44 protein-coding genes are annotated in these 46,541 nt (G+C 42.3%); 24 read left to right on the top strand and 20 right to left on the bottom strand.

The window, feature by feature from the left end; genetic code table 11:
* The 3 genes from ACYQ0H_RS11465 to ACYQ0H_RS11455 form a co-directional block, all read left to right on the top strand.
* A partial coding sequence (locus tag ACYQ0H_RS11465) for an ATP-binding cassette domain-containing protein (RefSeq protein ID WP_459812969.1) occupies positions 1-245 on the top strand: 245 nt, incomplete at its 5' end.
* Between the two features lie 106 nt (positions 246-351).
* Positions 352-789, top strand: coding sequence for a hypothetical protein (locus ACYQ0H_RS11460; RefSeq protein WP_459812968.1), 438 nt, complete (start codon positions 352-354; stop codon positions 787-789).
* Positions 790-892: 103 nt separating this feature from the next.
* Positions 893-1,543 (top strand): hypothetical protein, encoded by a 651-nt coding sequence (locus ACYQ0H_RS11455; RefSeq protein WP_459812967.1) that lies wholly within the window; start codon positions 893-895, stop codon positions 1,541-1,543.
* A gap of 125 nt (positions 1,544-1,668) precedes the next feature.
* On the opposite strand, the gene guaA is transcribed toward ACYQ0H_RS11455, so the two are convergent.
* A complete protein-coding gene (guaA, locus tag ACYQ0H_RS11450; protein WP_459812966.1) occupies positions 1,669-3,204 on the bottom strand; it encodes a glutamine-hydrolyzing GMP synthase in 1,536 nt (511 codons plus the stop codon).
* A 150-nt stretch (positions 3,205-3,354) separates the two neighbouring features.
* Positions 3,355-3,798 (bottom strand): MarR family transcriptional regulator, encoded by a 444-nt coding sequence (locus ACYQ0H_RS11445; RefSeq protein ID WP_459812965.1) that lies wholly within the window; start codon positions 3,796-3,798, stop codon positions 3,355-3,357.
* A gap of 456 nt (positions 3,799-4,254) precedes the next feature.
* On the opposite strand from ACYQ0H_RS11445, the gene ACYQ0H_RS11440 reads away from it, so the two are divergent.
* From ACYQ0H_RS11440 to ACYQ0H_RS11420, 5 genes are read left to right on the top strand one after another with little or no spacing between them, the layout of a single operon-like run.
* Positions 4,255-4,737 (top strand): hypothetical protein, encoded by a 483-nt coding sequence (locus ACYQ0H_RS11440; RefSeq protein WP_459812964.1) that lies wholly within the window; start codon positions 4,255-4,257, stop codon positions 4,735-4,737.
* A 45-nt stretch (positions 4,738-4,782) separates the two neighbouring features.
* On the top strand, positions 4,783-5,436 hold the full coding sequence (locus ACYQ0H_RS11435) for a hypothetical protein (protein ID WP_459812963.1): 654 nt from the start codon (positions 4,783-4,785) through the stop codon (positions 5,434-5,436).
* A gap of 9 nt (positions 5,437-5,445) precedes the next feature.
* Positions 5,446-6,564 carry an FtsX-like permease family protein gene (locus ACYQ0H_RS11430; protein WP_459812962.1) on the top strand — a complete coding sequence of 373 codons (1,119 nt, stop codon included), beginning with the start codon at positions 5,446-5,448 and terminating at the stop codon, positions 6,562-6,564.
* 5 nt (positions 6,565-6,569) lie between these two features.
* Positions 6,570-7,679, top strand: a complete 1,110-nt coding sequence (locus ACYQ0H_RS11425) for a hypothetical protein (protein ID WP_459812961.1) — start codon at positions 6,570-6,572, stop codon at positions 7,677-7,679.
* 13 nt (positions 7,680-7,692) lie between these two features.
* Positions 7,693-8,361: an ABC transporter ATP-binding protein gene (locus ACYQ0H_RS11420; protein ID WP_459812960.1), complete on the top strand. Its 669-nt coding sequence runs from the start codon at positions 7,693-7,695 to the stop codon at positions 8,359-8,361.
* A gap of 59 nt (positions 8,362-8,420) precedes the next feature.
* Here ACYQ0H_RS11420 and ACYQ0H_RS11415 read toward each other — a convergent pair whose 3' ends face one another.
* Positions 8,421-9,416 (bottom strand): SPL family radical SAM protein, encoded by a 996-nt coding sequence (locus ACYQ0H_RS11415; protein WP_459812959.1) that lies wholly within the window; start codon positions 9,414-9,416, stop codon positions 8,421-8,423.
* Positions 9,417-9,639: 223 nt separating this feature from the next.
* On the opposite strand from ACYQ0H_RS11415, the gene pth reads away from it, so the two are divergent.
* Together pth and mfd are read left to right on the top strand one after the other, a co-directional pair.
* Positions 9,640-10,266 (top strand): aminoacyl-tRNA hydrolase, encoded by a 627-nt coding sequence (pth, locus tag ACYQ0H_RS11410; protein ID WP_459812958.1) that lies wholly within the window; start codon positions 9,640-9,642, stop codon positions 10,264-10,266.
* Positions 10,267-10,287: 21 nt separating this feature from the next.
* Positions 10,288-13,743 carry a transcription-repair coupling factor gene (gene mfd / locus ACYQ0H_RS11405; RefSeq protein WP_459812957.1) on the top strand — a complete coding sequence of 1,152 codons (3,456 nt, stop codon included), beginning with the start codon at positions 10,288-10,290 and terminating at the stop codon, positions 13,741-13,743.
* Positions 13,744-13,858: 115 nt separating this feature from the next.
* Here mfd and ACYQ0H_RS11400 read toward each other — a convergent pair whose 3' ends face one another.
* The 3 genes from ACYQ0H_RS11400 to ACYQ0H_RS11390 all read right to left on the bottom strand — a co-directional run bounded on the left by ACYQ0H_RS11400 (position 13,859) and on the right by ACYQ0H_RS11390 (position 18,125).
* On the bottom strand, positions 13,859-14,842 hold the full coding sequence (locus tag ACYQ0H_RS11400) for a diaminopimelate dehydrogenase (protein WP_459812956.1): 984 nt from the start codon (positions 14,840-14,842) through the stop codon (positions 13,859-13,861).
* 525 nt (positions 14,843-15,367) lie between these two features.
* Entirely contained in the window at positions 15,368-16,963 is a 1,596-nt protein-coding gene (locus ACYQ0H_RS11395; protein WP_459812955.1) for a peptide chain release factor 3, read from the bottom strand.
* 229 nt (positions 16,964-17,192) lie between these two features.
* The gene (locus ACYQ0H_RS11390; protein WP_459812954.1) at positions 17,193-18,125 is read right to left on the bottom strand and encodes a protein kinase family protein; all 933 of its coding nucleotides are present in this window, start codon (positions 18,123-18,125) and stop codon (positions 17,193-17,195) included.
* A gap of 851 nt (positions 18,126-18,976) precedes the next feature.
* Here ACYQ0H_RS11390 and ACYQ0H_RS11385 point away from each other — a divergent pair.
* The 3 genes from ACYQ0H_RS11385 to ACYQ0H_RS11375 all read left to right on the top strand — a co-directional run bounded on the left by ACYQ0H_RS11385 (position 18,977) and on the right by ACYQ0H_RS11375 (position 22,986).
* On the top strand, positions 18,977-21,118 hold the full coding sequence (locus ACYQ0H_RS11385; protein ID WP_459812953.1) for a Tex family protein: 2,142 nt from the start codon (positions 18,977-18,979) through the stop codon (positions 21,116-21,118).
* 33 nt (positions 21,119-21,151) lie between these two features.
* Complete coding sequence (locus ACYQ0H_RS11380) at positions 21,152-21,847, top strand: JAB domain-containing protein (RefSeq protein WP_459812952.1); 696 nt, start codon at positions 21,152-21,154, stop codon at positions 21,845-21,847.
* 599 nt (positions 21,848-22,446) lie between these two features.
* Positions 22,447-22,986 (top strand): stage V sporulation T C-terminal domain-containing protein, encoded by a 540-nt coding sequence (locus tag ACYQ0H_RS11375; protein ID WP_459812951.1) that lies wholly within the window; start codon positions 22,447-22,449, stop codon positions 22,984-22,986.
* 373 nt (positions 22,987-23,359) lie between these two features.
* Here ACYQ0H_RS11375 and ACYQ0H_RS11370 read toward each other — a convergent pair whose 3' ends face one another.
* From ACYQ0H_RS11370 to ACYQ0H_RS11355, 4 genes are all read right to left on the bottom strand, one after another.
* Positions 23,360-23,680 carry an AzlD domain-containing protein gene (locus ACYQ0H_RS11370; protein ID WP_459812950.1) on the bottom strand — a complete coding sequence of 107 codons (321 nt, stop codon included), beginning with the start codon at positions 23,678-23,680 and terminating at the stop codon, positions 23,360-23,362.
* Entirely contained in the window at positions 23,677-24,408 is a 732-nt protein-coding gene (locus tag ACYQ0H_RS11365; protein WP_459812949.1) for an AzlC family ABC transporter permease, read from the bottom strand. The genes ACYQ0H_RS11370 and ACYQ0H_RS11365 overlap by 4 nt, the downstream gene beginning before the upstream one ends.
* A gap of 123 nt (positions 24,409-24,531) precedes the next feature.
* Positions 24,532-25,431, bottom strand: coding sequence for a helix-turn-helix domain-containing protein (locus ACYQ0H_RS11360; protein WP_459812948.1), 900 nt, complete (start codon positions 25,429-25,431; stop codon positions 24,532-24,534).
* Positions 25,432-25,623: 192 nt separating this feature from the next.
* The gene (locus ACYQ0H_RS11355; RefSeq protein WP_459812947.1) at positions 25,624-27,591 is read right to left on the bottom strand and encodes an NAD(+) synthase; all 1,968 of its coding nucleotides are present in this window, start codon (positions 27,589-27,591) and stop codon (positions 25,624-25,626) included.
* A 288-nt stretch (positions 27,592-27,879) separates the two neighbouring features.
* Between ACYQ0H_RS11355 and ACYQ0H_RS11350 the strand changes: the two genes are divergently transcribed.
* Positions 27,880-28,359 (top strand): SH3 domain-containing protein, encoded by a 480-nt coding sequence (locus tag ACYQ0H_RS11350; protein WP_459812946.1) that lies wholly within the window; start codon positions 27,880-27,882, stop codon positions 28,357-28,359.
* Between the two features lie 176 nt (positions 28,360-28,535).
* Here ACYQ0H_RS11350 and ACYQ0H_RS11345 read toward each other — a convergent pair whose 3' ends face one another.
* The 4 genes from ACYQ0H_RS11345 to ACYQ0H_RS11330 form a co-directional block, all read right to left on the bottom strand.
* Positions 28,536-28,958, bottom strand: a complete 423-nt coding sequence (locus ACYQ0H_RS11345) for a GNAT family N-acetyltransferase (protein ID WP_459812945.1) — start codon at positions 28,956-28,958, stop codon at positions 28,536-28,538.
* Positions 28,959-29,021: 63 nt separating this feature from the next.
* Positions 29,022-29,747 (bottom strand): amino acid ABC transporter ATP-binding protein, encoded by a 726-nt coding sequence (locus ACYQ0H_RS11340; protein ID WP_459812944.1) that lies wholly within the window; start codon positions 29,745-29,747, stop codon positions 29,022-29,024.
* Positions 29,734-30,426 carry an amino acid ABC transporter permease gene (locus ACYQ0H_RS11335; protein ID WP_459812943.1) on the bottom strand — a complete coding sequence of 231 codons (693 nt, stop codon included), beginning with the start codon at positions 30,424-30,426 and terminating at the stop codon, positions 29,734-29,736. The genes ACYQ0H_RS11340 and ACYQ0H_RS11335 overlap by 14 nt, the downstream gene beginning before the upstream one ends.
* Before the next feature lie 66 nt (positions 30,427-30,492).
* The gene (locus tag ACYQ0H_RS11330) at positions 30,493-31,278 is read right to left on the bottom strand and encodes a transporter substrate-binding domain-containing protein (RefSeq protein WP_459812942.1); all 786 of its coding nucleotides are present in this window, start codon (positions 31,276-31,278) and stop codon (positions 30,493-30,495) included.
* A gap of 270 nt (positions 31,279-31,548) precedes the next feature.
* Between ACYQ0H_RS11330 and ACYQ0H_RS11325 the strand changes: the two genes are divergently transcribed.
* The 3 genes from ACYQ0H_RS11325 to ACYQ0H_RS11315 all read left to right on the top strand — a co-directional run bounded on the left by ACYQ0H_RS11325 (position 31,549) and on the right by ACYQ0H_RS11315 (position 34,860).
* Entirely contained in the window at positions 31,549-32,262 is a 714-nt protein-coding gene (locus tag ACYQ0H_RS11325) for an amino acid ABC transporter permease (RefSeq protein ID WP_459812941.1), read from the top strand.
* An 18-nt stretch (positions 32,263-32,280) separates the two neighbouring features.
* A complete protein-coding gene (locus ACYQ0H_RS11320) occupies positions 32,281-33,048 on the top strand; it encodes an amino acid ABC transporter ATP-binding protein (RefSeq protein ID WP_459812940.1) in 768 nt (255 codons plus the stop codon).
* A gap of 180 nt (positions 33,049-33,228) precedes the next feature.
* Positions 33,229-34,860 (top strand): potassium/proton antiporter, encoded by a 1,632-nt coding sequence (locus tag ACYQ0H_RS11315; protein ID WP_459812939.1) that lies wholly within the window; start codon positions 33,229-33,231, stop codon positions 34,858-34,860.
* Between the two features lie 67 nt (positions 34,861-34,927).
* On the opposite strand, the gene ACYQ0H_RS11310 is transcribed toward ACYQ0H_RS11315, so the two are convergent.
* Positions 34,928-36,187 (bottom strand): cation:proton antiporter, encoded by a 1,260-nt coding sequence (locus tag ACYQ0H_RS11310; protein ID WP_459812938.1) that lies wholly within the window; start codon positions 36,185-36,187, stop codon positions 34,928-34,930.
* Positions 36,188-36,451: 264 nt separating this feature from the next.
* The gene (locus ACYQ0H_RS11305) at positions 36,452-36,979 is read right to left on the bottom strand and encodes a GtrA family protein (protein WP_459812937.1); all 528 of its coding nucleotides are present in this window, start codon (positions 36,977-36,979) and stop codon (positions 36,452-36,454) included.
* Positions 36,980-37,143: 164 nt separating this feature from the next.
* Here ACYQ0H_RS11305 and ACYQ0H_RS11300 point away from each other — a divergent pair, with 164 nt between their 5' ends.
* The 6 genes from ACYQ0H_RS11300 to ACYQ0H_RS11275 all read left to right on the top strand — a co-directional run bounded on the left by ACYQ0H_RS11300 (position 37,144) and on the right by ACYQ0H_RS11275 (position 41,431).
* The gene (locus ACYQ0H_RS11300; RefSeq protein WP_459812936.1) at positions 37,144-38,394 is read left to right on the top strand and encodes a hemolysin family protein; all 1,251 of its coding nucleotides are present in this window, start codon (positions 37,144-37,146) and stop codon (positions 38,392-38,394) included.
* A 1-nt stretch (position 38,395) separates the two neighbouring features.
* Positions 38,396-38,887, top strand: coding sequence for a hypothetical protein (locus ACYQ0H_RS11295; RefSeq protein ID WP_459812935.1), 492 nt, complete (start codon positions 38,396-38,398; stop codon positions 38,885-38,887).
* 13 nt (positions 38,888-38,900) lie between these two features.
* A complete protein-coding gene (locus ACYQ0H_RS11290; RefSeq protein ID WP_459812934.1) occupies positions 38,901-39,254 on the top strand; it encodes an MmcQ/YjbR family DNA-binding protein in 354 nt (117 codons plus the stop codon).
* Positions 39,255-39,259: 5 nt separating this feature from the next.
* Positions 39,260-39,445, top strand: coding sequence for a DUF6472 family protein (locus ACYQ0H_RS11285; protein ID WP_459812933.1), 186 nt, complete (start codon positions 39,260-39,262; stop codon positions 39,443-39,445).
* 117 nt (positions 39,446-39,562) lie between these two features.
* On the top strand, positions 39,563-40,678 hold the full coding sequence (locus tag ACYQ0H_RS11280; protein ID WP_459812932.1) for a lipid II:glycine glycyltransferase FemX: 1,116 nt from the start codon (positions 39,563-39,565) through the stop codon (positions 40,676-40,678).
* Positions 40,679-40,912: 234 nt separating this feature from the next.
* The gene (locus ACYQ0H_RS11275) at positions 40,913-41,431 is read left to right on the top strand and encodes a CarD family transcriptional regulator (protein WP_459812931.1); all 519 of its coding nucleotides are present in this window, start codon (positions 40,913-40,915) and stop codon (positions 41,429-41,431) included.
* Positions 41,432-41,480: 49 nt separating this feature from the next.
* On the opposite strand, the gene ACYQ0H_RS11270 is transcribed toward ACYQ0H_RS11275, so the two are convergent.
* The 3 genes from ACYQ0H_RS11270 to ACYQ0H_RS11260 form a co-directional block, all read right to left on the bottom strand.
* On the bottom strand, positions 41,481-42,719 hold the full coding sequence (locus ACYQ0H_RS11270; protein WP_459812930.1) for an ROK family transcriptional regulator: 1,239 nt from the start codon (positions 42,717-42,719) through the stop codon (positions 41,481-41,483).
* A 146-nt stretch (positions 42,720-42,865) separates the two neighbouring features.
* Complete coding sequence (locus tag ACYQ0H_RS11265) at positions 42,866-43,117, bottom strand: YdbC family protein (protein ID WP_459812929.1); 252 nt, start codon at positions 43,115-43,117, stop codon at positions 42,866-42,868.
* A gap of 63 nt (positions 43,118-43,180) precedes the next feature.
* Entirely contained in the window at positions 43,181-45,055 is a 1,875-nt protein-coding gene (locus tag ACYQ0H_RS11260; protein WP_459812928.1) for a lipopolysaccharide biosynthesis protein, read from the bottom strand.
* A gap of 255 nt (positions 45,056-45,310) precedes the next feature.
* Between ACYQ0H_RS11260 and ACYQ0H_RS11255 the strand changes: the two genes are divergently transcribed.
* A complete protein-coding gene (locus ACYQ0H_RS11255; RefSeq protein WP_459812927.1) occupies positions 45,311-45,436 on the top strand; it encodes a hypothetical protein in 126 nt (41 codons plus the stop codon).
* Between the two features lie 59 nt (positions 45,437-45,495).
* On the opposite strand, the gene sleB is transcribed toward ACYQ0H_RS11255, so the two are convergent.
* Entirely contained in the window at positions 45,496-46,122 is a 627-nt protein-coding gene (sleB, locus tag ACYQ0H_RS11250) for a spore cortex-lytic enzyme (protein WP_459812970.1), read from the bottom strand.
* Positions 46,123-46,541 lie beyond the last annotated feature (419 nt).

The following is a 46,541-nucleotide window of genomic DNA, read 5'->3' as shown; positions in this document are numbered from 1 at the left end:
ACAAGCTATCCGGCGGACAAAAACAGCGGGTGGCGATTGCAAGAGCAATAGTGAACGAGCCGAGCATGATATTGGCAGACGAGCCGACGGGAGCGCTTGACAGCAAGACATCAAAGGAAATTATGGATCTGTTCAAGTCGCTGAACGAACAGGGCAGGACGGTCATTATCGTTACTCATGACCCGAAGATCGCAGAACAGTGCGATAGGATCATTGAGATTTCTGACGGGGAAATTATCAGCTAAAAATATACAGCCTGTTTGTGTTCAGACAGGTTGGTTGATAAATTCAAAATTGGAAATTATGGCGCATATGGATAGAAACTGATAAAATTCAAGAAAGAGGTTTATTATGAAGCAGAAACATACATATCTAAAACGAAGCATAATTATTGTAATTTTTTTATTATTAATACTTTTTATAATGTTCCTCGTTACACCGCCTTCTTTTGATAAAGCGATTATTGGTGATAAATTTGATAATCATTTAAAAGAAAAATATGAAATTGAATTAGTTAGTAAAATTTTCAATGAAGATTTTGTATATAGCACGAAAGAAAATGACTTTATTACATATTATGCCGACAAAGATAAAAATTTCACAGTAAAGGGAGACTTAAAAATTGTTAAGTATAAAGGCAGAAAAGTCTACTGTTCATTACCGGTTATTTATGACAATAAAGAAACAACGATTGAATTTGAAGGAACAAAAATAATCGGGTATATATATAAATGGGAAATGATTTCTAATCAGCTGTTTCCGATAAAGGATACTGATATTATTGAATAATTATAACGATTTTTATGCTCCTAATGTAGTACCTCACCTGCCAATACTGTTATTTAAGATTTATCATAAGCTATGAGATTTATAAATGAATAGGGTGGTATATATGGATTCATATATTGAATTTCTCAAATATTTCAATATAACAATCGACGAATTCTTTAAATGGGGAATGGAAGCAACTATTTTCCCACAGGAGCCAAAAGTAGCTTCCGAATGGGAGGCTCTTAAAGAGCGCTTGTTTGATGGTAAGCAGGTTTATATTCGTGGATATGGGCGAGACGCATATGGAACTTGGCTATATAAAGAACTTTATTCTTTTCTTTTCAACAATAGCTGTATAGAAAAAGACCCAAGCAACAATATGGCACCACATAAACTGATTGTACGATTGACAGATAAGAAAGTTAACCGTGAGATACACAATTATCAAGTTTCACACATATGGGGTCACACTAAAAATCCTTTGATGTTTGAAGCACCGTGGAATATATGTTACACCCCGAAGCTGTTCGACCCATTCACAGGACATGAGGCAGGAGGAGATTTGCCAGTGGAGTATAAGCGGCTTTTTTTAGCGAAAGCACATGAGTTGTATCAGCCATATATTGATGAGTATAATGAACTTCTTATAAAATATGATGTAGAAAAACATATTGAAGAATTTTTAGCCAATCTTCCGGATAACCTATCGGAAAAGGAAAAGAAACAGTTTGAAAAAAATGTTAGAAACGAATTGTCACCTATTTTGGAATAAAGCAGAAAGACCTAGCCGATTTGTTGAATCGGTTAGGTCTTTCTCATATATATTCTAAACGTTGTCACAACAGCGTTGCAATGCTGATAAACTACATAATTACGCTGTTTATTATGCCTTGGCGATTATTCCCACTCAATAGTAGCTGGCGGCTTAGTGGTAATATCATACACTACTCTGTTGATATTCTTTACTTCATTCACTATCCTGCCTGAGCAGATCTCAAGAACCTCGTACGGGATTCTTGCAAAATCAGCGGTCATAAAGTCGGTAGTCGTTACTCCTCTCAGCGCAAGGGTGTAATCATAGGTTCTGAAATCACCCATTACTCCTACCGAACGCATATCCGTAAGCACTGCAAAATACTGGTGTATTGAACGGTCAAGACCTGCTTTTGCGATCTCCTCACGGAAAATCCAGTCAGCGTCCTGAAGGATCTCAAGCTTTTCATCGGTTATCTCGCCTATTATCCTAATAGCAAGTCCCGGTCCGGGGAACGGCTGACGCCATACAAGAGTTTCTGAAAGTCCCAACTCCTGTCCAAGCTTTCTGGTCTCGTCCTTGAAAAGCATTCTCAGCGGCTCGATTATTTCCTTGAAATCCACATAATCTGGAAGTCCGCCTACATTGTGATGAGATTTTATTACTGCTGCGTCCCCTGCGCCCGATTCAATTACATCGGGGTATATAGTGCCCTGAGCCAGAAAATCTACTTTTCCGATCTTCTTTGCTTCGGCTTCAAAAACTCTAATAAACTCTTCGCCGATAGTTTTTCTCTTGGTTTCAGGGTCGGAAACGCCCCTCAGCTTTTCCATAAATCTTTCCTTTGCGTTAACTCTTACAAAGTTTATATCCCAGTCCTTAAATGCGGCTTCTACTTCGTCGCCCTCATTTTTACGCATAAATCCGTGATCTACAAAAATACAGGTAAGCTGTTTTCCTACCGCCTTTGAAAGCAGCGCCGCCAGTACGGAAGAATCAACTCCGCCGGAAAGCGCCAGAAGGACCTTTCCGTTTCCTACCTTTTCCCGTATATCCCGGATAGCTGTTTCGGCATAATTTTCCATAGTCCAGTCGCCCACGCAGCCGCAGACATTTTTTAAAAAGCTGTCAAGTATATCAAGTCCGTGCTGTGTATGATTGACTTCAGGGTGAAACTGAACAGCGTACAGCTTCCTGTTTTCGTCAGCCATCGCTGCAACAGGACAATGCTCCGTATGAGCGGTTATTTTAAAGCCTTCGGGAAGCTCTGAAATATAATCAGTATGGCTCATCCAGGAAATTGCTTTATCAGGCATTCTACTGAAAAGCGTACACGAAGTATCGTAACAGGTCTCTGTTTTTCCGTATTCGCTCGAGGTACAGGTCTCAACCTTTCCGCCGAGAACATGAGCCATCAGCTGAGAACCGTAGCATATCCCTAGTACAGGTATACCCAGCTCAAAGATCTTTTCGGATACGCTCGGAGCTTCCTCTCCGTAAACGCTCTGCGGTCCTCCTGTGAAAATTATTCCGCTTGGCGCAAGCGCTCTTATTTCGTCGGGAGATATTTTATTGTACGGCTTGACCTCGCAGTAAACATTACATTCGCGGACACGGCGGGCAATAAGCTGATTGTACTGACCTCCGAAATCCAGAATAAGAATATGCTGATGTTCCATAGGCTTTAATTCATTCCTTTTCTAAAAATATATAATTAATTATATCATGCTTGCGGTATATTTGCAATAGCCGAATACGGTATCAGTGGTAAATTAATTTTGTACAAGAAATTCCCGAAAAAATAAAATCCGCAGATTTCTGCGGATAGATCAGGCTTCAACCTTTTTTAGTATTTTTACGATCTGAATTATTGCGTCGTGGAATTTTTCCATATCCTCGTCAGAAACTCCGTTGAACTGGTCAAGCAGATCGCCCATGATCTCAGACTTGGTTTTCTTTATAAACTCATTTGCCTTATCGGTAAGACGGATATTTATTATACGCCTGTTGCTGTTGTCCTGCATACGCTCTATAAAACCCTTGTCAACAAGCTGAGCGACAGCTCTCGTAGCCTGCTCGTTGCTTGTGTTTATTTTGGAAGCAAGCTGGGACATGGTAAGCTTTTCTTCAAGAGCAAGAGCAAGCAGTATTATCTGCTGAGTTCTGGTAACTCCGTATTTTTGCTTGTCAAAGGTATCAAAAACAAGTTTTCTGCAAAGAGGATAAAGCTCATACATTGCGCTGATACAGGCGGTCCTGTTTTTATTGTTCATTGCAAATCCGCTCCTGTTATATGTAAATACATATAAATATTATACCATATATTTATCAAAAGTCAAGGCTTTAGATATTGTTCCGCATAATTTTACACAGACCGTCGTTCTGTATGCAGTCCGACATAAGAGAACGATTCTACATATTTTTATTTAATAACATTATTTTTCAATTATATGCAAATATTGTTGACAATTGTATAATCATATGGTATAATAGGAATAAACTAGATATTATTCAAAATTAAATCTGGAATTTAAAATTATTAATAGAAATTAATTCCGATTAAAATGCGATAATATAATTTTATCAGGGGTGATTCCAATGAAGAATTAAAATCTGCACAAAAGCTTTTGTTCTGATTTGTGCAGGTGTACAGAACTTATTTCGGTCTGCGAAAAAACAATTGCTCGAAATACTAAAATATGTTATAATATGAAAGGAAGAATAATATAATGAAAAGTATAAAAAAAGCCGCTGCGGCTATACTTTCCGCAGGTATTATCATGAGCGTATTTGCAGTAAACGCCTGCGCCGATACGTTGGTGACTAATAGAGTTGATGCTATACACAACGGCTCGTCCGGAACGGCATACTCCTCTTACGTTGCGGTAAATACCACGGTGTATAACGGAACAAAGCTTGCATGGACCGCAGATGTAATAAATAAGCCAAGCAGCACTACATATAATTCCGCTGCGGTAAGCTGGAAGCTTTTCAGAAATACCGAAAGCTTTTCAAATCTGGGCTCAGCGTCAAATGTAACTGTCGGCAATACGACTTCAAGCGGAACTGTTTCCAGAATGATAGGTTACGGAACCAAAAACTATACTCATTTCAACAATAAATACAGGTTTTATATAAACGTTACGGCTTGCCCTCCGGCTTATAAATATACCACCTCGTTTAAAGTAGGCGGAGTTTTCTACGGAACATAACCAAGAAGTTTTATTTATACTTCCGAAGTTAAAGGAGACATTTTTATGCAGGACTTAAGAGATATTATGGAGCTGTTGTCGTCCCTTTCAAAGGGACGGCATATCGATGTGATTACCGGCGGGGTTTTTAAGCTGGTGTTTCTGATTCTGTTCCTGGCTGTAATAATTCCGATAGCAGCAAGAAAAAAATATAAAATCCCCAAAACCCTGCTTATCGCGGCTTCGGCGCTTGCATATCTGACATATTTTTCATATACATATATGCCATTATTTCTTGAACCCGCTGATTTTGATTACGGCTATAGCAGCGAGCTTATTTTTAAGCAAATGTGGCCTCCGCTGTTTCAGATGAGCTTCTTCAAAGATCTCACTCTTGTTTTGGATATTTATCTCAAACCGTTTGCACTAATCCTTGCTTTTTCTTTTATAAGCACTATAGTTTTCAGGAAAATCAGAAAGCCGGGTTTTTTCGCAGTTTTCGCGGTATCGGCAGTATTGATTGAAATAATATATGTCCTTGTATTCAATCTCATATACGGCGGTTTGAAATATACCTACGATCTTACTCTTCCGTTTGTGGAAATACCTGCATTTATAATCGGATATGTGCTTGCAAGGCTGCTTATTTATCTCAATAAAGATCTTATAGAAAGACTTCATAAGCCCCGAGAGCCTAAATTCAGAGAAAGCGTTATATAAGGAAATAAAATGCGATATATAAAATTTTTAATATCCGAAACATTTTCAGAATACAAAAAGACACCTCTGCTTACCTTAACTGCTTTTTTTACTGTTACGGTATGCTTTTTCAGTATTTTTGTAAGCCTTAGAGTGCTTGAAAAAAATGCGGTGGTCTATCGTGATATAAACGAAGAAAAGCGTACCTATTCCGATATTACAGCTGATTCCGAAAGCTATTCGGGAGCGGCTGACGGACTTGAAAAATCGGCAGCTGCGCTTATTTCAGAACTGAAGGTCAGTATTTTCAACTGCTCTTTCAGGTATAACGAACAGGATATAAGCCTGCATCTGGAAGGCTTCGGCGATATTTACGGTATTGATATTCATCCTGCGGCAGAGGACGGTAAATTTATTCAGCTTGACAATACAATAAGCGAAGGAAGAGGCTTTACCGAAGAAGAAGTAAAGGAAGGCAAGGCTGTGCTGATAGCGGAAAAAGGTCTTATTTACAGCGGAATTCCAGTATCAGTCGGCGATAGGATAAGGCTGTGCGGAAGTGAATTTGAAGTGATAGGTATCGGAAGTTTTTCTTCAGCGCCCTTCGGCAGTCTGATCCCGCTTAACGGAGCGGCTTCATTTTCTGCGGAGAAAATAACCTTAGCTCAGGAAGCCGGAAGCGAGCAGTACAGCAGACTTGCAGAACTGCTTAAAACTGATGAAAAGCTGATAACCGACTATGAAAGGTCGGAGGATAAAAACAGCAGGGTATATACGGATCAGATCATTATCGCTGTTATGATAGCCGCTCTCGGCGGAGTGATAACCGTTACACTTATCAAACAGATAATAAGAGAACAGCTGTCCAGAATTGCGCTGCTTAAGATCTGCGGCTGTAAAAACGGAACTGTCCGCGCTCTGCTGCTGACAGAGATAGTTTTTTATGCTCTATTTTCCTTTGCGGCAGCGGCATTGTGCTTTAAAGCCTGTTCAGGAATACTTGAACGCTGCTACCTGAAAAACGATGTAAGCTTCTGGCTTCAGCTGCAGGTTTTTGTTATAATGCTTGTGCTTTTAGCCGCATTTGATCTTCCATCTATTGTAAAGGCGTCAAAGATCCGCCCCTCGCAGATTCAGGTAAGGAGGTAAACGGAATGAAACGATACTTCCCCCTTGCGATCGACAGGCTTAGAAGCAGTCCTGCACTGTCAATAATTCTTTGTATTCAGTTTCTGATAATGATATGCTGCTCCGTTTTATGTTTCGGAGAGCTTGAAATAACTCTGCTTAAACATAAAATGTATGAGGAAAGTAATCTGTCTGATTTTTATTATGTAGCAATGACAGGAGATAAAGAAGTGGAAGCTGATATAAACAGCGCCGTTGCCGCTTCGGGAGCAGAGCTTATGACCTTTGATATAATAAACGGCTTTGACTCGTTTACTGATATAGATTTTTATTCAAGATCAGTATTTGACAATGTTGAGATCCATCTTGCCAAAGGTGAAATGATAGATTTAAGCAGGGATTACGGAGAAAGCATTCCTTGTTTGGTTTCTTCGGAAACGGCTGAGAAATACAAGGTCGGAAGAACTTATACAATAAAAAACGAATACGGAACAGTAGGGGATTTCTATATCTGCGGAACAGTAAAAAACGATCTGTTTCTCAGCGAAACCTACAGCGGCTTTCAATACAATAAAACAAAGATAATAGCTTATGATAAAAATAATATTGCGGATAAAAGAAACAGCCTCGGACACTTTGAAATGATAAATACAGCCGGTATTCAAGATTTTGAGAGTAAATATTCGGCGTATATAGATAATCTGTACTTTCAGCCGTACGACTATTATTATCAGAGCTTTCAGAAGCTCGAAGAAGAGAAAATAATGCCGTTCGTCGTACTTGCAATTACATTTTTCGGCCTTTCTCTTACAGGACTTATTTCTTACAGCGTAGTTTCAGCCAGATTCACCAAAAGGCAGAACGGAATATTCTGTCTGTGCGGAGCAAAAACAAGAACTATTGCGGCTGTTTCCTTTATGACGGTATTTATATTGGTCTGCGTTCCCGCGGCAGTGTCGGTTCCTGTTATACTAAAAATAAAGTCTGGTACGGATATAGGAGAAACTACGCTTATCAATGCTAAGGGGTACTTTCTTTCCGTAGCTGTATGCACAGCAGTTCTGGCAATATCAGCAATTGTATCAATAGCACAGCTTAACAGAAAAAGAATAATCGAGTCGGTAAAAGATTTTTGATCCGGAGGGCGAAATGATAAAGCTTCAGAATATTACCAAAATATATAATGCAGGAACAAAGGCGGCAGTAAACGCATTAAACGGAATTGATCTTAAAATAGAAAGCGGCGAAATGCTTGCTGTGATCGGAAGATCAGGCTCGGGCAAATCAACTCTGCTCAATATAATAGGCTGTATTGATACGCCGACCGATGGCAGCTATTTTCTTGACGGAAAGGAAATATCAAAGCTCAGCTCGTCGGAGATCGCAGGTATTCTGAATAAGAAAATAGGCTTTGTCCTTCAGGACTTCGGTCTTATGCTTGACAGAACTGTTTATCAGAATTTATCTTATCCTCTTATATTCAACCGTTCGGTAAAGAAAAGCGAATTTAAAGAGCGTATAATGAAAGCCCTTGAGCTTGCCGGTCTTCCTTTGCACGGAAACCCAAAATGCGGAGAGCTTTCCGGAGGGCAAAAGCAGAGGGTGGCGATAGCCAGAGCAATTGTGAACGAACCCTCCCTGCTGCTTGCCGACGAGCCTACAGGCGCACTTGATACTAAAACCGCCGAAGAGATAATGGAGCTGTTCAGAGCGCTGAATAAAGAAGGGAAAACGGTTATAATCGTAACTCATGACCCTAATATCGCCAGTCAGTGCAACAGGGTAATAGAGATCTTAGACGGAAAAATTGTTAAATAACGTATTGAAGCTTCTGCAATAAAAACCGCAGGGGCTTCTTTATAATATGCCAAATTGAGCTATACAACATATACGATCTCTGTACCGCTGAATCTTTTGGTTATCTCTTCTCTTAAAAATTTCTCTGCCTCGTCACGGTATTCCTGACGGTAATAATATTTTCCCCTGCCTCTGCCCGTCATAAGCTCCTTATCGTACAGCTTAGGCGCATTAGGAAATGCCTGTTTGTTTATAGCGTTCTGAACATAGCTGTAGGTCATAAAAATTACTTCAATAAATATTTCGCTTTTAGCTTTTTCAGAAAGCCTGCTGTACAGTGTATCGAGCAGTTCAAGATATAATTCCTTCCAGCCGTCGGTAAAAATAACAGGTGCAATAAGCAGACCTACTTTATATCCGGCTTCGCACATTTTATTTACCGCTTCAATTCTCATTTCAAGCGGCGACGTTCCTATTTCGATATTTTTTATAATTGATTCAGGATTAACGCTCATTCTGAAAATAACCTTTCCGTTATGCTCCAGTCCTAACAGGTCGTCTACCATCGCAAATTTTGTTGGAAAGGTTATACAGCCCCTGCCTTTTCTGCCGAACTCCTTTATTGTTTTTATAAGATTTCCGGTTATGCGGTTTTCAAGTATAAGGTCGCTGTTGCTTCCGATCTCAAAGGTACATTCTTTCTCGGTCTTATGTGATTTCTCGATAAGCTTATCAAGCATATAATCGGTATTGACGTATACCCTCAGGTATGAGCATTTGTTGTAATTGCAGACAAGATAGCAGTACAGGCACATTGCACTGCACCCCGATGACGTATATGGAACAAGATAATCCGAAACCTTTTTATTTTCAACGTACTTGTGGGTCTTTCTGATTCCTATAATTAGATACTTTTTCATTTCAACAAAATCCTCGTTGCTTCTGCTTCTCAGTTCCTCTATATTATTATGGCTTTTTATCGGAATCCACTCGGTGTTTGTATATGTTCTTTTTAATTTCTGTCCAAGCTCGTAGTTAAGCGCCTCGGGTTCATAATATATTTTTTTCGGATACATAATTATTTCTATGCACATAATTATGCATAGTTAAACCTCCCATTTTATTATAGAACTATGCCTTTATTATCGTCTGCATAAACAGGTCGAATTATTCGGAAGGTATCGTTTGACAAACCCTGCTTGCTATGCTATAATATATAAAAGTAAAAGCGAATAAAATAGTAATACCCCCGCCCGGATAAGGACGGGGTTATTGTGCGTTATTTAGGAGAGTATAATTATGAGTATATGGGACGTTTTTGACAAACTTTCTTCTGCTAAGGAACAGAATTCCGCAAAGCCGGAATATATAATCTGCGGTCTGGGGAATCCGGGAATACAGTATGAAAAAACACGTCATAACGCCGGATTTATGGCTATAGGTTCAATGGAGGAGAAATACGGCTTTAAAGCCGATACTTTTAAGTATAAGGCTAAAACCGCAGTGCATAATATTGGCGGAAAAAGCTGTCTTATAATGAAGCCCGAAACCTTTATGAACCTCAGCGGAGAAGCGGTTTCTCAGGCTATGCGGTTTTATAAGCTGCCGCTAGAAAACGTACTGGTGATCTTCGACGATATTTCTCTTGAGCCGGGGCATATGAGAATACGGAGAAAAGGCTCCGCAGGAGGTCATAACGGAATTAAAAGCATAATTGAACTGTGCGGAGGAGATCAATTTCCCCGTATCAAAATAGGCGTAGGAAAAAAGCCGCGTCCCGATTATGAGCTTGCCGACTGGGTACTTGGAAGGTTTGACGAAAGCGATCGGAAAAAAGTCGAAGAGGTATGTGAAAACGTCTGCGCTGCGGCAGAACTTATAGTCAGCGGAAAGATCTCCGAAGCAATGAATTTATACAACAGGTAATTTACACCGAAAGGAAACGGGATGAATATTTTTGAACAGATGTGCGGCAGGCTGCCGTTTTACGGCGAGCTGACAAAAGCACTTGACAATAACTTTACGCCCTGTGCGCTGACGGGAGTTTCAAATATCCATAAGGCTCAGCTTGCTGCTGCGCTTTCAGGCAGACAAAAGGTGCTTGTTATATGTGACGACGAAGCCGCCTGCACAAGACTCGTACAGGATATCAACGAGCTTACCGAGAAAGAAACTGCCTGCGTTTTTCCGGCAAAAGATCTCAATTTCGCTTATATGGAGGGCGTTTCAAGGGAATACGAGCATAAGCGTATAGAAGCGCTGTCAAATATCCGAAACGGAAGCTGCCGCATTATTGCCGCTTCCGCCGAAGCCGCAATGCAGGGAACGATACCTCCGCAGGCGCTGAGCGATTATTCCTTTACATTAAGCTCCGGCGGAGAAATAGACCTGAACGCACTTACCGAAAAGCTTATTTCCGCAGGCTACAGCAGAACCGAGCAGGTTGAGGGACAGGCTCAGTTTTCTGTCAGAGGGTCTATAGTGGACATTTTTCCCGTTCAGGAAAAGCAGCCGGTAAGAGCGGAACTGTGGGGAGATGAAATAGACGTACTTTCGTATTTTGATACCGAAAGCCAGCGAAGAACCGAGCCTATAAATGAGATAACGATATTTCCTGCGCTGGAGATAATCTTTCCGGACAGTGAAGAGCTTGTCTGCAAGCTGGAACAGCTGTCAGCTTCGGTCAGGGGAAAAAATACCGATAAGATAAGAGCTCATATACTGAGGGATACCGAGCTTGTCAGAAGCGGACTTACTCTTACTAATCTCGATAAATATTACAGTATTGCATACGAGAAAACGTCAACTGTTTTTGATTACTTCAAGGGCGGTATCTGCCTTGTTAGCGAGTATCAGAATTGTGCGGAAAAGGCTAAAGCGGCTCTTATTCAGCTTCAGGAGGATCTGAAGCTGCTGTATGAGGATGGAATACTATTCAAAAGACTTGAGGGCTTTTTTATAGATTTCCCTCAGGTTCAGTCTGAGATCCAGTCAATGCCCTGCGTATTTGCAGATACCTTTATGCGTTCCAATAACGATATAAAATTTAAAAAGCTGATAAATTCAGACTGCCGCCAGACAGGCGTATGGGGCGGAAATATCTCAAATCTGGTCGATGAGCTGAAAAGCTTCTGCGAACAGGATTACTGTACCGTTGTGCTTGCCGGAAGCGAAAAGACCTTGCAGATAATAGTAAACGATCTGAACGAACAGGGGATACCGGCAAGTCTGCTGGACGAAAACAGTGAGATTGCGCCTAAAAGGGTATATGTAAGAACAGGAAGCCTGTCGGGAGGCTTTGATTACCCCGATATAAAATGCGCCGCTATAACCCAGATGAAAGCCATGACTGCAAAGAGAAAAAAGACGAAGCATAAAAAAGGTGAGGAAATAAAAAGCCTTTCCGATATTGCTCCGGGAGATCTCGTTGTACATTCAATGTACGGAATAGGAAAGTTCGCAGGTATACGCAGTCTGGAAAACAACGGAATCACAAAGGATTATATCACAATAAAATATGCGGGAACCGACGTACTGTACGTTCCCGTAACTCAGCTTGACCTTGTTTCAAGATATATCGGCCCCCGTGATGACAGCGGAGTAAAGCTCAATAAGCTTAATTCATCGGAATGGAAGAAAACCCGTTCTAGAGTAAAATCAGCAGTTAAGGATATGGCAGAGGAGCTTACAAAGCTTTATGCGCAAAGGCAGACGGCTAAGGGCTATGCTTTCTCAGAGGATAACGACTGGCAGAGAGATTTTGAAGAGCGTTTCGATTATCAGGAAACCGACGACCAGCTCAGAAGTATTCAGGAAATAAAGGACGATATGCAGAAGCCTGTTCCTATGGACAGACTTTTATGCGGCGACGTAGGCTTTGGAAAAACCGAAGTCGCGCTGAGAGCGGCGTTTAAATGTATGCTTGACTCTAAGCAGGCGGCAATACTAGTGCCTACTACCGTTTTGGCATGGCAGCATTATCAGACTGCAGTAAAACGCTTTGAGCATTTTCCTATAAAAGTAGAGCTGCTGTCACGCTTTCGTACTCCCAAACAGCAGCAGCAGATAATAAGAGAGCTTAAAAGAGGAACTATCGACCTTATTATCGGAACTCACAGACTTGTACAGAAAGACGTAGAATTCAAGGATCTGGGACTTGCGATAATCGACGAGGAACAGCGCTTCGGAGTGGCTCACAAGGAAAAGCTTAAGGAAGCGTTCAAAGGCGTGGACGTTCTTACGCTTTCCGCAACTCCTATTCCCAGGACCCTGAATATGGCTATGAGCGGAATAAGGGATATGTCGGTAATAGAAGAGCCTCCGCAGGACAGACAGCCTATACAGACCTATGTTATTGAGCATAACGACGGAGTTATTGCTCAGGCGATACAGAAAGAGCTGAGAAGAGGCGGTCAGGTCTACTATATCCACAACCGCATAGATACGATAGAAAGAACGGTTTCACACCTTCAGCAGCTTCTTCCGGAAGCAAGGATCGGTTATGCTCACGGTCAAATATCGGAATCGGATCTCTCGGAAATATGGCGGCAGCTTATCGACAGGGAAATAGATATCCTTGTATGCACTACTCTTATCGAAACGGGAGTGGACGTTCCCAACGTGAATACTCTTATAATTGAGGACGCAGATAAGCTGGGGCTTTCACAGCTTTACCAGTTGAGAGGGCGGGTAGGGCGTTCCAGCAGGAGGGCGTTTGCATACTTTACCTTCCGACGCGGAAAGGTGCTTACCGAAATAGCAAGCAAAAGACTTAATGCAATAAAGGAATTCACCCAGTTCGGTTCAGGTTTTCATATCGCCCTGCGCGATCTTGAAATAAGAGGTGCAGGCTCTATACTCAGCGGAAAGCAGCATGGTCATATGGAGGCGGTAGGTTACGATATGTACCTGCGGCTTCTCAATGAAGCTATCGCCGAACAGAAAGGGGAGGCGCTGCCACGTTCGCCGGAGGATTGTCTTGTGGATATTTCAGTGGACGCATTTATTCCTGAGAAATATATTGAAAGTCTGCCGCTGAGAATAGATGCCTACCGAAAAATAGCGTCTATAATTACCGAAGAGGACAGCCGCGACGTACTTGACGAGCTTATCGACAGATTCGGCGATCCTCCGAAATCGGTAATAGGGCTTGTAAATATAGCGCTGACAAGAAATACGGCGTCACGCCTGAAAATAACTGAGATCTCTCAGCGCGGGGAAAATGTTTTGTTTTTCATACAGCGTCCTGAGGTCGCTCAGATACAGGCGCTTTCTGCATTTTACAAAAACCGCATAAAATTTGCCGACGGAGCAAAGCCTTATTTTTCGGTACGGCTTGACAAAAAACAAAAGCCTCCGGCTCTTATGACTGAGGTAATAAAAATAATGGACAACGCAGAATAACTGACCCGAGGGAAACGATCAAGCTTAAGCAGTCGTTTCCCTCGGGTTTGTTTTAAATATTCTATGTGTTTTTTATCAGCCTTTTTAGAACTAACAGCCGAATTGCTCACAAGGTCTACAGCAAACTTCTTCTTAGCGTATCAGCGTCCTGATAATGAAGATAAGCTGGAGGAATGTCAAGAACGGTCTTGCAGCCGTAATTGCAGTCCTTAGATAATCTGTAAGCAGCTCTGGCGTAAGCGGTAAGTACGCCTGCGGTAAACTCCGGATTTGAATCAAGTGTCAGCCTATATTCAATCGTATGACTGTTTTCCCCGTTCAGACCTGTTTTTCCGGTGCGCAGTACGATCCCTCCGTGAGGCATACCGGAATGTTTACTGTTAAGCTCATCCTGACTTATAAAATGCACGGCAGTATCGTAATCGGCAAAATAGTCAGGCATTGTTTTTATGGCATTTTCAATAGCTTTAAGGTCTGCGCCCTCTTCGGCAACAACAAAACATTCCCTTGTATGCTTTTGACGTACGGTCAGCTCAGGGTTTGCTCCGCTTCTTACGCTTTCAAGCGCCTCCTCCGACGGAACGGTATACTGTCTTGCGTCCTTAACTCCGGGTATTCTGCGTACAGCGTCCGAATGTCCCTGACTTATCCCTTTGCCCCAGAAGGTATAATCGCAGCCGTCCGGCAGAACAGCCTGACCGTACATTCTTGCGAGAGAGAAAAGTCCCGGATCCCAGCCGACGGAAATTATGCTTACCGTATGGTTTTTGCAGCTGATCTCGTTTACCTGCTGAAAATGCTCAGGTATTCTGGCGTGGGTATCAAAGCTGTCAACAACGTTGAAGCAGGAAGCAAGCTGAGCTGTCTGCTCGGGAAGGTCGCTTGCGCTTCCGCCGCATAGGATCATTACATCGATCTCTTCTTTCATTGCTTCGGCTGACTCTATTGAAAATACCGGTGCGCCTGTTTTGGTTTTAAGGCTTCTCGGATCTCTCCTTGTAAAGACTCCGATGAGCTTCATATCGTCTGAATGAGCGAGAGCGCTTTCTACTCCTCGCCCTAAGTTGCCGTATCCGGCAATACCTATTCGTATACACATTTTTTCTCACCTTATTCTAAAAATTTATATATGAAAACTTTTAAATTGGCAGCTTGTTTATATTAAGCCCTTCTTGAAACTGACGGTCAGAGCTGTTTTTCTTAACGTACACCTGGCAAAAGACAATTTGATCACTGTTTCGCTTTGATATAAGTTTGACTCCGTTTTTACGGAAACTATCTTGTACAGGCGGTTTTTTCAAGCTTTGTCGAGTCGGGATTTGTAATTACCGGCAAAACTATCGCTGAGAGTTTTGTCGTTATCAGCAGTATTTACGCTCCCGCCGTAGTGCAGTCTGCTGTTTTACCTTTGACAGAGATAAAGACTATATATAAGCCGAAAGCTACGTTGAGAGTATACTCCGAAATGCATACTGAAAGACGCTTGAAAATACAGTTGTTTTTCAGTAATGCTGAGTTAATAATTCTTTAACATTATTCAGCTGAACCTCAGCGGTATAACAGCTTTTAAATGCTCTTATAACATTCAGTAAATATGTTCCACGTGGAACATTTTTAATATGCTCTACTGTAATTCTCCGCGGTTAAATTCCGAAAGCTCCAATCCCTCGTTGCGCTCAAGTGCCCAGCGGATATTCCACTCGCTTGAAAACAGCAGCAGATAATTCCCACGGAAGTCCTGAACCAGTTTTGTGTCACTTGAAAGCTTTAGAGTTTTGGGATCTATATCCTTGTTGTCTATCCAGCGGATATAAGAGTAAGGCAGACCTTCCTTAATTATCTCAACGTTGTATTCGTTTTTCATACGGTATTCAAAAACGTCGAACTGAAGCACTCCGACTACTCCGACTATTACTTCTTCCATACCGGTATAAGGCTCCTGAAAGATCTGTATAGCTCCCTCCTGAGCGATCTGGGTCGTGCCCTTTACGAACTGCTTGCGCTTCATAGTATCCTTTTGACGGACTCTCTGAAAATGCTCCGGTGCAAAGGTTGGAATACCCTCAAACTCAAATTTCTTTCCCGGGGAACAAACAGTATCTCCTATAGAAAAAATTCCCGGATCAAATACTCCGATTATATCTCCTGCATATGCCTCGTCGATTATTTCACGCTCCTGAGCCATTATCTGCTGAGGCTGGGAAAGACGCATTTTCTTGTTGCCCTGAACATGAAGTACGTCCATTTCCTTATCGAACTTTCCCGAACAGATTCTAAGGAAGGTTATTCTGTCACGATGAGCCTTGTTCATATTCGCCTGTATTTTGAACACAAACGCCGAAAAGCTGTCGTCAAACGGGTCGATAAGTCCGGCGGAGGAATTTCTCGGAAGCGGAGTCGGCGTCATTTGCAGGAAGTTTTCAAGAAACGGCTCAACTCCGAAATTAGTCAGCGCAGAGCCGAAAAACACCGGAGAAAGTCTGCCGTTATGGACAGCTTCAAGGTCAAATTCCTCGCTTGCTCCGTCAAGAAGTTCAATATCCTCCAATATCTGACTGCGGTTTTCTTCTCCGATAAGCTCTGCAAGCGACGGGTCGTTCAGATCAGCTTCCTTAGAGGCGACCTGACTTTGTCCGCCGGTAGCTTCAAAGGAAATAATATGCTTTTTCTTTCTGTCGTAAACTCCTCGGAAATCCTTGCCGGAGCTTATGGGCCAGTTTACCGGATAAGTAGGTATTCCCAGTTCATTTTCTATCTCTTCAAGCAGATCGAAAGGATTGCGGGATTCTCTGTCCATTTTGTTAATAAAAGTAAATATAGGGATATTTCTCATTGCACAGACTTTGAAAAGCTTTCTGGTCTGATTTTCAACACCCTTTGAAGCGTCGATAACCATTACCGCCGAGTCTGCCGCCATAAGAGTTCGGTAGGTATCCTCGGAGAAGTCCTGATGTCCGGGGGTATCAAGTATATTTATACAGAAACCCTCATACTGAAACTGCATAACAGAGGAAGTTACCGAGATACCTCTTTGCTTTTCGATCTCCATCCAGTCGGAAACTGCATGACGCGCGGATTTTTTTCCTTTTACGGCGCCTGCCTGAGCTATTGCTCCGCCGTAGAGCAGAAATTTTTCAGTAAGAGTAGTTTTTCCCGCATCTGGGTGCGAAATTATCGCAAAGGTCCTTCTGCGTTTGATTTCCTGTTCTAAATTGCTCAAATTATTTTCCTCCAAAGCCGGCCGCCTGTGCGGCGTGAATTTTCTATCCGTATTATTATACAGCAAACCTCAGGAAAATGCAAGGAAATTTAATATAAATACTGCGGCAGTAAAAAGCAGGGTAAAAGCCGGGGTTAATGTTTCGGTATTAAACGTTTTACGGCGTTCGTCAAAATATCTAAATTTAATGGCTGTTTGTTTTTCCATTCAATATATTTCTACATTTTCCCTACTCCTTGTGGTCTAATTGCTCATTTTTTGGTAATGCTAAGGACCATGCCATATAAAAATCTTCAATTGATTGGTATCGTTTGCTTCTATCCAATTCCACTGCCTTTAATGCAACATCATAACACGCTATGTTTAAATCCCATTTTTCAAATGAGCAAGGTATAAACTGATTTTGAGTATATCTATGCTGTACTTCGTTTTCAGTATAATTACCAAAATAGTTATTAAACAACAAAGCTCCGAGCGTATAAACATTCGTGGTTTCATCAATAACGGCATCAACAATGTATTCCTCTGGAGCCTTTAATCTTTTTGTTCCCCAATATTCCTCGCCCATATCATTTTTAGTTGGTTTTTTTCTAAAGAAATCAATATCACAAATCGTTGTTATATCATTAAAAAAATCATACATTATGCTGCCATCATAAAAATCCACTGCCACATATCCACTTTTTGAAACCTTATCTAAAAACGAAAATAAAATATCTGCTGATTTTATTCGCTGCGTAACCGGCAATTGCTTGAAGCGTTCAGCAGGGGCAATAATTTGAGAATTGCCGTGATACTTTTCAAAATTCCAATAATCAAAAAGGCAATCGCCCTCTGCCCACTTGAAAATAGCAACATAAATATCCTCAAACTGATAGTGCTTAACAAGTTCAATTAAATTTGGGTGTTTAATGTTTTCATAAATTGCAATGGCTGATTTTAATGCTTCAACTGCTTCGGTAGTTGTCCTGATTGATTCTAATGTTCTCAATCCGGCTACTTTAACAAAATACTTCTCTTGCCCATTGTTTACACCAAAGCTAATATTGCCGGAATCATTTTGTGAAAATACAGTAAAAACTGTTCCAAGTGCTTTTAGCCACGAAAAATCATGCTCAGCTTTTAAGGAAAAACAAACACCATCTAAATTGAAATTAACCATACTTTCCTCCAATTTTCCGGAGAGCTACAATATGGTCACCCTCCAAATTTTTTTGAACATAATATAATTTTCATTTCTGGTAATAGCAAAGAGGGGCTGAAAATTCCCAACAAATTATTTTTCGGAAGAGGGTACCCTTTTCCTATGCTTACTCTTCCAAAAGTTACACTCAAAGGACTGAAAAAAATGAAACGAAAATTGTAAGTAAGAGATATTTTGCAAAAATTATTGGTGCCTAAATGGTGCCTGACTTTCCAAAACCACGCTGTAAGGAGATATGATGAAAAATGAGAAGATATGCGGAAAGCCTTGATTTAAGCCACTTTGCAGCAATGCCAATGAACACTTATAAAGGCTTATAAGATGTTTTAAGGGCTTTTAATCAATAAAAAATATATATACGCATTAAGGTCAGTTACCTCATCAATAAATGAAAGCATTAATTTTAATTTGAACCGTTGAAAAAAATCTGCCCATATGTTCCTCCTGTATGTTGTACTTGTGTAAAATCAGCGGCTGAGATATTCGATAACGCTGTTGGGTATTTCCTTGTCAGCTGAATTTTTACCTGTTATTTAATTATATCAGAAATCAAAATAAAAGTCAATAATTTCATGCTGTATATCACGGCAGATATGAGTTGTATATACTGAATATAAGGTGCGGATAAGACAGCTCAAACTCATCTGTCCGGCAATATACAAACTTTAAAAAATCAAAATTGATTTCCGTGGACTCTGAACAGAATTCTTTACAACATTGAAAAAATATGCTATAATATTAAAAGTGTGCGGCGCTGCTTACTTGCGGCTGCGGAAGTAATTCAGGCTCAGTTGAAAGGATAGGATCACATGGATATAAACAGCGTTCTGGCGGAGGAATTCAAGCTCAGAAAGGAGCAGATCGACAATACTGTAGCGCTTATAGATGACGATAAGACTATTCCGTTTATCGCTCGCTATAGAAAGGAAATGACCGGCTCGCTGGACGATCAGGTGCTTCGTGAAATATACGAAAGGCTATGCTACCTCAGGAATCTCGAGAAGCGCAAGGGAGAGATAATTTCGTCTATTACCGAGCAGGGAAAAATGACCGATGAAATAATGGCGGCAGTTGAAAAGGCTTCTCAGCTGGTTGAGGTAGAGGATATTTACCGTCCGTTCAAGCAGAAGCGCAGAACGAGAGCCGGTATTGCAAGGGAGAAAGGATTAGAGCCGCTTGCCGGGATTATTATGGAGCAGAAGCCGGAGGTAAGCGCAGAAAGTGAAGCGCTTAAATATATTGATAAGGAAAAGGGCGTCGAGTCGGCTGAGGAAGCTATTCAGGGCGCAATGGATATTATAGCGGAGGAGGTTTCCGATAACGCCGCTTTAAGAAAGTATCTCAGAGATCTGTTCAGCGAAACGGGACGTATAGTTTCCAAGGCGTCGGACGAAAAGGCGGAAACGGTTTATGAGAACTATTACGATTATTCCGAGCCTGTAAAGAAAATCGCAGGACACAGGATACTTGCTGTTGACAGGGGAGAAAAGGAGGGGGCTTTAAAGGTTTCCGTGGAGATACCTGAGGGATCAGGTGAAAGAGCCTGCATATCAAGATATGTGAAGAATACTTCCGGCTGCGGTGAACTTGTTAAACTTGCCTGTATTGACAGCTATAAGCGGCTGATCTGCCCGTCTATTGAAAGGGAGATAAGAAGCGAGCTTTCCCAGAAGGCTCAGGAGGGCGCTATCAAGGTTTTTGCTTCCAACCTGCGTCAGCTTCTTATGCAGCCTCCTGTAAAGGGAGCTTGTACCTTAGGACTTGACCCTGCATACAGAACAGGCTGTAAGATCGCAGTTGTAGACCGTACCGGAAAGGTTCTGGATACAGCTGTAGTTTATCCGACTCCCCCTCAGAATAAAACTGCCGAAGCAAAGAAAAAGCTTTCGGAGCTTATCGTAAAGCATCACGTTACGGCAATAGCTATAGGAAACGGAACGGCGAGCCGTGAGTCAGAGGCATTTGTTGCCGAGCTTATAAAGGAGCTTCCTCATAAGGTAAGCTATATGGTAGTTTCAGAGGCGGGAGCGTCGGTTTATTCAGCGTCTAAGCTAGCGGCGGAAGAGTTTCCGGAATACGACGTTTCGCTCAGAAGTGCGGTTTCTATTGCACGGCGTCTGCAGGATCCTCTTGCCGAGCTGGTAAAAATAGACCCTAAGGCTATCGGCGTCGGACAGTATCAGCATGATATGCCGCCCAAGCGAATGGACGAAGCGCTGTCGGGCGTTGTCGAGGACTGCGTTAACAGCGTAGGCGTAGATCTCAATACCGCTTCCCATTCTCTGCTTTCGTATATTTCGGGAATAAATTCGTCGGTAGCCAGGAATATAGTAGCTTACCGTGAGGAAAACGGCGAGTTTACCGACAGAAAGCAGCTTATGAAGGTTCCGAAGCTGGGCGCTAAGGCATTTGAGCAGTGCGCCGGATTCCTCAGAGTAAGGGACGGAAAGAATCCTTTGGACAATACCGCAGTTCACCCTGAATCCTATAAGGCGGCAAAAAAGCTGCTGGAGGTCTGCGGCTTTGCTCTGAACGGTTCTCAGAAGCTTCCGGAGCTTGGCGAAAAGGCTGAAGGGCTTGGGATAGAAAAGCTCGCCGAAGAAACAGGAGCAGGCGTTCCGACTTTGAGGGATATTATTTCGGAACTTATGAAGCCGGGCAGAGATCCGAGAGATGAGCTTCCTCCTCCTCTTATGAGAAGCGGCGATATTATGGAGCTGAAGGATCTGAAACCGGGTATGGAGCTTATGGGAACGGTACGGAACGTAATCGACTTCGGAGCGTTTGTTGATATCGGAGTCCATGAGGACGGACTTGTTCACATTTCACAGCTGTGCGACAGGTTTGTTAAGCACCCACTTGAAGTCGTAAAGGTAGGAGATATTGTAAAGGTAAGAGTACTTGACGTTGACGTGAAAAAGAAAAGAATATCGCTTACTATGAAAAAATAAGGCTTTTATGCCGGGAAAGGAATGATAACGGGAATGGCTGACAACGGAGTTCACAGCGGTCACAGGGAGCGTATGAAAAAAAGATTCTGCGAAACTATGAGCTTCAGGGGCTTTGCGGAGCATGAGATACTGGAAATGCTTTTGTTCTTCTGTTATCCAAGAGGCGATACAAACGGACTTGCTCACAGACTTCTGGCCAGGTTCGGCACTATTGAAAACGTATTGTCGGCAACAAAGGAGGAGCTTGTTGAAAGCGGGCTTATAGGAGAAAATCCTGCAATAAACCTGAAGCTTTTCGGAGCATTGACCTCTCACCTTAAGACCGAAAGGGTAAGGTCATCTGTAGACGGCAGGGATATTCCGGCAGTTAAGGCGCTTGTCGGAGCAAAGTTTGCAGGCGAGCGTATTGAAAGGGTCATGCTGTTTTTTGTTGATCCGTCTTTTAGGATAAGAAAATCCGCAGACGTTAATTCCGGTTCTCTTAAAGAGGTTTCAATGGATCTAAAGCAGATAACCAAACTTATTCTCAACAGCGGATACGACAATATCTTTATCGCTCACAATCACCCGGAAGCGCCCTCCAAGCCGTCGGAGGAGGACGTTATTTCTACACGGCTTCTTATAAGACACCTATCCGCTATGGGGATAACCCTGCTTGATCACTTTGTTGCCGGAGAGGACGGAGTTTCGTCGTTAAGGCAGCTGGGACTGATATATGACTATGAATAAAGCTAAAAATTTAAAAATCCGAAATTCGGAAGCCTGACTGTATAGACGCTTACCGAACAATTACAAGTCAGCAGGTAGTATGAAAATTTTTTATATAGCAAAATTAATATCCTCAGAGCGTAAAACTTTGAGGATATTTCAATTATATAATAATTTTAATGCTGTTTGACCGCTTCGGCAGTGTATCACTCTTTTTTCACTGTCAAGCGAACTTGGAAGAACCTTTGTAACCGCCACTTCAAACGCAGTATGCTGAACTGTGTTCATAAGCGTGCCGATAGCGTTTACATCAGAAACATTCCGCTCTGTTCTGTTAAACCCTGCACAGAGCATTGTCAATACATAAAAGTTTTGCATTGTTTCTCTTTTTCTATATAAAAAGCGGAGCAAGACGCGGTAAAATACGAAGCCGATACTATAAATGCTTTCTCATTCTGCGTATAAAAATAAAAAAATACCTGAACATAATAATATTATTCCTTAAAACCGTATAAACAACCCTGAAATTCCGACAAATTTTTTTGCCGACAACAGAATAATCTTTCCATATCAGCAAACAATACTATTACAAATTTGACTAAATACATGGAGGTTCAGATATGAAAGCAACAGGAATAGTGCGCCGCATTGACGATTTAGGGCGTGTTGTAATACCAAAGGAAATAAGAAGGACAATGCGTATTAGGGAGGGCGACCCTCTTGAGATCTATACAAGCAATGACGGCGAAGTAATTTTCAAAAAGTATTCTCCGGTAGGAGAGCTTACCGAGGGCGTTTCACAGGCGGCTGAAGTGATTTCCAAGCTTGGAAACGCTCCGGCAGTTATATTTGACAGGGATCATGTCGTAGCCGTTGCGGGAGCGCAGAAAAAGGAATACAGCGAAAGGCGCAATTCTCCCGCTCTGGAGGATATTCTTGAAACAAGAAAAAGCTACTTCTGGGACGAGAATACACCGCCGCTGCTGCTTATAGAGGGCATTGAAAGTCCGGCAATTGCAGCGGCGCCTATTATTTCCGCAGGAGACGTTATCGGGGCGGTTGCGTTTATTAAAAATTCAGATGATATCAAGCCCGAAGAAAACCATAGCCTGCTTGTAAAGGCGGCAGCAATGTTTTTGGGAAAATCAATTGAGGGATAATAAAAATGAAAAGGACTTGTTCCGGTAAATTATACGGAACAGCCCTTTTTTATTAGCATTATTTTATATCGTCATATCAGAGTATAAGATATTTATACTCCAGATCTAATTGGATTTAAATAATCGGCTGTATTCAGACAAAAACGGCCGCAGCAATGCTTCTTGAAGGATAAAAAAGCGGGGCGAACCTCCGATTCGGATTTCGTCCCGCATTTGCGGTTCAATAAGCTGCATCGTCACGTCATTAAACAAATAGCCTGGGGCATTAGTCCCTTAGTTTTTCAGCAGGAGGTACAATCTTCTGCTGAAAAATTAAAATAGGACCCGCCGCCGACTCTGCGAATCAAAGTTTTGAGGAATGGGAAGATAGGTATTATATATTTATCATTTCCGCTGCGAGCTGGGCAATATAAGCTGCTCCGCTTGCCGCCAAAGCAACTGTTATAAGCGAACGGTTGAAAAATGCAAGTACAAACGCCGTAATCAGTCCGGCACAGGCTGAGATCATACTTCCGGTCGAATAAAACGCCGCCGGAATCGTCATTGCACCAAGCACCGCATAGGGTACATAATAAAGAAAACTCTGCACAAGCCTCGACTGGATTTTTCTGCGGAAAACCATAATAGGAAGCATTCTTATTATATAGGTAACTCCTGCCATTACGGCTATGTATAAGATCAGTTCTGTGTTCATTTGCCGCCTTCCTCGCTTTCTGCGTCTTTGAGCGGGAAAAATACAGCGCCGGCAAAAGCGGCGAGAACTGTGCAGATTATAATGGAAAAGCCCTGTGAGATACCGCTGAAAACAGGTATGTATTTAATACAGCAGCTTGCAGCAGCAGCGGCGGCTACTACGCACAGCACCCCGAGGGCCTTTCTTGCCGCAGGAACAAATATGGCAATAAACATTCCGTATATTGCAATTCCCAGCGCCGCCTTTAAATGTTCGGGTAGAATTTCTCCTGCCGCTCCGCCCAAAAAAGTTCCCATACTCCAGCATATGAACGGCAGAGAGATCAGCCCTGACATGTAGTGCTTTGAGACCTCATGGGTCTTTCCCGAAGCTACAGCAAAAATCTCGTCGGTAATTCCGAACGAAACTCCCAGCCTTGACAGCGCTGTAAAGCCTTTATCAAGCTTCTGCGAAAGTGAAAGGCTCATAAGAGCATATCTTATATTTATCACAAGCTGTGCAAGAGCCATTTCTATGTAACCTCCGCCGCCTGCGATAACGGCGATTCCTGCGACCTGACCTGCCGAGGTCAGATTTGTCATAGAAATTATTACCGCCGCCAGTACTGAAAGTCCTGACGATACCGCCATTATTCCGAATGAAAAGGATACGGACAGATATCCCAGACCTATGGGAATTCCATCCTTCAGCCCCTTTATAAAATCCCTGCGGGCATTTGACTTGCTCATTAAATAAAATCTCCGTTCTGAATATAAAATCCTCATTGCACAAATGCAGGGCGAACATAAAAATGAACGCCCGGCTTAAGGTAACAATTGTCCGACAGCTATGCGCAGTACTGTCCTGAAGAATCATTTACGGCTTGAGCTTTCTATAATACCGACAATTCCGCACAGCAAACCGCCAACGAGAAACGCTATCCAGTTAATATGCCACATATTCCATACAAGACCTGTTACCAGAAAGAACATAACTGCAAGCAGCATTATGATTCCGTACCATTTCTGATAGGCGGAATTTTCAGCTTGCTTCTTTTCCTCGGGCATATTTTCACGGTTGAATTTTTCAACGTCAAACTTATCCCTCTGCATTCCGGCATAGCTCATCAGCGTCGCTCCGATTGAGCAGCAGAAAAGGAAAAAGGAATTTTCAAACGCCGCAGCAAGACCCGTTTCTCTGCCGTTTAGTATAAACTCGTCAATTCCGATTGTAATAATAAGTCCGAAAAGTATAACGCCTATTCCCACCGCTATAAAGGCAGGAAATTTTCTTTCAAACGCTTTTATCTGTTCCGCTTTATAAACAAATCTGACAGTCGGATTGTTTTTGCAGAAGCTTTCATGGTTAATACCGCTTACTACAAAAATCAATACGGAAATCAGCACAAATGTCATGAAAACTATTCCCGTAATTCCGTCCTTAACGCCTGACCCATTCAGAAAACCTGCAACGGAAACTCCGAATATGATGGTAAAAACTCCTGAAGCAATGCTTTTTGCAAAGCTGTTCATGTGTTTGTCGTAATCCTCTGCATTATCCGCCAATTCAGTTTCTATGCTGCCTTTAACAAGCGTGTCCATCGAGCATGAAAACATATCGCACATCTGCAAAAGCTTATCCATTTCAGGAAAGCTTACATCCGACTCCCATTTTGACACCGATTGTCTGGAAACATTCAGCGATTCCGCAAGCCTCTCCTGCGTCATATTTTTTGACTTTCTTAAGAACTGCAAATTTTGTCCAAAGCTCATAATGTAAACCTTTCTCCGTCAAAAATTTCAGCAGAACCGATATAATGACGGGGCGGCTCCGCTACGGTCGGACCTCAGCCCTTCCATAGCTGAATCATAACATTGCGCCAATGTCCCCCGCCACCAATTTTGTGTTGCTTTTAAATATTTTTGTGTAAACTTGCGGTTGCAAAGTCGTAGATACGCCGTTTGTTAAGACTCAAGGCTTTCTGCCTGCTTATACCAGATATTCACAGATGCATCGCTTGGCATTCTCCAGTCGCCCCTCGGAGAAAGCGTAACCGAACCGATCTTCGCTCCGTCAGGCAGACAGGAACGCTTAAACTGCTGAGAGAAAAATCTCCAGTAGAACTTTTTAAGCCATTTTAGAATGGTTTCATTATCATAATCGCCGTCAAAGGCGTATCTGGCAAGGCGATAAACCTTTTTCGGCTCAAAGCCCCAGCGTATTCCGTAATAAAGAAAGAAGTCATGAAGCTCGTAGGGACCTACAAGATCCTCTGTTTTCTGTGTCATTTCCGTGCCGCTTTCGTCAGTAGGCAAAAGTTCAGGTGAAACGGGGGTATCGAGTATATCAAACAGAACCTCTGAAAGCTCCTTGCTTGTACAGGTTTCGGCGTAATATTTAACGATATGCCGTACCAGCGTTTTCGGCACGGAGGCGTTTACTCCGTACATCGACATATGGTCGCCGTTATAGGTCGCCCAGCCAAGCGCAAGCTCCGACAGATCTCCTGTTCCGACTACAAGTCCGCCCACCTGATTTGCAATATTCATAAGCACCTTTGTACGCTCTCTCGCCTGTCCGTTTTCAAATACCACGCTGTGGTCGTTTACGTCGTGTCCGATGTCCTGAAAATGCTGCAGAACCGATTTGGTAATATCGACCTCTCTGAACGTTACGCCCAGCGCTCCGCAGAGGATCTCGGCGTTTGAACGTGTTCTTTTGGTTGTTCCGAAGCAGGGCATTGTTACCGCTGCAATATCGGTATGAGGACGTTTCAGGAGATCCATAGCCGTTACGCACACCAGCAAGGCGAGCGTCGAGTCAAGTCCTCCCGAAATTCCGATAACAACGTTTTTTGAATTTGTATGTGCAATTCTCTTCATAAGTCCGTGGGACTGCATTTGCAGGATTAGATGACAGCGCTCGTTGCGCTCGGCAGTATTTTGCGGAACGAAAGGGTTTTTAGGAAGTTTTCTTGTCAAGGCGGTTTCTGATATATTTAAAGTAAATCCTTCCGTTTGAATATCATCTAAAAAGTTTTCGGATTTTTTGTAGAAACTCCATTCTGCACTTTCGGGGTATGTGGAGGTCTTTCGCCTTTCAAAGGCAAGCTTTTTAACATCTATTTCAGAAACGGTGATCTCATTTTCAAACAGTCTGCTTTCCTTTAAAATTGTTCCGTCCTCAGAAATAAGATTATGTCCTGAGAAAACCATATCCTGAGTTGATTCTCCGTTTCCGGCAGAGCAGTATATATAGCCGCAGACAAGTCTTGCCGACTGGTTTGAAACAAGCTGACGGCGGTACTGCTCTTTGCCGATAACTTCGTTGGAGGCGGAAAGATTGCAGATAATAGATGCTCCTGCTTTTGCAAGATAATTTGAAACAGGGTCGGTAGCCCAAAGATCCTCGCATATCTCAAAGCCTACTGTCAGTTCCGGTATATCAAAGCATTTAAAAACAGTCTGATCCACAGCCACCCGGGTATCCTGTCCGCCCCATTTTTGAAGGTCAACTGACGCTCCGCCGCCGCAGTATGATGTAAAATGTCTGGCTTCGTAGAATTCATTGTAATTCGGAAGATGAGTTTTCGGAACAAAAGCCAGAATTTCACCGTCCTTCATGACCGCCGCACAGTTATACAGCTTGCCCATAGCCTTAACGGGCAATCCTACGGCGATAAGCATATCGAGTCCTTCGGACGCTTTTGCGATTTTTACGCAGCCCTCCATTGCCTTGTCAAGCAGAATGTCCTGAAAAAACAAGTCCTGACAGGTATAGCCTGTTATGCACAGCTCGGGGAAGACAGCGATCTTTACGCCCTTATCTCTGCACAGATCGATCTGCTCAATAATTTTTGAAACGTTGAAATCAACGTCAGCCACCCGAATTTCAGGTGTGCAGGCGGCAACCTTTACATATCCGTCCTTCATAGCGAAAATCTCCTCATAAAAAATCGAAATATTTATACTTAGTATACCACATTAAAGGTGAAAATGCAACATATCAATAAATAAGGGCATTTGAATATGAGCTGCAAGGGGATAGGATCATACATCGGTGAATAAAAGAATTTTATTCCGACAACAATAAAAAGGACGCATTGTAACCGTTTTTTAATTGACTTACTGCTTTATAAATTGTATAATTAATGTATCACAGTCGAAAAATATCAGATAAATTATTTTAAAGTATAAAAATTGAAAGGAGCTTCCTTTTTAATGGACGGCAAAAATAAAAAAACCACCCAAAGCCAAGGCTTGCCGGAGGCTGTAAAGGGAACGATTGCGGTCATGCTTACCGCTCTTATCGTAGTTATTATAACTATGCTTTTTGCAAGGGGCTTATTTATATCGAACGCTTCCGATGCCGACCGAAAAACAGGCTGGCTTACTTCTACCGAACCGCTTGAGACTACTGCGGCAACGACTAAGCAGAAGGTCACTGAAACCAAAAAGAAAACCACAACCAAAAAAAGCGAGGACGATCCGTATCAGAACGGCGGCGAAGAACTTGGCGAAGCTACGGTCATGACGGTAGTCAGCGCAGTATATCTTCACCCTCAGCCGACGTCAAGCTCCGAAAACCTGCTGGTAATACCTCAGGGAGCGACTGTTAGGGTATACAGGAATGAAAACGGCTGGCTGTATCTTGACTACAACGGACAGCAGGGTTACGCTTATTATACATTCTTCCAGTAAAGAAAATAGTTTGGGGACGGCCGCGAAAAGCCGTCCCCTTTATTTTATTCACAGTACAGAGCTACCGGACGAGTACGAACCGCCGACACTGTATTCATTGAAAGCGCTGAGGCAGAAGCCGACTGTTCTGAATATGCTATCACATAATATAAAAACAATGCAGACGATCGGTATTATTAAAGCGTTTTGATCATTGTAACATGAGGGCAGGATTCGTCCATATGAAGATCCCCCTGGCTTTTATAGCCAAGCTTTTCGTAAAAGCCCTTTGCTCTCAGCTGAGCGGAAAGAGAGATCTTATCAGCGCCCTGTTTTCTTGCTTCTTCTTCAAGCACGGAAACTACAAAAGAGCCTATGCTTTTCCCGCGGTATTCCTTTATTACGGCAATACGACCGATAATAAATCCGCCGTTTTCCTGAAAAAGCCTGCCTGTTCCTATGGGTTTTAAACCGTCGAATACTGCGGCGTGAACTGCGGTTTTATCAATATCGTCAAACTCCATTGTAAAGCCCTGTTCCTTAACGAAAACTTCTTCCCTTATAAGTCTGGCTTCGGGAAGGGATTCAAGACCTCTGCTGCATTTTACCATATAGCTCATTATATCATCTCCGGTGTAAAATTTACGGCAGACTGCTTTAAACAGACCGCCGCATTGCTTTTATTAAAGTACCTTTGAAAGGAAATCTTTGGTTCTTTGATTCTTCGGGTTGGAGAAAAACTCCCGGGGAGGAGCTTGTTCAAGTATTTTCCCGTCGTCCATGAACATTACTCTTGAAGCTACCTCTCTTGCAAAGCCCATTTCGTGGGTTACTACTATCATTGTCATGCCGTCCTCTGCCAACTGCTTCATTAGATTCAGGACTTCTCCCACCATTTCCGGGTCAAGCGCTGAGGTCGGCTCGTCGAACAGCATTACCTCGGGATTCATGGCTAGCGCTCTTGCAATAGCAATTCTCTGCTTTTGTCCGCCGGAAAGCTGTCCGGGGTAATTATCCGCCTTATCAGCTAGCCCCACCTTCTCAAGCAGCTCGTCAGCTTTATCGTCGGCTTCTTCCTTGCTCATAAGCTTCAGCTTTACCGGAGCGAGAGTTATATTCTTTCTGATAGTTAGGTGAGGGAACAGGTTGAAATGCTGAAATACCATGCCCATTTTCTGACGCATCAGATTGACTTCACGCTGATGCATTGAGGTTATATTTGCACCGTCTATATAAATTTCGCCGGAAGTAGGCCTTTCCATAAGGTTAAGACATCTCAGAAAGGTGGATTTTCCTGAACCGGAAGGACCTATAATAACGACCTTTTCGCCCTGTTCTATATTTTCGGTTATATCCTTCAGAATATGAAGCTCGCCGAAGGATTTGTTAAGGCCTTTAACGTCTATCATTTTTAGCGAGCCTCCTCTCAAGCCTTGAAACAAGAGCCGTCATTACCATAACCATAACAAGATAAATAAGAGCGACGGCAATAAGGGGCAGAAAAGCCTCATATGTCTGCGATCTTATAAAATCTCCGCCCTTTGTAAGATCGGCAATTGCGATATATCCCGCTACAGAGGTTTCCTTTAGCAGGACTATGCATTCGTTCGCCAGTGACGGAAGCACGTTTTTGAACGCCTGCGGCAGGATTATGTAGATCATTGTCTTGGAATAGTTAAGTCCTAAGCTTGAGCCTGCTTCAAACTGTCCGTTGTCTATAGACATTATTCCGGAACGTACTATTTCAGCAACGTAAGCTGCCGAGTTAAGTCCGAACGCAAGCACGGCAACGAAGATTTTATTTATAGCGACCGAGCCGAAGACTACAAAATAAATGATAAGCAGCTGAACAACGACGGGAGTTCCCCTTATTACCGTAAGGTATATATGAGCGATAATGTTGGCGATCTTCAGCTTTCCCGTTTTATCGTGGGTAGTTCTTATGACCGCAATTATAAAGCCCAGCACCATTCCGAGGATAACTGCGAAAAATGTAATGATAAGAGTCGTTTTCAAGCCGTCGGTCAGATATGTCCATCTTGCTTTTTCAATAAATGTGTCCTTGAATTTCTGAAAAAAATCGTTCAATGACTGCACTCCCTTTAACAAAGCGAAAGGCTGTCCGCACAACAGAGGATAGCCTTTTTAAGCTTATTAGTCTTTTCTGACAATAACGACCTGAGTTGCGGTCGTATAGGAATCGGTAAAGTTTACGTTTTTCAGTCTGTCCTCCGTAACGGTAAGTCCTGCCGCTCCGACATCGGCTTTACCTGATTCTATAGCTGAAATTATCGAATCAAATTCCATATTTTCAATAGAAAGCTCATAACCGAGAATATCACAGACTGCCTGCATCATATCTGCGTCTATACCAACGACCTTATCGCCGTCAACGCTTTCGTAGGGAGGAAATTCGGCGTTTGTTGCCATTACAAGCTTGCCCTTGGGATATGCAGTGCCTTCAGGGGTCTTATACGGAGTTTTTCCGGCGTCCTCGCCTATCCAGTTGTTTATTATTTTTTCAAGAGTTCCGTTTTCTTTAAGGGTCTTAAGCGCTCCGTTTATTTCCTCGGTAAGCTCGCTGTTGTCTTTCTTAACGGCTATAGCGTATTCCTCTACAGCAAAAGCGTCATCAAGAATTTTCAGATCTTCATTCTTGGAAACAAAGACCTTAGCAGGCTCGTTGTCGATAAGCACTGCGTCTATCTTGCCCTGCTTCAGCGACTGAACGGCATCCGCTCCTTTATTGAAACGCTCTACCTTTGCGTCCTTTACATCTGAGGTAGCATAGATATCTCCTGTAGTTCCCAGCTGAACTCCTATCGTTTTTCCTTCAAGGTCGTCTACGCTGTGAACGGTATTTTTGGCAACGCTTCCGCATGACGCCAGCAATGAGACCGAAAGCATTCCTGCGATAACAGCTGAAATTAATTTCTTCATAAAATTCATATCCTTTCAAACATATTCATATAGCCAATGTCAATATTACTTATAATTATAAATCATTCGTCAATGTTTTTCAAGACCTTTTTTAACATATTTGATATACAATTTATTAATAGCGGAGTATAAGATCTTAAGTCTATGGATACGGAAAAGAGTTAATGAAAAGTTTATAGCTTTAACAGGCTGACGGGGCAGCGTGATTGTTGACTAAATTCGGGGTATGATGTATAATTATAAAGAATATTGAATTTGGTGGTGCTTTAATTGAGTTTTGACGATATATTGAATGTCGGCGGTATACTTCTTGAATACCTTCCTAATACGCTGAAGCTTTTCTTCTGGACGCTCGTTATCTCAATACCGATCGGGGTAATAGTAACATGGCTGAAGAAATGCAGGTTCAAGCCGATATCCTGGCTTACGAATCTGTATATACTTATAATGCGCGGAACTCCGCTTATGCTTCAGATAATTGCCGTTTACTATGCAATACCTATGCTTTGTGCCTCAGCCAGAAAGGCGGGTACGTCCAACTGGTTCTATGAGCTGCTGGGAAAGGTAAATACAAGAGATGAAAATTATATGTTTACCGCTCTTGTAGTTGCTTTTGCACTTAATTATGCGGCTTATTTTGCAGAGATTTTCAGAGGCGGGATAGAGTCTATACCCAAGGGGCAGTATGAAGCGGCGTCTATGCTGGGAATGAGCAGGCTTCAGACATTTTTCAGGATAGTGCTTCCTCAGGTAGTAAAGAGGGTCATTCCTGCGACCGCCAACGAGGTCATCGTACTGGTAAAGGATACTTCTCTTGCAAATGTAATAGCTTTTGCGGAGATCACTCTGAAATCCAAGCAGATGATGAATACCTACAGCTCGATAGCTCCGCTTTTTGTCGCAGGTCTGTTCTATTTTGTACTGAACGCAGTAGTTACTTTTGCTTTTGCGTTTATTGAAAAGAAATTCAACTATTATAAATAGAAAGGGAAGGATAAAAAAATGACGGCTTTAGAGGTTAAAAACCTTTCCAAAAACTTCGGGGAGCTTCAGGTCCTGAAGGACATATCCTTTAACGTAGAGCAGGGTCAGGTCGTAGCTGTAATAGGCCCTTCCGGGTCGGGTAAATCCACGCTTTTAAGATGTATTAATCAGCTTGAAAGAGCGGACGGCGGAGAGATAAACGTCTGTTCAATGAATATGGTCAGGACAGTAAATAACAAAGCGGTCTACGCTCCGTCTAAGACGCTTAGGGAAATAAGACTGAAAATAGGGCTGGTTTTTCAGAATTTCAATCTGTTTCCGCATATGTCGGTAATGCAGAATATAATCGAAGCGCCTGTTCATGTTTTAAAGAAATCAAAAAAGGACGCTGTTTCCGAGGCTGAGGTACTGCTTGAAAAGATGGGACTTTCAGAAAAGGCGGCGGCGTATCCCTGCGAGCTTTCCGGCGGTCAGCAGCAGAGGGTCTCTATAGCAAGGGCTCTTGCATTGAAGCCCGAAGTACTTTTTTTCGACGAGCCTACTTCGGCTTTGGATCCGGAGCTTACCGGGGAGATATTAAAGGTGATCAAGGAGCTTGCGGAGGAAAAAATGACAATGGTCATAGTAACTCACGAAATGGCGTTCGCAAGAGATGTGGCTGATCACGTTATCTTTATGGACGGAGGATATATCGTTGAGGAGGGACAGCCGGAGGAACTGTTCGGAAATACTCAGAACGAGCGTACAAGGCAATTTTTGCAGAGATATAATAATAACGGAATTTAGGGGCTTTGCACCGCGGCGGATAAGATCTGCTGCGGTTTTTGTTTTTCAAGACTCAATGATTCTTATGGGCAGTCTGGGAGCAGGAATGTAAAAGCTTTGTAAGTTATCTTATATCTGAGCTTTATATCGGTTGAAAACGCCCATAAAAAATGCTATAATATAAACGGAAAGGAGCGATTTATGGCTTTATATCTTACTGTAGGCGCAGCTATAGCGATCATCTGCGTTGTTTTTAACAAAATTTCCAACAAAATAGGAGTACCGATGCTATTTGCCTTTATTCTTCTTGGAATGCTCTTTGGCTCTGACGGATTATTTAAAATACGTTTTGAGAACTTTGAATTTGCTGAGAAAATATGTTCGGTATCGCTGATTTTCATTATTTTTTACGGAGGTTTCGGAACTAAGTGGTCAAGCGCAAAAAAGGTAGCGGCTAAAAGTCTGCTGCTTTCCTCCGCAGGTACCTTGCTTACAGCATTCCTTACAGGACTTTTCTGTCATTATGTTCTCAGGTTCTCAATGGCTGAGAGTATGCTGGTCGGAGCGGTTTTAAGCTCGACGGACGCCGCTTCGGTATTTAATATACTGCGTTCTAAAAGCCTGAACCTGAAATACGGCACTGCTTCGGTCCTTGAGCTTGAAAGCGGAAGCAACGATCCTTGGGCGTATATGCTGACGATAATTGTGCTTTCGGTAATGAGCGGAGGAGTATCCGGCTGGAAAACTGCATATATGCTGTTTGCTCAGATATTTTACGGACTTGGTATCGGCGTGCTTATTGCGCTTGGTGCAGTCTGGGCGCTTAAAAATATTGAATTTGAGTCAGACGGCTTTGATACTATTTTTATTGCGGCGGCTGCGGTATTATCATATGCTCTGCCTGCACTGGTGGGAGGCAACGGGTATCTCAGCTGTTATCTTGTCGGTATCGTACTGGGAAACAGCAGAATAAAGAATAAAAAAGCTCAGGTTCATTTCTTTGACGGACTTACAGGACTTATGCAGATACTGCTTTTCTTTCTGCTCGGACTGCTGTCGTTTCCGTCGCATATACCAAAGATCATAATTCCTTCCCTGCTTATAGCGGCGGCGCTGACGTTTATTGTAAGACCAATAGCTGTAGGTATTCTTATGCTTCCTTTCAGGGCTAAGCTTGATCAGATAGCCGTTGTTTCATGGGCGGGTCTAAGGGGAGCGACCTCTATAGTATTTGCAATACTTGCTACTGTATCAGACGCGTACACTAAAAGCGATGTTTTTCATATAGTTTTCTGCGTCGTTCTGCTGAGTATAGGCATACAGGGAACGCTTCTTCCTAAGGTTTCGCAGTGGTTTGGTATGATAGACGATGAAGAAAGCGTAATGAAGACATTTACCGATTATTCAAATGAAACGGAAATTCAGTTTATACGTCTTAATATAAAGAAAGCTCATCCTTGGATAGACCTGAAGATAAAGGAAATAAGCCTTCCCCCGGATACGCTTATTGTAATGATCTCAAGGGACGGGAGAACTGTTATTCCCAGGGGAAGCACCGTTATCTGCGAGGGTGATGTTCTGGTGCTCAGTGCGGTAGGTTATGAATCAAAGAAACCTGGGAATCAGCAGCTTTTGCTTTCGGAGGAGGAGATAACGCCGTCCCACGAATGGGCAGGAAAAACCGTTTCGGAAACCATTCCCCGCAATGTTCTGGTTGTTATGATCAAGCGAGGAGGAAAGACCGTTATACCTAACGGCAATTCAAGAGTTAAGCCGGGAGATGTTCTGGTGCTTCACACTGCTGAAAGGGAGCTGCTGGGACTTGAGCAGTAACAAAGAAAACGTACGGACACAAGCTGAGTCCGTACGTTTTATGTTTTATAAGTATTTCAGATGAGCTTTATTCTTCGGAAAGATCCTGAAGCTCTTTTTCATATTCAGCAAAGCCTTCAATAGACTTTGTTATTTCATCGCTTGAGGGAGCAGAATGGTCGTTCCTGAACACCAGCTTCAGCAGTATCGGGGTAATGATCGTTGTAGCTACGACCATTATTACTATAGGAGCGAATACTTCGTCGCCCATAAGACCTATCTTTTGTCCTTTGGCGGCAACGATAAGGGCAACCTCTCCGCGGGAGATCATACCTACGGCGATCTGAACAGACTCCTTATTTGTATACCGGCATAGCTTTGCGCCTAGACCGCAGCCGATTATTTTAGTCATGACCGCTATTACAAAAATAAGAACGGTAAAAAGTACAAGTGTGCCGGACATATTCATCTTTGTCATTTTAAGGCCTATACTTGCAAAGAATACAGGGGAAAGGAGCAGATACGACATGGTTTCAAAGCGGTTTGAGATATACTTTACTCTCGGGCTGTTTGAGATAGCAAGGCCTGCAACGAATGCGCCGGTAATATCGGCTACTCCGAAGGCTCTTTCAGCGATCCATGCCATCAGCAGGCAGAATACAAAGGAAACTATAACGTGACGGCGAAGGTCCTTTTTATCACGGTTTCTCCATTTTTCAAAAACAATATGGTAAAGGATTGCAGAAAGTACTGCAAAAACAAAGAATCCAAGGATCTTGAGCAGTACAGTCCATATCTTTACTCCGTCGCCTGCAAGGCTCGTAACAACGGTAAGCGCAATTATTCCCAGAATATCGTCTATAAGCGCCGCTCCGAGAATAGCGTTTCCGGCTCGTGTGGAAAGCTTTCCAAGCTCCTTAAGAGTTTCAACGGTAATTGAAACAGAGGTTGCTGTAAGAACGATTCCGATAAAGATAAACTGGAGAGTTCTTGAGGTAGGCAGATTATCGTTTGCGCCTATATTGAACGCCCACGCAAGTCCGAAGCCTCCCGCAAGGGGAACGAGAACTCCGAGCAGAGCGATAAGGAAAGACGCCTTTCCTGTTTTTTTAAGCTCAACTATATCGGTTTCAAGTCCGGCGGTAAACATAAGCACAATAACGCCCAGCTCAGACAGCTCGGATATAAATTCTGTTTCCCTGACTATTCCGAGAACTGCCGGGCCGAGAATAAGTCCCGCGCAGAGAGCGCCCACTACCTGAGGAAGCTTTATACGCTTTGTAACAAGTCCGAGAAATTTTGTTGACAGCAGAATAATAGCTATAAAGAATATGTAATCATACTCCATTTTTTGATCATTCCTTTCCGGAAAAAGCCGAAGCGGCACAAAAATTGCGATCCGCAGAATATTATCTGCAAATCGCCTTTGATTTCAATTCCAGTTTCATATTATACAGCTTTGTTATGTTTTTGTCAATCTTTCGATGCGAATTTCGCTTAATTAGCCAATTTAATTTTTGAAAAAAAGGTTTTCAAATGCAATATGCACAATAGCTCTTTGTACGTTAAATAATCGGCTTATGAAATTTAAAATAAAGTTTTTAAATAAGGATCATGCTGTTTTTTTAAATACAAAAAGCTTGCTGATAACATAATTAAGAACCAGCACAACTACCGAAGCGATTATCTTCATTGGGTTTTCATTTATGCTGAGAGCCTGAACGCCGATATTCATCATTACTGTTTCTACGATAAGAGTAAAAATCCTCCCCCCGTAAAATGCCGCGGCTTCTCTGAAAACAGCCTTTCTTCCGTAGGATATTGACTCAAATACCCAGATCCTCGCAGTTACATACGAGAAAGTAACGGCGCAGATCCATGATATGATATTGCTTACGGTAACCGCCGTATCTACAGGTATGCCGAATATTGATATATCAGGCAGCTTTATAAGTGCTGCGGCGATAAAAAACGATACAAAGCTTATAACGGTAGTCCATGCTCCGAAAAACAGATAGAGTAATATTTCCTTGTTTTTTCTGTAAATAGGTTCAAATTTCTTTAAAAAGCCGCAGCTCATTATTCTGTCAAAGATGTCAGGCTTTTTTTCTTTTGCTTTTAATTCTTCCTTTTGTTCCATTGCTTCCTCCGAATTTATTTTTATGGATCGTTCCGCTTTAACAATTATACAGCATATTTTTATTAATTTCAAGTTATTATTGATTTTCAGCAGAAAATATGTTATTATAACTATATCTGAACATTTAAAAATATTAATTTTTTATCGGGAGAGCAATTTTTATTATGATACCATTTGTTATAGTGATCCTTCTTGCGCTTTCGGCGGTATGCTCCGCTACTGAAACAGCCTTTTCGTCTGTTAACAGGATAAGGCTGAAAAATCTTGCGGCGGGCGGAAGCAAAAGCGCACAGAAGGCGCTGGATATTACAGAGAATTTTGACAAGGCGCTTACTGCCATACTTATCGGAAACAACGTTGTGAATATCTGCTCGTCGTCGCTTGCCACAGTCTTTTTTACCGAAAAGTTTGGAAGCGGAAGCGTCGGTATCGCAACGCTTGTAATGACCGTATTGGTGCTTATTTTCGGTGAAATACTTCCGAAAAGTCTTGCAAAGGAAAATTCAGAGAGCTTTTCAATAGCAATGGCTCCGCTGCTTTCCGGCTTTATGTTTATTATTACTCCGCTTATTGCAGTTTTTACCGCAATAAGAAAGCTTGCATCAAAGCTTGTGGGACATAAGAACAGTCAGCCGTCTGTTACCGAGGAGGAGTTAAAATATATTATCGAGGAGATCGAGGACGAGGGAGTTCTTGAGGAGCAGGAATCTGATCTTGTAAGGTCGGCGCTGGAATTCGATGAGATAACTATAGGCGAGGTGCTCGTTCCGAGGGTAAATGTCGTAGCAGTCGAAAGAGGAGAAAGCATTGAGAAGATCAGGGAAATATTCATGGAGAATAAGTTTTCCCGCCTGCCTGTCTATGAAAAGACTATAGACAGTATAGTCGGAATTATACATGAATCTGATTTTTATGAAATGTACATCGGAGGCAGGAAGGATATTTCGGCGATCATGAATACTCCGATCTATATTTCTGAAAACAAGCGTATCTCCGAGGGCCTTCGGGAAATGCAGAAGGCGAAGATCCATATGGCTGTAGTTGTTGACCAGTACGGCGGAACTGAGGGTATTTGTACTCTTGAAGATATTATAGAAGAGCTTGTGGGTGAGATCTATGACGAGAGCGACGAGGAGGATACATCGTTTGTTAAGCTGGGAGAGAACAGGTATCAGGTTTCAGCCGAGCTTTCGGTAAGCGACTTTCTTGACAGGCTTGATCTGCCTGAGGATACTATAGAAACTGAAAGAACCTCTATGGGGGGCTGGATAATGGATATTATAGACAGAGTTCCTGAGCAGAACGAATTTATATCCTATGGAATATTCAATATGACGGTTATTATGGAGGATGAGCAGAAAATAGACAGTATAAAGATACGCATTCGTGATACAGCCGAAAAGGAGGAGAGCTGATATGCCTAAGCAGATAAAAAAGGACGGACTTAAAAGTCGAGATAAGAAAAGCCGTATAGCTGCTGTAATTTCAATGATTTGTGCATTTGCTTTCACGGCAGCGGTAATAGCGCTGATGCCTTCTCTTGTTAAGGACGGCAGCGCTGTCAAGGCGTCGGTGATCACTGCGGCTTATGCAGTTTTTACGCTGAGCTGTGCGCTTCATTCCGTGTTTTCTTTTCTTTGCTATAAAAATGAGGATAACTTCACTGCCTTGTTTCAGGGCATAGTTTCAGCCCTGAGCGCTTTTTTATGCCTTGTAAATTTCAGGTTTATGACGGTCCTTCTGCTTTCGGGTCTAAAGATGGACTCGGCGGCTCAGAAGCTTGCGGGAAATCAGACAATGACGGAATTTGTGGTTTCTCAGACCTCGGGCTGGCTATGTATGGTGATTTCGGCAGCGGCTATGATAATTCTCGGTATTCTCGGAGTGATCAGGCTTATCAGAAGATAAAGGAACGGTATTCATGACAAAGGAACAGCTTACGGAATACTGCGGTTCGCTTCCCGGAGCGGTAATCGACAGGCCGTTTACAGAAGATTTTGAAAGCGTAGCGGCAAGGCATAAAAAAAGCAGAAAATGGTTCGCTCTTCTGATGAAGCTGAACGGACGATATATAGTTAACCTAAAATGCGAGCCTATGGAGGCCGATATGCTGAGAGCGGCGTACAAGGGTGTAATTCCGGCGTATCATATGAACAAGACTCACTGGAATTCAGTTTATCTTGAAAGCGACGTTTCGGACAGCGAGTTGAAGAATATGGTATATGAAAGCTATCTGCTTACCGGCGGCGGAATAAGAACAAAAGCGAAAGGGTGATAGAAATGAGCGGTAATTCTTCATGCTGCGAAACCTGCGCCAATTACGGCTATGACGACGAATATGACTGCTATGTCTGCGATATTGACCTTGACGAGGACGAAATGCAGAGGTTTATGAGCTTTTCGGATCATAACTGTCCCTATTACCGAAACGGCGACGAATATGCGGTAGTAAGGAAGCAGAACTGACGAATCTGGTATTGTTTTGATTGAGAGCTTTGTATTTAAAAGCTATTGATTTTTATAAATTATTGTTATATAATAAGATTCAGTGCATTATTACGTTATGAGAGGGATTGTAAAAATATGGAGATAATAAATAAAAATGACGAGGCGCTGCTCAGGGAATATGAGGATTTTGCTGAAAACAGCAGATACGGAAACTTCATGCAGTCGCTGCGCTGGCCTAAGGTAAAGGATACATGGGGCTGGGACGCTGTAATTTCAAGGGATAAGGACGGCAGGATACAGGGTACCTGCCTTGTTATAATCAAAAAGATACCAATATTCGGCTGTACTTTTCTTTATGCTCCTCACGGGCCTGTGTGCGATTGGAGCAATAAGGAGATAATGCAGGATCTGTTCGAGGGTATAAAGGTTCTTGCAAAAAAGCATAAGAGCTATCAGTTTATGTGGGATCCCTGCTTTGAGGAAAAGGACAGAGAGCTTTCTGAAATGATAGTCAGTATGGGCTTTACTCATATTTACGACGCACCCGAACTTTCAACTATTCAGGCGAGAAATAACTATATGCTCAGAAATATTGAGGGAAAAACTCCTGACGAGGTAATGATGACCTTTAAATCAGACTGGAGAAACAGGATAAGAAAGGCTTCAAGAAAGGGCGTTGTATGCAGAGCCTGCGGAAAGGAAGCACTTGACGATTTTTATCCTATGATGCAGGCAACGGGAATACGGGACGGCTTTTCCATACGATCAAAGGAATACTTTGAGAAAATGCTTGACGGACTGGGCGAGGAGCATTGCCGCCTGTTCGTATGTTACCTGAAAGACGAGGAAAGCGGTAAGGAAATACCTGTTTCCGGAGCAGTTACGACTCAGTATGCCGGAAAGACCTGCTACGTTTACGGCGCTTCGTCAAATCAATACAGAAACACCTATCCGAATTATCTTATGCAGTGGACTATGATAAGCTGGGCGCTTGAGAATAATAATTTTATTTACGATTTTCAGGGTATTCCTTTTTATAAGGACGAAACTCACCCCAACTACGGAGTTTATAAATTCAAAAAGGGCTTTAACGGAGAGGTCGTGACCTATGCGGGTGAATTCTTCTATATATTTATGCCTGTAAGGAAAAGGCTTGTGGATCTTTGCGAAAAGATCGTTATGAAGCTTCACGCAAGAAAGACCAAGAAGCTGATCGAGAACAGAAATAAGGAGTTTAATACGGAGCAGTAATTCCACGCCTGACAAACTGATCAATAAAATTAATGCCGCGGAGATATAAACTCCTGCGGCGTTTTTTTACGGCTGACGTACTTTGATCGGACTGTTATACGGGTATTATAGTGAAATTGCACTCATGCGAATGTTTGTTTTGTGCAAAAAGCCCATGACAAAATTTATTCAAATATGTTATAATATAAATATAAGAATAATAATTTTATCAAACATGAAAGGAATGAGGCGGGTATGCAGCTTTTACCGGAAGAATGTGTTATGTACTCGGCGGCGGGAGTGTGCCGTTTCAAGGAGATAGTCAAGCGCTGCTTTGACGGAAAGAATGAACGCGAATATATGGTGCTGGTGCCTTACGCTTCGGATAAGTCAACGTATTATGTTCCATGTGATATGGCAGATAAAAAGCTGAGAAAGCTTATGTCAAAGGAAGAGATATATGCGCTGATCGATTCTATACCGGATATAGAGCCGTGTCTATGCGGTGACAGGAACGAGAATAAGCTTATTTTTAATACAGTTATGAAAAGCGACAACTGTGAAAAGATTTTTTCTCTAATCAAATCACTGTATCTGAAGCAGGAGGACAAGCTCAGCAGCGGAGGTCATCTTTCGGCTACTGAGGAAAACGCTATGAAAGCGGCTGAGCATATGGTTTATCAGGAATTTGCGGCGGTTCTTGGAATAGCTCCTGAAAACGTAAAGGAGTTTATTGCCGGTAGGATAGAAAACAGGCAGAAGAGCGATACATAATCAAAGGCTTCCACAGTTTTTGTACTGTGAAAGCCTTTTTCTGTAGTTATTATTTGTCAAAGCCGCCCTTATTAAAGAAAAGCTCTCTTATAGCAAGCGCACAGCCTGCAAGGAAACGGTGCTTGTCCTCTATAATCGAAGGCTCGATCTTACTGGACACAACAGTTCCTCCGATAGCCGCTACATTTTCTTTCAGCTTGTCAAAAAACTCCGCTTCGCTTGCTCCGAACTTAAAATGATGAAGAACAAGCTTCTGGGGATTAGTTGAAAAGTACAGGTTGTTGAGCAGTACCGCAGTAAGCTTCAGCGCATGATCCATTATTTCCACAACAGGCTTTTCACCTTTTTCATATGCGGCATAAATCATATCTCCTGTAACCGCCTGAGGATTTCCCTTCGCCGCCTGAAACAGAAACGGAGTGTTTTCCTTTGAGAATACTGCGCTTATTTTTCTCAGGCTAGCTTTTGGCGTAAGCTCGTTTTCAACGCAGCCTCGTCTTCCGCAGCTGCATTTTTCCGGGGACATAGGATTTATGATCATTTTATCCACGAAATTTGTGCGGTTATCATAGGACACGATAGGGTCGTTAAGATTTGTAACAACAAAATTTATATTGTTTCCGTACTGCAGGAAAGCTATGTTATGGCGGTTCGGATCCTTGCTTTTCTGGAAATCAATATTCGCCATAGCTGTTCCTTTTACGGAGTTATCGAATACCAGCGGAAGCTCGGTATAGCTTCTGACAAAGTTCTTTATCTTTGTATAATCAGGAATTCCGTCCTTTACATCAATATCAAGACGGGAATACATCGTCGGGAAAATTCCGAAGCCTATACCCAGAATGGATTCCTTATCCAGACAGTTATCTCCCAGGACTTCCCTGATAGACCGTTCAATATAATCATAAATCGTCTGACGGTCTGTTGCGGAGCTTATATTCATATTGCGCTTGTCTAGAACAGCGCCCGCAAGGGTCGAAAGTCCGACGCTTACGATATCCTCCTCAATAGTAACTCCAAGTGCAAATTTATAATGATGATTGATGTCAATGAGAATCTTTTTGCGTCCTCTCGGAGCTTTTTCGGTAACGTGTTTGTATTCTCCGATCTCCTGAATGATCCCCTGTTCTATCATTTCATTTGTAATAATAGTAACAGCGGCTCTTGTCAGCTCCAATGTTCCGGCAATATCAATCCTTGAAGTCGGACCTCTTTGCTTCAGGATCTTAAGAACCTGCATACGGTTTCTTCTTTTTAAGTCCAGCTTGCTTATTCCATGCTGTTCCATTCGGTGATTTTCCTCCGTTTATATGGATTTGAGACAGACAATCTCACAATAGTATTCTTGTAAATTATAACAGACTATAGTGAATAAAAGATCAACATTTGATTATCAATTAACATTTTAAAGATTCTTTACAAACGGTTAAAATATTAAAGAATATCGTCCTCGTTAATATCGTCCTCTATCTCTTCACCGTTAAGAATTGCCCTGAGCATATTTATATCTTCCTCTGTAAGAGTAATACCCTTGCCCATTCTCGTATGATCCGGGTTCCATTCCCTGAGGTCGTATTTAGGCTCTCTGTCGTTCCAGCTGACCATATTAAGCTCCTTGGTCCAGCCTCTTGCGTTTTCTGAGAGAATACCCAGCTGCTTTGTAATTTCAAACTTTAATTCTGCCATAATAAATTCCTCCGTATTTTTTTATATTAACAGCAATGCTGTTTTATGCGTAAATTTTTATTTTTACTTAAACATGATTTTTTCAAGCGCTCTGAACAGCTGTCTTCTAAACATAATGACAGCGGCTAAAAGCTCGAGCATCAGACAGAGTATAGCAAGATATATTCCTCCTATAAAAAACAGAAGGAGATCCGCCAAAGACGTGCATATGATAAGCTCGGAATTTCCGCGGTAAATAAGTAGCGGGATAAGTGTGCATACTGCGGTTACCGCAATTCCGGTACCTACTCCGAAAAGTCCCCAGCTTGTGAGAAATACCAGTATCATACCTGAATATACCGCAGCTTTTTTATTGAACAGCAGTCCCGCAATGACCAAAACAGCGGCGGCAGGATAGAATATGATCCCCCTTGTAAAATATGCTGCTGCGGCAAAACCGACAGCGGCTATGCAAAGAGCCGTTATGCGCTTTGCCCCCATACGTTTGATGATCTGTACTGCTCTGTTTGGCAGAAGCTTTTGTACAGCTGTCCACAGCGTTTTGAAATTAAGCAGCATAACAAGCAGAAACAGTATGGGAAGAGTAATTACAGAAAGCGTTTTTGTTCCCTTGATAAACTGAAATACATTGATCAGAACCATTGCTGCCAGCAGCAGGTTATTTATTATTATCTTTCCTATATGAAGATTAAATGGTACAAGCTTTCTGGAATCATAAGCTCTTATAATAAAAACAGTAAGATAGCTGGCAACAGTAGATATTGCTGGGCCGTACAAACCTATTCTTGGAATAAGGACAATATTCAGTCCTACATTGATTACGCCGGAAAAAAGGCTTGTAAGAAGCGAACGCTTTGTTTCCTTAGCGGCAAGGTAAATAGAACCCATAAATGTAGTAAAGCAGGAAAAGACCGAGGAATATATAAGTATCGGCGAATATTTGACCGAATCCTGAAATGCGCCGCCCAGCCATACTGAGGTCAGCGGCTGAACTATCAGCAGACAGCCTGCTGCCATAATATAAAGCAGGCATTGGTTAAGTCTGAAAACATTTGTGTAGAAATCGTTGCGGTCCTCCGAATCGTTTTCCAGGATAGCGGACATATTCCAAGCCTGTCCGAACATAAGATAAACGGTAGCGACAAGGTTTGGGATTTTATAGGAGGCTGAGAGTATACCGTTGGCTTCAGAACCCAGATAATGAGTAGTCATAAAGGAGTCCGAGCTGTTTGTTATTAGCCACAGAAGCTGAGCGGGAATAAGCGGCACGGAATATTGCAGCATTGTGTGAAGAAGCTCACGGTCAGGTTTCCTGAACTCGATATATCTCCACAGCTTTGCAGTTGCGGTAAGAAAAATAATCGAGATAAAATCGGATACTATAATAGAAAGAAGATAACCTGTATTACCCATTTTAAAGCCGCAGATAAAAAGTATTGTGCCGAAAAGAGTAAAGAAGGTTGTAACTATTCCGTTGAGCGCAAAAAGCTTGACCTTTTCAAGAGAACGTACAAATGTGGAATATACAAGCTTCAGGCTGGACATAAATATGTAAATATACAGAAGAAGCGAATATCCGCTTAGGTATTTGTCGGCAATTCCGGAAACGGTTACGATAGGAAGTATTACGGCAAGCAGCGCAAGACCGGAGAAACAGACTATGTTTCCCAGAGTAAAGACTTTCTTTTTGTCATAAGCTCTGTCAAGACCGAAACGTATTACCGCCTCGCTTATAGTCATTGTTACTATAGGCTGGAGCCAGTTGGCTATCTGAGTAATTACGTCGTTGATTCCCATTTCCTGCGGCGAAAGGTATGTGGTATATACCTTTACCAGAAGAAGGACCAGAATTTTGGAACTGAAAGAGCCTACTGCGAATATAATAGTATTTGAGAACAGCTTTTTATAGCTGCTTTGCTTAGGTGCAGTTTCAGACATGGCAGTATTACCTCTGATATAAATTAATTTGATCGTGCTAATAGCCGGACGGCGTATAAATAAGCCGTTAAAGTCCGTATTGAAAAATATTATAGCATACAATTCTTAATTTTGCAAATAATTTTTACCTGAACATAAAATAAAGACTGCTTTTTGGACGGGTGTCAAAAAAATATTTCAAAACCCCTTGAAATTTTATCGTATTTAATGTATACTATATATAAAGAGGCACATTAATTAACCGGAGGTATTTGTATGAGCAAGGGTGTAAAAATTTTTATCGCCGTTATTTCGGTTATAGGCGCAGCCGCAGCCGCTAAACTACTATGTGAAATATTCTCGACCAGACTTCACAAGTACTATCTTGTGGATAACAGCTGACGGGATCGGTTTCGATCAGAGTTTATGTAAGCGGCAGGGCGTATGCTCTGCCGTTTTTATCAGTTACAGAAGCGGTGGCTTCCGATAACCGTAACAGTCGGTCTTGAATGCATAAAGGCATTTGAAGTTTTTGCAGGATTGTAATAATAGATACAGCCGCCGGTAGGATCCCAGCCGTTAAGAGCGTCTCTTGCGGCTTTATAAGCGGAATCAGATACCGGCTCGTTGAACTGACCGTCAACGATCGCCGTGAAAGCGCCGTTCTGATAGATAACTCCTGCGAGAGTATCGGGGAAGGACGGGTGTTCTATTCGGTTTAGGATAACTGCTCCAACAGCGACCTGTCCGGTGTACGGTTCGCCGCGGGCTTCTGCAGAAATAATTCTTGCGAGAAGGTTGATGTTTGCTTCTGTGGCGCTGGGGATAGTTCCGATTGAAATTCCGAGAGCTTTGAGAGTAGCCGGACCGGCGACTCCTGTCTGCTTGATCCCCTGTTGTTTTTGAAATTTAAGCACCGACTTGCGTGTCTCTTCCCCGTAGTAGCCGGTTACTCCGACGTTGAACAGTCCCCGCTCTTTCAGCTTCTGCTGAATTGCGGTTACTTCCTTTCCGCTGGAGCCTACCTGTGACAAAGCCGGTTCTTCGTTATTCATAAAAACAAGTCCGCAGACTGCGAGCAGAGTCATAACGGTTAAGCTTATAACGGCAGTTCTGAGAAAATTATAAATTCCTGTTGATTTGTTCAATGTGAAGCCTCCTTATATAAAGATAGTAGTATTTTGCGCTGTGCAGGCTGATTTATACATGCCTCTGATTATAAAACGGCAGAAAATCAGGTAGAATTTTGAATCAATATGTACAATTTGAATAGTGGACAGCGCTTATATTCGCTTTTTGTTGAGCAAGAGTAACAAACCTGAAAAAACTCGCAAAAAAGTGTTGACATTACTCTTTACTTATGCTAAAATAAATAAGTCGCCGAAAGGCAGATATCACAAAAGAGCGAGAGGTCAAAAACTTTTGAAAAAAAGGGGTTGACAAATAAGCGAGGATGTGATATAATAGACAGGCGCTCTTGAGAGTGAAGGAAAGAGAACTGAAGACG

The organism is Hominimerdicola intestinalis (assembly GCF_054655215.1).
Note: the sequence above shows the minus strand (reverse complement) of the source record. Positions and strands in the feature narration are given on the sequence as shown.

Excerpts from the sequence above, each read along its gene's own strand:
- ACYQ0H_RS11445 (WP_459812965.1), bottom strand. The coding sequence starts at position 3,798 with ATGAACAATAAAAACAGGACCGCCTGTATCAGCGCAATGTATGAGCTT.
- ACYQ0H_RS11355 (WP_459812947.1), bottom strand. The coding sequence starts at position 27,591 with ATGAAGGACGGATATGTAAAGGTTGCCGCCTGCACACCTGAAATTCGG.
- ACYQ0H_RS11425 (WP_459812961.1), top strand. The coding sequence starts at position 6,570 with ATGAAACGATACTTCCCCCTTGCGATCGACAGGCTTAGAAGCAGTCCT.
- ACYQ0H_RS11365 (WP_459812949.1), bottom strand. The coding sequence starts at position 24,408 with ATGAGCAAGTCAAATGCCCGCAGGGATTTTATAAAGGGGCTGAAGGAT.
- mfd (WP_459812957.1), top strand. The coding sequence starts at position 10,288 with ATGAATATTTTTGAACAGATGTGCGGCAGGCTGCCGTTTTACGGCGAG.
- ACYQ0H_RS11370 (WP_459812950.1), bottom strand. The coding sequence starts at position 23,680 with ATGAACACAGAACTGATCTTATACATAGCCGTAATGGCAGGAGTTACC.
- ACYQ0H_RS11255 (WP_459812927.1), top strand. The coding sequence starts at position 45,311 with ATGAGCAAGGGTGTAAAAATTTTTATCGCCGTTATTTCGGTTATAGGC.
- ACYQ0H_RS11275 (WP_459812931.1), top strand. The coding sequence starts at position 40,913 with ATGCAGCTTTTACCGGAAGAATGTGTTATGTACTCGGCGGCGGGAGTG.
- ACYQ0H_RS11280 (WP_459812932.1), top strand. The coding sequence starts at position 39,563 with ATGGAGATAATAAATAAAAATGACGAGGCGCTGCTCAGGGAATATGAG.
- ACYQ0H_RS11400 (WP_459812956.1), bottom strand. The coding sequence starts at position 14,842 with ATGTGTATACGAATAGGTATTGCCGGATACGGCAACTTAGGGCGAGGA.
- ACYQ0H_RS11440 (WP_459812964.1), top strand. The coding sequence starts at position 4,255 with ATGAAAAGTATAAAAAAAGCCGCTGCGGCTATACTTTCCGCAGGTATT.
- ACYQ0H_RS11345 (WP_459812945.1), bottom strand. The coding sequence starts at position 28,958 with ATGAGCTATATGGTAAAATGCAGCAGAGGTCTTGAATCCCTTCCCGAA.
- ACYQ0H_RS11305 (WP_459812937.1), bottom strand. The coding sequence starts at position 36,979 with ATGGAACAAAAGGAAGAATTAAAAGCAAAAGAAAAAAAGCCTGACATC.
- ACYQ0H_RS11435 (WP_459812963.1), top strand. The coding sequence starts at position 4,783 with ATGCAGGACTTAAGAGATATTATGGAGCTGTTGTCGTCCCTTTCAAAG.
- ACYQ0H_RS11270 (WP_459812930.1), bottom strand. The coding sequence starts at position 42,719 with ATGGAACAGCATGGAATAAGCAAGCTGGACTTAAAAAGAAGAAACCGT.
- ACYQ0H_RS11315 (WP_459812939.1), top strand. The coding sequence starts at position 33,229 with ATGGCTTTATATCTTACTGTAGGCGCAGCTATAGCGATCATCTGCGTT.
- ACYQ0H_RS11330 (WP_459812942.1), bottom strand. The coding sequence starts at position 31,278 with ATGAAGAAATTAATTTCAGCTGTTATCGCAGGAATGCTTTCGGTCTCA.
- ACYQ0H_RS11380 (WP_459812952.1), top strand. The coding sequence starts at position 21,152 with ATGGCTGACAACGGAGTTCACAGCGGTCACAGGGAGCGTATGAAAAAA.
- ACYQ0H_RS11385 (WP_459812953.1), top strand. The coding sequence starts at position 18,977 with ATGGATATAAACAGCGTTCTGGCGGAGGAATTCAAGCTCAGAAAGGAG.
- ACYQ0H_RS11455 (WP_459812967.1), top strand. The coding sequence starts at position 893 with ATGGATTCATATATTGAATTTCTCAAATATTTCAATATAACAATCGAC.
- ACYQ0H_RS11260 (WP_459812928.1), bottom strand. The coding sequence starts at position 45,055 with ATGTCTGAAACTGCACCTAAGCAAAGCAGCTATAAAAAGCTGTTCTCA.
- ACYQ0H_RS11320 (WP_459812940.1), top strand. The coding sequence starts at position 32,281 with ATGACGGCTTTAGAGGTTAAAAACCTTTCCAAAAACTTCGGGGAGCTT.
- ACYQ0H_RS11265 (WP_459812929.1), bottom strand. The coding sequence starts at position 43,117 with ATGGCAGAATTAAAGTTTGAAATTACAAAGCAGCTGGGTATTCTCTCA.
- pth (WP_459812958.1), top strand. The coding sequence starts at position 9,640 with ATGAGTATATGGGACGTTTTTGACAAACTTTCTTCTGCTAAGGAACAG.
- ACYQ0H_RS11290 (WP_459812934.1), top strand. The coding sequence starts at position 38,901 with ATGACAAAGGAACAGCTTACGGAATACTGCGGTTCGCTTCCCGGAGCG.
- ACYQ0H_RS11360 (WP_459812948.1), bottom strand. The coding sequence starts at position 25,431 with ATGAGCTTTGGACAAAATTTGCAGTTCTTAAGAAAGTCAAAAAATATG.
- ACYQ0H_RS11295 (WP_459812935.1), top strand. The coding sequence starts at position 38,396 with ATGCCTAAGCAGATAAAAAAGGACGGACTTAAAAGTCGAGATAAGAAA.
- ACYQ0H_RS11340 (WP_459812944.1), bottom strand. The coding sequence starts at position 29,747 with ATGATAGACGTTAAAGGCCTTAACAAATCCTTCGGCGAGCTTCATATT.
- ACYQ0H_RS11375 (WP_459812951.1), top strand. The coding sequence starts at position 22,447 with ATGAAAGCAACAGGAATAGTGCGCCGCATTGACGATTTAGGGCGTGTT.
- guaA (WP_459812966.1), bottom strand. The coding sequence starts at position 3,204 with ATGGAACATCAGCATATTCTTATTCTGGATTTCGGAGGTCAGTACAAT.
- ACYQ0H_RS11415 (WP_459812959.1), bottom strand. The coding sequence starts at position 9,416 with ATGTATCCGAAAAAAATATATTATGAACCCGAGGCGCTTAACTACGAG.
- ACYQ0H_RS11420 (WP_459812960.1), top strand. The coding sequence starts at position 7,693 with ATGATAAAGCTTCAGAATATTACCAAAATATATAATGCAGGAACAAAG.
- ACYQ0H_RS11285 (WP_459812933.1), top strand. The coding sequence starts at position 39,260 with ATGAGCGGTAATTCTTCATGCTGCGAAACCTGCGCCAATTACGGCTAT.
- ACYQ0H_RS11390 (WP_459812954.1), bottom strand. The coding sequence starts at position 18,125 with ATGGTTAATTTCAATTTAGATGGTGTTTGTTTTTCCTTAAAAGCTGAG.
- ACYQ0H_RS11300 (WP_459812936.1), top strand. The coding sequence starts at position 37,144 with ATGATACCATTTGTTATAGTGATCCTTCTTGCGCTTTCGGCGGTATGC.
- ACYQ0H_RS11310 (WP_459812938.1), bottom strand. The coding sequence starts at position 36,187 with ATGGAGTATGATTACATATTCTTTATAGCTATTATTCTGCTGTCAACA.
- ACYQ0H_RS11430 (WP_459812962.1), top strand. The coding sequence starts at position 5,446 with ATGCGATATATAAAATTTTTAATATCCGAAACATTTTCAGAATACAAA.
- sleB (WP_459812970.1), bottom strand. The coding sequence starts at position 46,122 with ATGACTCTGCTCGCAGTCTGCGGACTTGTTTTTATGAATAACGAAGAA.
- ACYQ0H_RS11460 (WP_459812968.1), top strand. The coding sequence starts at position 352 with ATGAAGCAGAAACATACATATCTAAAACGAAGCATAATTATTGTAATT.
- ACYQ0H_RS11350 (WP_459812946.1), top strand. The coding sequence starts at position 27,880 with ATGGACGGCAAAAATAAAAAAACCACCCAAAGCCAAGGCTTGCCGGAG.